This is a genomic window from Epibacterium ulvae (genome assembly GCF_018678075.1).
Taxonomy (GTDB): domain Bacteria; phylum Pseudomonadota; class Alphaproteobacteria; order Rhodobacterales; family Rhodobacteraceae; genus Epibacterium; species Epibacterium ulvae_A.
Genome location: NZ_JAHHIR010000021.1, coordinates 1 through 43,907 on the forward strand (window position 1 = coordinate 1; position 43,907 = coordinate 43,907).

Annotated in this window: 42 protein-coding genes and 4 pseudogenes; 14 read left to right on the top strand and 32 right to left on the bottom strand. The window is 57.7% G+C overall.

Translation table 11 applies throughout. The features are described from left to right. A pseudogene (locus KMP13_RS04520) lies at positions 1 to 422 on the bottom strand (IS91 family transposase); the annotation flags it as partial. Between the two features lie 35 nt (positions 423 to 457). Between KMP13_RS04520 and KMP13_RS04525 the strand changes: the two are divergent. Together KMP13_RS04525 and gap are read left to right on the top strand one after the other, a co-directional pair. Next, positions 458 to 2,200 (top strand): methyl-accepting chemotaxis protein, encoded by a 1,743-nt coding sequence (locus KMP13_RS04525; protein WP_353055682.1) that lies wholly within the window; start codon positions 458 to 460, stop codon positions 2,198 to 2,200. Positions 2,201 to 2,382: 182 nt separating this feature from the next. Continuing rightward, on the top strand, positions 2,383 to 3,387 hold the full coding sequence (gap, locus tag KMP13_RS04530) for a type I glyceraldehyde-3-phosphate dehydrogenase (RefSeq protein WP_215264372.1): 1,005 nt from the start codon (positions 2,383 to 2,385) through the stop codon (positions 3,385 to 3,387). Positions 3,388 to 3,468: 81 nt separating this feature from the next. Here the strand turns inward: gap and KMP13_RS04535 are convergent, their stop codons facing one another. Continuing rightward, positions 3,469 to 5,013: a class I SAM-dependent methyltransferase gene (locus tag KMP13_RS04535; RefSeq protein ID WP_215264373.1), complete on the bottom strand. Its 1,545-nt coding sequence runs from the start codon at positions 5,011 to 5,013 to the stop codon at positions 3,469 to 3,471. A 233-nt stretch (positions 5,014 to 5,246) separates the two neighbouring features. Next, positions 5,247 to 5,378 (bottom strand): hypothetical protein, encoded by a 132-nt coding sequence (locus tag KMP13_RS20770; RefSeq protein ID WP_285895523.1) that lies wholly within the window; start codon positions 5,376 to 5,378, stop codon positions 5,247 to 5,249. On the opposite strand from KMP13_RS20770, the gene KMP13_RS04540 reads away from it, so the two are divergent. After that, complete coding sequence (locus KMP13_RS04540; RefSeq protein ID WP_215264374.1) at positions 5,377 to 5,871, top strand: chalcone isomerase family protein; 495 nt, start codon at positions 5,377 to 5,379, stop codon at positions 5,869 to 5,871. The genes KMP13_RS20770 and KMP13_RS04540 overlap by 2 nt on opposite strands. Positions 5,872 to 5,949: 78 nt before the next feature. After that, complete coding sequence (locus KMP13_RS04545; RefSeq protein WP_215264375.1) at positions 5,950 to 7,920, top strand: sensor histidine kinase; 1,971 nt, start codon at positions 5,950 to 5,952, stop codon at positions 7,918 to 7,920. Between the two features lie 6 nt (positions 7,921 to 7,926). Here the strand turns inward: KMP13_RS04545 and KMP13_RS04550 are convergent, their stop codons facing one another. The 9 genes from KMP13_RS04550 to KMP13_RS04585 all read right to left on the bottom strand — a co-directional run bounded on the left by KMP13_RS04550 (position 7,927) and on the right by KMP13_RS04585 (position 16,423). Beyond that, entirely contained in the window at positions 7,927 to 9,276 is a 1,350-nt protein-coding gene (locus KMP13_RS04550; protein ID WP_215264376.1) for a sigma-54-dependent transcriptional regulator, read from the bottom strand. Next, entirely contained in the window at positions 9,276 to 9,410 is a 135-nt protein-coding gene (locus tag KMP13_RS20775) for a hypothetical protein (protein WP_285895524.1), read from the bottom strand. Before KMP13_RS20775 ends, KMP13_RS04550 begins: the two co-directional genes overlap by 1 nt. Positions 9,411 to 9,490: 80 nt before the next feature. Further along, positions 9,491 to 10,678: a formate dehydrogenase subunit gamma gene (locus KMP13_RS04555; protein WP_215264377.1), complete on the bottom strand. Its 1,188-nt coding sequence runs from the start codon at positions 10,676 to 10,678 to the stop codon at positions 9,491 to 9,493. Positions 10,679 to 10,773: 95 nt separating this feature from the next. Continuing rightward, positions 10,774 to 11,367, bottom strand: coding sequence for a formate dehydrogenase FDH3 subunit beta (fdh3B, locus tag KMP13_RS04560; RefSeq protein ID WP_215264378.1), 594 nt, complete (start codon positions 11,365 to 11,367; stop codon positions 10,774 to 10,776). 12 nt (positions 11,368 to 11,379) lie between these two features. After that, complete coding sequence (locus tag KMP13_RS04565) at positions 11,380 to 14,274, bottom strand: formate dehydrogenase subunit alpha (protein ID WP_215264379.1); 2,895 nt, start codon at positions 14,272 to 14,274, stop codon at positions 11,380 to 11,382. 122 nt (positions 14,275 to 14,396) lie between these two features. After that, the gene (locus tag KMP13_RS04570) at positions 14,397 to 14,591 is read right to left on the bottom strand and encodes a twin-arginine translocation signal domain-containing protein (protein ID WP_215264380.1); all 195 of its coding nucleotides are present in this window, start codon (positions 14,589 to 14,591) and stop codon (positions 14,397 to 14,399) included. A 79-nt stretch (positions 14,592 to 14,670) separates the two neighbouring features. Next, entirely contained in the window at positions 14,671 to 15,279 is a 609-nt protein-coding gene (locus KMP13_RS04575; RefSeq protein WP_215264381.1) for a TorD/DmsD family molecular chaperone, read from the bottom strand. Between the two features lie 14 nt (positions 15,280 to 15,293). Further along, positions 15,294 to 15,887 (bottom strand): DUF3306 domain-containing protein, encoded by a 594-nt coding sequence (locus KMP13_RS04580; RefSeq protein ID WP_215264382.1) that lies wholly within the window; start codon positions 15,885 to 15,887, stop codon positions 15,294 to 15,296. Continuing rightward, a complete protein-coding gene (locus KMP13_RS04585; protein ID WP_215264410.1) occupies positions 15,884 to 16,423 on the bottom strand; it encodes a DUF3305 domain-containing protein in 540 nt (179 codons plus the stop codon). The genes KMP13_RS04580 and KMP13_RS04585 overlap by 4 nt, the downstream gene beginning before the upstream one ends. A 369-nt stretch (positions 16,424 to 16,792) precedes the next feature. Between KMP13_RS04585 and KMP13_RS04590 the strand changes: the two genes are divergently transcribed. The 5 genes and pseudogenes from KMP13_RS04590 to KMP13_RS04610 all read left to right on the top strand — a co-directional run. Next, positions 16,793 to 18,742, top strand: coding sequence for a 4Fe-4S binding protein (locus KMP13_RS04590; RefSeq protein WP_215264383.1), 1,950 nt, complete (start codon positions 16,793 to 16,795; stop codon positions 18,740 to 18,742). A gap of 120 nt (positions 18,743 to 18,862) precedes the next feature. Then, positions 18,863 to 19,930 (top strand): annotated as a pseudogene (apbC, locus tag KMP13_RS04595) (iron-sulfur cluster carrier protein ApbC); the annotation flags it as partial. Next, positions 19,927 to 20,631 carry a biotin/lipoate--protein ligase family protein gene (locus KMP13_RS04600; protein ID WP_215264385.1) on the top strand — a complete coding sequence of 235 codons (705 nt, stop codon included), beginning with the start codon at positions 19,927 to 19,929 and terminating at the stop codon, positions 20,629 to 20,631. The pseudogene apbC and the gene KMP13_RS04600, both read left to right, overlap by 4 nt. Positions 20,632 to 20,634: 3 nt before the next feature. Beyond that, a complete protein-coding gene (locus KMP13_RS04605) occupies positions 20,635 to 21,114 on the top strand; it encodes a DUF6505 family protein (protein WP_215264386.1) in 480 nt (159 codons plus the stop codon). Beyond that, positions 21,113 to 21,451: pseudogene (locus tag KMP13_RS04610) on the top strand (IS3 family transposase); the annotation flags it as partial. The gene KMP13_RS04605 and the pseudogene KMP13_RS04610, both read left to right, overlap by 2 nt. A gap of 224 nt (positions 21,452 to 21,675) precedes the next feature. On the opposite strand, the gene KMP13_RS04615 reads toward KMP13_RS04610, so the two are convergent. The 8 genes from KMP13_RS04615 to KMP13_RS04650 form a co-directional block, all read right to left on the bottom strand. Continuing rightward, complete coding sequence (locus tag KMP13_RS04615; RefSeq protein ID WP_215264387.1) at positions 21,676 to 22,479, bottom strand: substrate-binding domain-containing protein; 804 nt, start codon at positions 22,477 to 22,479, stop codon at positions 21,676 to 21,678. Then, the gene (locus tag KMP13_RS04620; protein WP_215264388.1) at positions 22,476 to 23,186 is read right to left on the bottom strand and encodes an ATP-binding cassette domain-containing protein; all 711 of its coding nucleotides are present in this window, start codon (positions 23,184 to 23,186) and stop codon (positions 22,476 to 22,478) included. Before KMP13_RS04620 ends, KMP13_RS04615 begins: the two co-directional genes overlap by 4 nt. After that, positions 23,186 to 23,890, bottom strand: coding sequence for an ABC transporter permease (locus KMP13_RS04625; protein WP_215264389.1), 705 nt, complete (start codon positions 23,888 to 23,890; stop codon positions 23,186 to 23,188). The genes KMP13_RS04620 and KMP13_RS04625 overlap by 1 nt, the downstream gene beginning before the upstream one ends. A gap of 198 nt (positions 23,891 to 24,088) precedes the next feature. Next, a complete protein-coding gene (locus KMP13_RS04630; RefSeq protein ID WP_215264390.1) occupies positions 24,089 to 25,633 on the bottom strand; it encodes a polyamine aminopropyltransferase in 1,545 nt (514 codons plus the stop codon). Next, complete coding sequence (locus KMP13_RS04635; protein ID WP_215264391.1) at positions 25,630 to 25,854, bottom strand: DUF350 domain-containing protein; 225 nt, start codon at positions 25,852 to 25,854, stop codon at positions 25,630 to 25,632. The genes KMP13_RS04630 and KMP13_RS04635 overlap by 4 nt, the downstream gene beginning before the upstream one ends. Positions 25,855 to 25,865: 11 nt before the next feature. After that, entirely contained in the window at positions 25,866 to 26,024 is a 159-nt protein-coding gene (locus tag KMP13_RS04640) for a hypothetical protein (protein WP_215264392.1), read from the bottom strand. Between the two features lie 3 nt (positions 26,025 to 26,027). Beyond that, positions 26,028 to 27,326 (bottom strand): DUF4178 domain-containing protein, encoded by a 1,299-nt coding sequence (locus tag KMP13_RS04645; protein ID WP_215264393.1) that lies wholly within the window; start codon positions 27,324 to 27,326, stop codon positions 26,028 to 26,030. Beyond that, complete coding sequence (locus KMP13_RS04650) at positions 27,323 to 27,940, bottom strand: DUF4178 domain-containing protein (protein ID WP_251363679.1); 618 nt, start codon at positions 27,938 to 27,940, stop codon at positions 27,323 to 27,325. The genes KMP13_RS04645 and KMP13_RS04650 overlap by 4 nt, the downstream gene beginning before the upstream one ends. A 398-nt stretch (positions 27,941 to 28,338) precedes the next feature. Between KMP13_RS04650 and zwf the strand changes: the two genes are divergently transcribed. From zwf to KMP13_RS04670, 4 genes are all read left to right on the top strand, one after another. After that, on the top strand, positions 28,339 to 29,790 hold the full coding sequence (gene zwf / locus KMP13_RS04655; RefSeq protein ID WP_215264394.1) for a glucose-6-phosphate dehydrogenase: 1,452 nt from the start codon (positions 28,339 to 28,341) through the stop codon (positions 29,788 to 29,790). A 49-nt stretch (positions 29,791 to 29,839) separates the two neighbouring features. Continuing rightward, positions 29,840 to 31,648: a phosphogluconate dehydratase gene (edd, locus tag KMP13_RS04660; RefSeq protein WP_215264395.1), complete on the top strand. Its 1,809-nt coding sequence runs from the start codon at positions 29,840 to 29,842 to the stop codon at positions 31,646 to 31,648. A 3-nt stretch (positions 31,649 to 31,651) separates the two neighbouring features. Further along, entirely contained in the window at positions 31,652 to 32,302 is a 651-nt protein-coding gene (gene eda, locus KMP13_RS04665) for a bifunctional 4-hydroxy-2-oxoglutarate aldolase/2-dehydro-3-deoxy-phosphogluconate aldolase (protein WP_215264396.1), read from the top strand. Between the two features lie 215 nt (positions 32,303 to 32,517). Further along, positions 32,518 to 35,166 carry a methyl-accepting chemotaxis protein gene (locus tag KMP13_RS04670; protein WP_215264397.1) on the top strand — a complete coding sequence of 883 codons (2,649 nt, stop codon included), beginning with the start codon at positions 32,518 to 32,520 and terminating at the stop codon, positions 35,164 to 35,166. A gap of 17 nt (positions 35,167 to 35,183) precedes the next feature. Here the strand turns inward: KMP13_RS04670 and ureG are convergent, their stop codons facing one another. From ureG to KMP13_RS04725, 11 genes are all read right to left on the bottom strand, one after another. After that, the gene (gene ureG, locus KMP13_RS04675; RefSeq protein WP_215264398.1) at positions 35,184 to 35,816 is read right to left on the bottom strand and encodes an urease accessory protein UreG; all 633 of its coding nucleotides are present in this window, start codon (positions 35,814 to 35,816) and stop codon (positions 35,184 to 35,186) included. Further along, a complete protein-coding gene (locus KMP13_RS04680) occupies positions 35,813 to 36,457 on the bottom strand; it encodes an urease accessory protein UreF (RefSeq protein WP_215264399.1) in 645 nt (214 codons plus the stop codon). Before KMP13_RS04680 ends, ureG begins: the two co-directional genes overlap by 4 nt. Continuing rightward, positions 36,447 to 36,935, bottom strand: coding sequence for an urease accessory protein UreE (locus tag KMP13_RS04685; protein ID WP_215264400.1), 489 nt, complete (start codon positions 36,933 to 36,935; stop codon positions 36,447 to 36,449). The genes KMP13_RS04680 and KMP13_RS04685 overlap by 11 nt, the downstream gene beginning before the upstream one ends. Before the next feature lie 28 nt (positions 36,936 to 36,963). Continuing rightward, on the bottom strand, positions 36,964 to 37,182 hold the full coding sequence (locus tag KMP13_RS04690; RefSeq protein ID WP_215264401.1) for a hypothetical protein: 219 nt from the start codon (positions 37,180 to 37,182) through the stop codon (positions 36,964 to 36,966). Between the two features lie 138 nt (positions 37,183 to 37,320). Continuing rightward, entirely contained in the window at positions 37,321 to 39,030 is a 1,710-nt protein-coding gene (gene ureC / locus KMP13_RS04695; protein ID WP_215264402.1) for an urease subunit alpha, read from the bottom strand. A gap of 7 nt (positions 39,031 to 39,037) precedes the next feature. Continuing rightward, positions 39,038 to 39,400 (bottom strand): hypothetical protein, encoded by a 363-nt coding sequence (locus KMP13_RS04700; RefSeq protein ID WP_215264403.1) that lies wholly within the window; start codon positions 39,398 to 39,400, stop codon positions 39,038 to 39,040. Between the two features lie 47 nt (positions 39,401 to 39,447). Beyond that, on the bottom strand, positions 39,448 to 39,753 hold the full coding sequence (locus KMP13_RS04705) for an urease subunit beta (RefSeq protein WP_215264404.1): 306 nt from the start codon (positions 39,751 to 39,753) through the stop codon (positions 39,448 to 39,450). Continuing rightward, on the bottom strand, positions 39,750 to 39,917 hold the full coding sequence (locus KMP13_RS04710; RefSeq protein ID WP_215264405.1) for a hypothetical protein: 168 nt from the start codon (positions 39,915 to 39,917) through the stop codon (positions 39,750 to 39,752). The genes KMP13_RS04705 and KMP13_RS04710 overlap by 4 nt, the downstream gene beginning before the upstream one ends. A gap of 56 nt (positions 39,918 to 39,973) precedes the next feature. After that, the gene (locus KMP13_RS04715; protein ID WP_215264406.1) at positions 39,974 to 40,276 is read right to left on the bottom strand and encodes an urease subunit gamma; all 303 of its coding nucleotides are present in this window, start codon (positions 40,274 to 40,276) and stop codon (positions 39,974 to 39,976) included. A 36-nt stretch (positions 40,277 to 40,312) separates the two neighbouring features. Further along, the gene (locus tag KMP13_RS04720) at positions 40,313 to 41,173 is read right to left on the bottom strand and encodes an urease accessory protein UreD (protein ID WP_215264407.1); all 861 of its coding nucleotides are present in this window, start codon (positions 41,171 to 41,173) and stop codon (positions 40,313 to 40,315) included. Between the two features lie 181 nt (positions 41,174 to 41,354). After that, complete coding sequence (locus KMP13_RS04725; protein WP_215264408.1) at positions 41,355 to 42,311, bottom strand: NUDIX domain-containing protein; 957 nt, start codon at positions 42,309 to 42,311, stop codon at positions 41,355 to 41,357. A 189-nt stretch (positions 42,312 to 42,500) separates the two neighbouring features. Between KMP13_RS04725 and KMP13_RS04730 the strand changes: the two genes are divergently transcribed. Continuing rightward, a complete protein-coding gene (locus KMP13_RS04730) occupies positions 42,501 to 43,301 on the top strand; it encodes a nucleotidyltransferase domain-containing protein (protein WP_215264409.1) in 801 nt (266 codons plus the stop codon). A 409-nt stretch (positions 43,302 to 43,710) separates the two neighbouring features. Here KMP13_RS04730 and KMP13_RS21065 read toward each other — a convergent pair. Further along, a pseudogene (locus KMP13_RS21065) lies at positions 43,711 to 43,907 on the bottom strand (IS91 family transposase); the annotation flags it as partial.

The following is a 43,907-nucleotide window of genomic DNA, read 5'->3' on the forward strand; positions in this document are numbered from 1 at the left end:
GAGATTGCCACCCGGTGAGTATGTCGGCTCAGATAGGTGAGGACGGCCACCGGGCCGCCGAAGGGCGGTTTGGAATACACCACCCATTCGGATTTGCGGAACGGGGTGAGCCATGTTGCGAAGGCGTCCGCCTGTGCCAAATCTTTCAGGTCCCCATAGAAAGCCAGTTCTCCAGCTCGGTGCAGCGCCACCAGCCCATCCAGAAACAGGCGGCGGAACAGGCGGCGGAACAGGCGCGACAACACGCGCACATGCAAGAAGAACCCGGGCTTGCTGGCGACCCATCTTGTGCCGTCGGGTGACAGGCCGCCGCCGGGGACGCTCATATGGATGTGCGGATGATGGGTCAGCGCCGATCCCCAGGTGTGCAACACGCTGGTCAAGCCCACCTTCGCCCCTATGCGCTTGGGGTCGGCTGCAACATGCCCCGCATTGGCCTGTCGGTACGCGGGGCCATATCGTCAAAGGTGATTATGTTCAGAAAAAAGCGGTGGCGTTTTACACCACGCTTATTCACGACCTCCTCGCCGTGTCTCATCACATTGAAAAAGGCGAAACCCGCGGCTCCATCCAGGTTATTCTGGAAATCAGAACGCTGATCGCCGCTGCAAAGGAAAAAGCCGGGCTTGAACGGGCGGCGGGCGCTGCTGGCCTGTCTTCCGAATTCCAGCTTCCCTTGCACAATCGGTTTATCGGGTTAACCGGTGGCCAACAGGGGCTATTGGACGAGGCACAGATCCTCCTGCACGAAATGCACATGGAAGACAGAATTTACGCGTCAGAACATTTCAAAGCCATTGAGGCGGCGCGCCAAACCATCGAGAACGGGTTTGAAACAGGTGAATACAAGGGCCTGACCGCGCCCGAGTGGTTCAAAATTTCGACGGCGTGGATCGACCATTTGCGCAGCGTCGAAATCAATCTCGATACGCAAATTACCGCGATGTCTGACTCAATCTATGCAAAGGCCAATCAGAGGCTGCAAAAATTTCTGTGGATTTGCATTGGCACCATGGCCTTTATGGGGCTCTTCGCACTTTTCATTTTTGAACGTATGATCGCGCGGATCAAATCTCTGACAACCGTTGTGCATGAGTTCGCCCAAGGCAAATTCGACGTTTTTGTTCCGGGCATAAATCGCAAAGACGAGCTGAGCAAAATGGCCAAAGCGATCTATCACTTCAAACAAGAAACCCTGGCCATGCGTCGGGCAGCAGAAGAGTTAAAAGCCTCTGACGAAGCGGATTTGAACGCCAAACATGGCCGCGTTGTGGAACTGGTGACAGAAGGGCTTGCCGCACTGGCAAAAGCAGATCTGACCAGCCACTTTGACGCACCATTGGACGGCCAATACGATGAGATCCGATGTGATTTCAATACGGCATCGGGACGTCTGCGTACCGTTCTGGCGTCAATTGCGGAAACGGTTTCGGACCTGGATCATGCCTCGGCCGCCATGAAGGCCTCCGCTCTGGATCTTGCGTCCAGAACCAATGAACAGGTCGAGACCATTCGCGACACAACAGAACGCGTCGACTCTCTCTCCACCGAGGTTGAAAACTTCGGCAAAGAAATCGTCTCGGCCGCCGGGCTCGCAGGTGCCGCACGCGAACGCGCCAACACCTCCGCCGAAGTCATGCGAGAAGCGGTTGAAGCCATGAGCCGCATTCAGACCTCGTCCGAACAGATCGGGCAAATTATCTCAATGATCGAGGATATTTCCTTCCAGACCAACCTCTTGGCGCTCAACGCAGGCGTCGAAGCTGCCCGCGCCGGGGATGCAGGTCGCGGATTTGCCGTGGTCGCCTCGGAAGTGCGCGCCCTGGCACAACGCGCGAGTAATGCGGCCATGGAGATCAAGCAGCTTGTAGATGAAAGCGGAACCCATGTGAATTCGGGCGTGCAGCTGGTTGACCGCACTGGGGCGGCCTTGGAAGAAATTTCTACCGAAATCACCCGAATGGACGATGTTCTGACCCGGATATCTGAGGCATCGCAGGACCAGATCAGCAGCCTGCACGACCTCACCTCCTCCATGAAGGTGATCAACAACCTCGCCGGGCAAAACACCTCGATGGCGATGGACACACAATCCGCATCCGGAGACATCGCAACCCAGTCGAGCCGCCTGGCGGACCTTATACGCGACTTCAAACTGCAGAAGGGGCACGAAGCCGCGCGCCCAGGCCGTGCGGCCTAAACCAACGCTACAACAGCTCTGCCGGCACTTGCCATACAGGTGGCCGCAACCGTTTTTTGAGCCTAATGTGACGAGGCCTCTGTCGCATCAGGACTTGATTTCGGACATTGTTATCGCTACCGGTATCGCTATCATTCCGCATGACACTAAATTCATCCCGGAAATTCCCGGAGGAGGCCCACATGACCCTGAAAATCGCAATCAATGGTTTTGGCCGCATCGGCCGTAACGTGCTGCGCGCCATTCTGGAAAATGATGTTCAAGACATCGAAGTTGTCGCCATCAACGACCTGTCTCCGCCCGAGACATTGGCGCATCTGCTGAAATTCGACAGCATCCACGGCCGTTTGGGCCAGGATGTCACCGTTGACGGTGAGACTATGAAAGTCGGCAGCCAGTCCATCCGCCTGACCGCGATCCGCAACCCGGAAGAACTGCCGTGGAGCGATGTGGACATCGCGTATGAATGCACCGGTCTGTTCACCGCGCGTGACAAAGCGGCGCTGCATTTGAAAAACGGCTCCAAGCGTGTGCTGATTTCTGCCCCCGGCAAAGAAAGCGACCGCACCGTTGTCTTTGGCGTCAACCACCAAGACCTGACTGCAGATGACGTGATCGTATCCAACGCTTCTTGCACCACGAACTGCTTGGCACCGCTGGCAAAAGTTCTGGACGATACCTTTGGTATCAAGACCGGCTACATGACCACAATCCACGCCTATACCGGCGATCAGCCGACGCATGACACCACGCACAAAGATCTGTATCGCGCGCGTGCGGCAGCAATGTCGATGATCCCGACCTCCACCGGTGCCGCCCGTGCGATTTCGGAAGTCCTGCCCCACCTCAAAGGTCGTCTGGAAGGCTCCGCGATCCGCGTTCCAACCTCGAATGTGTCGCTGGTTGATCTGACATTTGTTCCGGAAAAAGAAGCGTCCAAAGAGGCGATTGATGCAGCTGTCAAAGCAGCAGCCGAGGGCAAGCTCAAAGGGATCTTGGCCTTTAGCGACGAGCCACTGGTGTCGATCGACTTCAATCACGACATCCATTCGTCGACATATGCCGCCGCGCAAACTTCGGTCACCTCAGAAGGACTGGTTCGTATTGTAAGCTGGTACGACAACGAATGGGGCTTCTCGAACCGTATGCTGGACACCGGCCGGGCCATGGGCGCGCTGATCGCTTAAGCTCAATCCTAGTGTTGAATGACAAAAGGGCCCCGCAGTTGCGGGGCCCTTTTTCAATGGACCGTTTCAATGGACTGTGCGTTAAAAAAGAACGCCAAGTTTCTTCAGGATCGGCAGCCGCGTAACGGCGAACTCTTCCGCCTGTACACGAAGCTCAGCTAGGTTTTCTTCTGGGGTCTCCAATTGACGACCATCCTTCAGCACGCGTTGTCCCTGCGGTGCCAAGATCATCCACGCGAGCTCGGCCCATTGCTCTGGTGTTTCGCGCCCTTCGTGCATGGCCATCAAGAACAGCTGCTCGAACCGGTTCACTTGAATGCCACCACCGGTCACGGGTGACGCCAGAAAATGGATATCCTCACTGTCTTCTGCGCGTTTGCTCACCGCCTTGTTCATCGCATGACAGGCCGCTTCACGTTCGGCAGCGCCTTCCAACGGCAAACAAGGTGTGATATGGCTCGCGCCAACCAGCGTGGTTAAAAGATGTGTGATCTCGCCCCAGTTCATTTCGCCAAATACGCCCTGATCCAGCAAGTCTTTGACCGTTGCCGGGCCCTGCGACAAAGCCCGAAGAATTGGGGCACATTGATGCAGTTCCAGCGGAACCGAACCAAGCCGCCACTTGATCTCCGGAAGCTCACCGTTGAACGGACGCGTCAGCGCAAGTGCTGTATTGAACCACGCCCCTATAGCGCCGCGTTCGGTATGGGCGTTGTTGCCCCGGATAAAGATGTCGGTCCGGAATTGTTCGTTCACCAAGATATCACGCAGGCTTTCCCGCTGAACCGGATCAACTTCCTGTTCCAGCAAAGCGCTATGTTCCGGCTGCAGATTCAGATCATCCAAATGGTCGATCGGGTTGGCCGAGCCCATGAAGCTCAACTTCGCACTGGCCATATCCTCGGCCATATCGGCGAAGTGCATCGGCTGCCAACCCAACGACAGATATTCATGCGCGAGGTAGTTCTTGGACATCGACCGCATTTTCTTGAGCCGTTTTTCCAAGGCCGGGTTGTCGGTGAAGTACCGCGCACCGGTGTCCTGCAGGTTCTCGCAAAACTCGAATGCAGCTTCGATCCGGTCGGCAATGGAGCCCGTGCCGTTCTGAATGCGGTTCGCAAAGAGACGGCTAAGTGGCGTGGCTGCGGCCCATCCTGGCAAAGTGTTGTAGCTCACATAGACAAGCCCGCCTGGCTTCAACCGTTTCGCGATGAAATCCAGAACCAACCGTTGGTTTTCGTTGGAAATCCAAGTGTAAACACCGTGCAGCGAGATGACATCAAACCGTTCGGGCAGGGATGGCTCGGTGTGGAATTCATCGAATGATTGCTCGTAAAGATGTAGGTTTTCCAGCCCCGCATCCTGGGCCAATTGAGTGGCGCCAACGATATGTGACGGATTGAAATCCATCGCGTAAAACTGAATATGTGGGTTTGCAGCCGCAAGAAGGTTGGCGGCCGTCCCAAACCCGCAACCCAACTCACAATAAGTAATGTCTTTCCCGCCCAGGCCGTGTCGCATGCCTTGTGATGTGGCGCAAAAGGCCAGCAAGGATGGTGTCAGCTCGCGTTGAAAGTCATAGGTGTAGTCGAGATCGGAGGAGTAACCTGCGGTCCAATCGTTCATGTTCAATACCTGCATAATTGGATGTTTGTTTGAGGCGATAGGCAATTGAATCAGATACGATCAAGCCGTCAGGAATAACGCCCTGACAACCCAGTTCTACCGAACTCTTTGTGTGGTGTTCATTTGCCTTCATCATGCAGCGGTTTTAAGAAAAATTTCTGGATTAATTCTTAAGAACGGTGACCGATTTCCCCATATTCGGTGAGTTTAATGTGATTTGGCTACATTAACGTTTACAAAGGGTCTTCTGGCCAGCGGATGATTGTGGACAGGTACCAAAGGCAGGCTAGATCAAACTCCATTACATCCAACGTGGCAGTGACGGTCTCACCCACGTTGATTTGTACCTTGGAGGAAAAATTCATGTTCAAACTCGCAATACTATTGGTTTTCGTATTTTTCTCAACCGCTCTGGCCGACGTTGGGCTACCGAACGCCAAACCCTTGGGCAGCGCCTCTTTTCGCTGGCTTGGTGTCACGTTCTATGACGCCACTCTGTACACCCAGCAAGCCAGTCAGTTCAGCTGGCAAAAACCGATGGCGTTGGAGCTGAGGTATCGCAAGGGCGTCAGCGGGCAGAAACTGGCGGGATCCGCGGCCATTGAAATCAAACGGTTAGAGGGCACGCCCGCTGACTACTCCCAGTTTGTCGGCAAGTTGCAAAGATGTTTCCGCAACGTGGAAAAGGGCGATCGATACGTCGCGCTCTCGTCTTCTCCGAACACGCTGCAACTGTCGCTCAACGGTCGGCAAACCTGCACGGTCAATCATCCCAATGCGCGGCAACGGTTTTTTGGTATTTGGCTGTCGCCCAACAGTCGTATGCCCGGCCTGTCGCGCCGGTTAAGAGGCGAATAGAACCGAAACTTCCCTCGCTGTACCCGGCGTCCGTTCTGTGCAAAAATCGGCGAAAGTCTTGACCACGGGATCTGTTCTTTGCGCTCAGTCCGCTTACGCTTGCTCCTTCTGGCTTTGTTGCCGCTCAGTGTTCTGATCCCGCTCCTTCTGGTGCTGGCAATGGCGCGCTGGAATGCGGATTATGATGACGTGTTGATCGCTAAAGTCGAAAGCGATCTGAAAATCGCAGGACAATATCTGGAGCATCTGAAAGCCGGCTCTGGAAACGCACTGCAAAGCCTCGCTGAATCCGAGACGTTAAACGAGGTCCTGAACGGACCGGACAGCGCGCGACACCAGTTTCTGGTGCAGCGGCAAGACAGTTTGAAGCTCGACTTCCTCTATTATCTGCCAGATGAGGCCCTGGACGAGCACCACCTCAAATGGCCCATCATCCAAGCCGCAGCCGATGGGGAGACGCGGTTTGCCATCGACATCTTTGCCGCCGAGGATCTGGAGACGCTCTCCCCACAGCTTGCCGAACAAGCGCGCCTTCCCTTGATCAAAACCGAAGCAGCCGTTCCCACCACGCGCAAGATCGAGGACCGCGGAATGGTGATACATTCCGCCGCACCCGTGCAATTGAACGGCCATTCCGGCGTGTTAGTCGGCGGTATGTTGTTGAACCGTAACCTTGATTTCATCGATACGATCAATGCGCTTGTCTATCAGGACCACAGCTCCGGTTCAGGACGGCAGGGCACCGCGACGCTGTTCCTGGACGATACGCGGGTTTCGACCAATGTGCGCCTGTTTGAAGATGTCCGCGCCCTTGGCACGCGTGTGTCTGCGGCCGTACGTCACGAGGTTCTGGTGCAGGGGCAAACCTGGCTAAACCGGGCCTTTGTGGTCAACGACTGGTACGTCTCGGGGTATTTACCGTTGACCGACAGCTTTGGCGCGCGAGTGGGTATGCTTTATGTTGGTTTCCTCGAAGCGCCCTATTCCGCTACCAAACGTGAAGCTTACTGGAGCATCATCGTTGTTTTCATCGTGGTGATGGCGATTTCTGCGCCAGTGTTTCTGTGGTTGGCCAAGGGGATTTTTGCACCGCTTGAACGGATGACCAAAACCATGCGCCGGGTGGAACAGGGCAATCTGGCGGCCCGGATCGGACTGGTTTCCAACAAGGATGAGATCGGACAGGTCGCCCAACACTTGGATATGTTGCTGGATCAGGTGCAAGAACGCGACCGACATCTGCGGGAATGGGCGAATGAGCTGAACACCCGTGTTGAGAAACGCACGGAACAATTGAGCGACGCAAACGCCAAGCTGGAAGAGACGTATAGACAACTGGTGATGAGCGAAAAGCTCGCCTCCATTGGGGAAATCACCGCCGGTGTCGCGCATGAGATCAACAATCCCGTTGCGGTGATCCAGGGGAATGTGGACGTGATCCGGATGATGCTAGAGGAGAAAGCAGCCCCGGTTGAGACCGAATTGAGCCTGATCGACAACCAGGTCATGCGGATCAGCGCCATTGTCGACAAGCTGTTGCAATTTGCGCGCCCGTCCGAATTCGGGAACTTTGCAGAAAGCTTGGATGTTGTACCCGTCATCGAAGACTGCCTGGTGCTGGTTGCACATAAAATCGCCCACCAAGAGATCGCAGTCCACAAAGACCTCTCCCCTGTACCCGACGTGCGCATCGACCCCGGAGAGTTGCAGCAGGTCATGATCAATCTGATCATCAACTCCGCCCAGGCCATGAAAGGCAAAGGCGCGCTGACTTTGACCCTGCGCCCATCCATGCGAAACGAAACGCAAGGCGTGGAAATCACAGTGGCGGATACGGGGCCTGGAATTCCAGCCGAGCAATTGAACGCGGTGTTTGATCCGTTTTTCACCACCAAACGCGGTAGCGGCACCGGGCTTGGCCTGTCTATCAGCCAATCGCTGATCCAACGCGCCGGCGGGATCATTCAGGCCCGCAATCAGGACACAGGCGGGGCCGCCTTCATCATCTGGCTGCCCTCGGCATTGGCGATGGATGTCGCGGCGCAATAGGCGCGGTCATAGGCTCCACGACGCGCATTTACGATCAATGGTTTTACGAGAGACGCCAAGGCGACGCGCGGCTTCTGCCCGGTTGCCATCACAGGCGTCGAGCACATGCATGATGTGGCGCTGTGTCACCAGATCCAGAGATTCCATCGCGGCCTGTCCGGTTATCCCACCGTGGCCTGCGAACTCCTCGGGGAACTCACCCAGGATCATCGAACGTTCGATCAGGTTGCGCAACTCCCGCACGTTTCCCGGCCAATCATAGCGGCTGAACTTCAACAGCGTGTCTTCGTTCAGCTCCAGCGTAGGCATCCCCAAAGTGGTCGAAAACTGCTCCATAAACAGCGCGGCGAGTTCGACGATGTCTTCGACGCGATCTTTCAGCGGCGGCATTTCAATGTTCACGACATTGATCCGGTGATACAGATCGGCGCGAAAACGTCCCTCCTGTACTGCCTGTTCCAGATCGGCATTGGTCGCAAACAGAAACCGCAAGTTCAGCGGGATGTCACGTTCCGCCCCCAACGGACGTACGCGCTGATCTTCAAGCACCCGCAACAACGCCGCCTGAACCTGATCAGGCATCTGCGCAATCTCATCCAGGAACAACGTGCCACCATCCGCATGTAGAAACAGCCCGCCTTGGGTACGGTCCTGCGCGTCGGTCTGGCCAAACAGCTCTTGTGCGATACGATCAGAGGGAATGGTGGCGCAGTTGATCGCCACAAACGGCTTCTCGGCACGTTCTGACATGGAATGCAGGGTCCGTGCGGCGATTTCCTTGCCCGTGCCACTCGCCCCAGTGAACAAAACCGGCGTAGGCAATGGCGCCAGACGGTGCAGCATATCGCGTGCTTTGGTGATCGCTGCGGATTTTCCCAGCAACCGGCCGCGTGTAGCCCCGCCTTCAATAGAAAGCTCGTGTTTCAACAGGTAGTTTTCACGCCGCAAGTATTTCCGGTCCAGCGCGCGCGCCACCGAATTCAGGATCTGATTGGCGCGAAATGGCTTCAGGACAAAATCCGCAACCCCTGTACGCAAGGCTTGAATGGCGGTCTCCAGATCAGCATAGGCGGTCACCAGGATGGTATCGGCAAACAGCCCCACTTTGCGCTGTTCCTGCACCCATTCCAGCCCCGTCTTTCCCGGCATGATATTGTCCAGAACCACCAGATCAAAATGGCTCTGGTCCAGGATCGCGGTGGCTTCATCAGCCGAGGCCGCCTGCTCCACTCGTTTACACCGTGGCTCCAGGATTTTGGTCATGAAGTTGCGCATGCCGGGTTCGTCATCGATCACCAGGATCGACGCACCGCTCAGACTGTCGCCGTATTCATCACGCCCCGCCGTATTCAGCATCAATCCCCGTCACCCAGTCTCACGGATGGTCCCGATTGGCGGTCCGCCGCAGCAAAGCCTATGTCATCCAATACGAAATCCGCAGCCACTGCGATTACAAAGATCGCCGCAAATCCAGCAAACATCACTTTCATTTCTGATCCCGCCTATATGGCTCTGTTCAATGTGTTATCAGCTGCGCGCAGGCTCTGTACAGAAGAACACCGCGCACAGATCACTCTGCCGGGGTTTGCGCCGGGGCCTTGGCCTTTTCTTCCTCAAGCCAGATCGAGTGGTGCTGGTGGGCCCAGGCCTCATCCACTTCACCGCTGCCCATCGCATCATAAGCGCCTTCCATGCCAACCGAGCCGATGTAAATATGCGCGATCACAATCGCCATCAAAACAAAGGCCATGATGGCGTGCCAGGCTTGGGCCAACTGCATCTCTTCCTGCGCGGCCAGTTCGGTGGGTAAAACACCAAAGCCAACCATTTCCGGAATGCCAGTGGTGTTGAGAAAGGCAAATGTTTTAGCAAACAGCGGCAGTTCATAGGGGAACAGCAGTGACACACCCGACAGCGAAATCGAGCCGCCAAACAAGATCACCGACCAAAATATCACCTTTTGCCCGGCATTGAATTTTTTGGCCGGCGGGTGGTTCTTGCCGATAATACCGCCGAATTGTTTGATCCAGATTATGTCGCCCCGGTTTGGAACATTGTGTCCCACCCACATCACCAGCACCATGAACAACGCTAGGACAAAGGCCCAGGACACGCTGTTGTGGATCCATTTGCCTCCGATCAACAGGATCGAATTAGCCTCATGCCCCAGCAGTGGAATGATCCCAACACGGCCAAATAGGGTCAACAGGCCAGTGATGCCCAACAGGATGAACGAACCCGCCAGCATCCAATGAGCAAACCGTTCGATCGCTTTGAACCGGGTTACGGTCCGGCCCGTGCTTTCGCCGTCAACACCAATGCGACCCCGCAGCAGGTAGAACAGAATCAACGCGCCAATGGTTCCCAAAAGCAGCCACCCGCCATAGGTCCGCAACGGCCCCTCGCGGAATGTCAGCCAGGCCATGCCGCCGTCCTGAACCAATGTCGCCGCCACGTCGCCGCCGGCTGACACCCGGATATTTGCGCTGTCATAGCGCAGCGCGCGCCACAGGTCAGGATCAGAGGTCCCGCCCAATGTGCCAAGCGGTTCGGTGGTTGGCTTGGCCGCCCCTGGGGCACCGGTGTTGTCGCGACGGAACCCATCGTCGATCGTCATCTGGTTCTGGCGCGCCAGAATGTCAGACAGCGTCTGTGCGCCGCCTGTTGCCGCGCGGTCCGGCGTGGTTTGCGCCACGGCAGGCAGAGCCACCACAGAGATCAGCGCCGACCATAGAATTGCAAAAGCAATGCGCAGCATCGGCACACTCCTTTGATATAGCTAAGTTACAACATTTCACGGTGCGAAACGGCCCAGCAGAACCGGGCCATTCCATGTGTCTGATCAGCGACGGATCACCCGCCCTTTTGTTCGTAAGCGGTGCCCCAGCCCCATGCGCCAGAGCCAAAGCCGCGCGCCACAACGCGTTCGCGGTAGACGGCTGACACGATGTCGCCATCGCCCGCCAGCAGCGCCTTGGTGGAACACATCTCGGCACAGATCGGCAGTTTGCCTTCGGCAATCCGGTTGCGGCCATATTTCTGGAACTCGGCGGTTGAGTTATTTTCCTCAGGCCCACCAGCACAGAAGGTGCATTTGTCCATCTTGCCCCGGCTGCCAAAATTGCCCGCCTGCGGATACTGCGGCGCACCAAAGGGGCACGCGTAGAAACAGTAGCCACAGCCAATGCACAGGTCTTTGGAATGCAGGACGACGCCCTCTTCGGATTGATAGAAACAATCCACCGGGCAGACCGCCATGCAGGGCGCATCCGAACAATGCATACAGGCGACCGAGATCGACCGTTCACCGGGTTCACCATCGTTCAAGGTGACAACCCGGCGCCGGTTGATGCCCCAAGGCACTTCATGTTCGTTCTTACAGGCGGTGACACAGGCGTTGCATTCAATGCAGCGTTCGGCATCACACAGGAACTTTGCTCTTGCCATAACGGTCTCTCCTTAAGCTGCGCTGATTTTGCAGAGCGTGCATTTGGTCTCTTGCATCTGCGTGACCGAGTCATACCCGTAGGTCTGCACGGTATTGGTGCTTTCGCCCAAGACATAGGGATCAGCACCTTCGGGGTATTTATGACGCAGATCTTCGCCCTGGAAATGACCGCCAAAGTGGAACGGCATAAAGGCGACGCCTTCGCCGACACGGGGCGTGACCATCGCCATCACCTTGACCTTGCCGCCTTCGGGACCTTCGACCCAGACCTGTTTGCCGTCGCGCACACCCAGATTGTTGGCGTCACGGGGGTTGATCTCGACAAACATGTCCTGCTGCAGCTCGGCCAACCATGGGTTGGACCGGGTTTCTTCACCGCCGCCTTCGTATTCGACCAAACGACCCGAGGTCAGGATGATCGGATAATCTTTAGCCACGTCCTTTTTCTGGATCGAGGCATAAAGCGTCGGCAGACGGTAGTCGTGGCGGTCTTCATAGGTCGGATAATCCGCCACCAGGTCACGACGGTTGGTATAAAGCGGTTCGCGGTGGATCGGCACCGGATCCGGGAAAGTCCAGACAACCGCGCGCGCCTTGGCATTCCCAAAGGGCGCACATTCGTGTTTGATCGCGACCCGCTGGATGCCGCCGGACAGGTCAGTTTTCCAGTTGGTTGCAGGCCCCGCAACCGCATCAATGGCCGCACGTTCATCCGTCGTCAGATCGCCATCCCAACCCAGATCCATCAGCATCTGCATGGTAAACTCAGGATAGCCATCCTGGATTTCAGAGTTCTTGGAATAAACCCCTTCGGCCAGCAGGTTGTCACCGTCACGTTCCACGCCAAACCGCGCCCGGAAGGTCAAGCCCCCCTCGGAGACCGGCATCGACATGTCATAAAGGTTCGGCGTGCCCGGATGGTTCATCTCGGGCGTGCCCCAACACGGCCACGGCATGCCATAGTAATCGCCATCGGCAGGGCCACCAATGGCCTTGAGTGTGGTTTTATCAAACGTGTGCTGGTTCGCCATATGCAGTTTGATCCGCTCTGGCGACTGACCGGTGTAACCAACCGTCCACATGCCCGCATTGAACTCGCGGGTGATGCTTTCGATGTTTGGCGTTTCCGCGTCTTCCATTTCGATATTGCGGAACAGACGATCACCAAAGCCGAATTTGTTGGCGAACTTCGCGATGATGACGTGATCCGGCTTGGATTCAAACAGCGGTTCTACCACCTGGTCACGCCATTGGATCGACCGGTTCGAGGCGGTGACCGAACCGCGCGTCTCAAACTGGGTTGAGGCCGGCAGGAGGTAAACGCCATCGGTGCGATCTTGCAGAACGGCTGTCACGGTTGGATAGGGATCGACCACCACCAGCAGGTCCAGCTTCTCCATCGCAGTTTTCATTTCCGGTTGCCGGGTCTGCGAGTTCGGCGCGTGCCCCCAAAGAACCATGGCCCGGACGTTGTTGGGTTGTTCGATGTTGGCCTTGTCTTCCAGAACCCCATCGATCCAACGGCTAACCGGGATCCCTTTGAGGTTTTGCATCGACTTTTCTTTGCCGTCGGCACCGGTGATGGATCCAAACTGAGCAGACAGCCAATCGGTGTCTTCACCCCAAACACGACCCCAATGCGCCCATGCGCCACCGCTCAAGCCATAATAACCCGGCAGAGTGTGGGACAAAACGCCAAGGTCGGTTGCGCCCTGAACGTTGTCGTGGCCACGGAAAATATTGGTGCCGCCACCGGCAGTGCCCATGTTGCCAAGCGCAAGTTGCAGCACACAATAGGCACGGGTGTTGTTGTTGCCAGTGGTGTGCTGGGTGCCACCCATACACCAGATCACGGTGCCAGGGCGGTTGTTCGCCAACGTATGGGCCACACGACGGAGTTGCTCACCGGGGGTGCCGGTCACGCGTTCAACCTCTTCGGGGTTCCATTTCTTCACCTCAGTGCGGATCTGGTCCATGCCCCAAACACGGGTGCGGATGAACTCTTTGTCTTCCCAACCGTTTTCAAAGATGTGCCACAAAAGACCCCAAACCAACGCAACATCGGTACCAGGACGGAACCGAACGTATTCATCCGCATGGGCCGCAGTCCGGGTGAAACGTGGATCACATACGATCAGCGGCGCGTTGTTTTCCTCTTTTGCTTTCAACACGTGTTGCAACGAAACCGGATGCGCCTCGGCAGGGTTGCCACCGATGATAAAGATCGCGCGCGACTTGTGGATATCGTTGTAGCTGTTTGTCATGGCGCCGTAGCCCCATGTGTTTGCCACACCCGCTACAGTCGTCGAGTGACAGATACGCGCCTGGTGGTCGACGTTATTGGTGCCCCAATAGGCCGCGAATTTTCGGAACAGATAGGCCTGCTCGTTGCTGTGCTTGGCGGACCCCAGCCAATAAACACTGTCCGACCCGCTTTCTTCGCGGATCTGCATCATCTGGTCGCCAACCTCGTCGATGGCCTGCTCCCAGGAAATACGCTTCCATTCGCCACCCTCTTTTTTCATCGGGTATTTCAGGCGACGTTCGCCGTGAGCGTGTTCACGCACCGACGCACCCTTGGCGCAATGGGCGCCCAGGTTAAACGGGCTGTCCCAACCGGGTTCTTGCCCGATCCAAACGCCGCCCTGCACTTCGGCGACAACTGTACACCCCACCGAACAGTGGGTGCAGACGGATTTGATTGTCTCAACTGCGCCCGCAGCTGCGGTGGCCGCATTGGCCTGGGTCACGCTGCCGCCGGTGGCGCTGATTGCGGCCAAACCACCAATGGCCAGGCCGGATCCACGCAGGAACGCGCGGCGGTCAACGGATGTTTCCGCAACCTTGGACAGGATACTTGTCCGCTGGGGGCGTCTCGCTACCCCGTTGGTCTTTTTCCTAAGCATTTAAACCTCCCTTGCTGTTCCGTTCAGGAACGCGCTCGGTAATTGTGTAGAGCCACGGGACGGTCGGGCGTTTCGCAACCAGTTGCCAGCGGCGGGATCAGATCAAACCATCCAGTTCAAAATCAGAACCGAATGCTTTCGTAATAGGCGCGGGTATGCGCGGTATCCTGCATCTTGTTCGATGACAGGTCCGGCTCTGCGGCCGCTTGGGCGTCAGTGCCGGTTGTGGCCACGGCAAGTGCCGCCGCCGGGGCGGTGGTGGCCGCTAACTTCAAGAAGTTGCGGCGGGATTTTCCGCCATCCTCTGTCTTGCTCATCAAAGTGAACCTCCTCCTGTTAGTATTCGGGTCACGTTCCAATAGGACCGCCCCATTCGGGCCATCCCAGTTTTGCGCATCACTGCACGCTCATCCGAAAGCCCTCGGCCTCGATCTCCATGAACACCCGGCCCACATGGGCAACCGAGGCATAAAAGACCGAGGTTTTGGCACCCTCGAGATCGCTAAAGAAATGCCCGACCCAAGGGCCGACATGCTTGTTAAAGAACTGTTTTTGATCGTGCAGATCCGCCGGCGCTCCAAAACGGCCGATGATCAACGCGCCCATCATCTCCATGAGCGAGGCGATGTTATCCTCGGGCTCATAGACAGTCTCAGCCCGTGTCATGCCCCGTGCAGCCATATCCTGACGCAGCGCGGCCAGCGGTTTTTCATTGAGAAATCCGGTCAGATAATAGCTCGCATAAGGCAGCAATTCGCCTCGCCCCAGACCGATGAACAGCTTGTTGAACTCCCTCTCGACACCGGCTGGTTTGGTCTGTTTGGCCACTTTGGCCAAGGACATGACCGCCTGCCCCAACGCGCTGCCGTCGCCTGTCAGGGCGGCGGTTTGCTCCAATACTATCTGCTGGGGTGGGCGCGCCAACAACAGGCCGAGGAAATTGTAAAGATCCGCGCGCAGGCGATCCTCTTCGGGAACGGTCCGGGTTTCAGCCACGGCTGTCATTTCCTTCTCCATCATCATGCCTGGGTGCTCTCGTGAAAATGGAACCGCATCCGCCCTATCGGGACCGGCTGCGGCTCTTCTTCGGGGTACATGTTCGGTGCGGTATCCGCCTCACCCAAGGGCTGTGTTTCGACCCAAACAGGAGGCTCCGCTTCGGTCTGCGGTTCGTCCTCAAGGTCGTCATCCGGCAAAACCAGCTCTGTTGGATTGGTCGCCTCCTCGACCTGACGCGCCAGTTCTTCCACATGGACGGTCATGCCCTTGCCAACCTGATAAGCGGTCTCCATCCCTTCAACCAAAAGGGTCGCGTCGGTAAAGTCCTCGCCGTAATCAACCAACCCATCCACATTGGCGAGGATAGGGTTCACCCGCCACAGACGGCGCAGGGCGCGGGTGCGAATGCGCGAGGGGACCGCCTTGGACCAGAAAATCTTGAAATCATCTCCTTCGCCCAATGTCTCGGGGTCGGGCAGCTCCAGCTGTTCCAAAATCTCCGCATCGCTCAGATCCGAGTCCACCACAGCCTGTTCTGGCGGTGCTACCGCTGCCGATTCAACCTTGGCCTCCGCTTCCACAGCAGCCTTGCGACGGGCCCAGACATCGCTCATTGCAGGCGCTCCTTCCGGATTTGCCCCGGCGCGCGATAGACATCGGCGACCTGCTTGATCCGCACGTCACCAATGCCATCTTCGGCGGCGCCCACCGTGCGTTTGTCCCGGCGGCGCTTCTTGAACTCTTCCTGCTTGAAATGGGCATCGGCAAAGCGCTGAACCCAAGCGACCAGCCCCTCGGGCATGGCGATCTTCTCCACCAATTCCTCGCCACTGTCGGCATAATCCTGCGCTTCAAACGGAGAGGCGGTGACCAGCGCGACTTCCAGCGGAGGATCATTGCGCGCCTCGTCCCGCAACACGACATAGACGCAGGGCGGCGCGGCGGTCAGCCCCTGTTTGTAGGCCTCCGCATCGGCGCGGTGCAGCTCCAGCGGCACCGTGGCTGCGTGGTATTCGCAGGCTTCGCCTTCCTCACGCAGCAGCTGCCAATTGGCGGGGCCAGCACCGGGAAGCACCGCAACCGCTTTCCACGACCACTTGGCCCAACGCGTCACCCCAGGCCTGCGCCGGATGACAACGCCTAGGGGCATCACTTCAGTTTTTTCAAAATCACGCGACACGCTGCGGCTCTCTCCCATATTCGTCGCTGATCTTGCCGCAGCGGGTGGTTTGGTCTGAACAGCGTTTTTGCGCGTCGAGTGCTTTTTCGACATTTCCGGACAATTTGGGCAGGTCTGAATACCGTCGCATGCAGGGGTGGACGAAATGTCCATCTCGACTGTTTTTATCGGGCATTTGAATAGGCGAAATTTTCGCGAATCACTTGGCCATTTCGACGCCCTCACCCGCCCAGTTCGCGGCTTGAAAACGGTTTACGTCGCCACAGAATCAGGTGTAGCAAGCTGGGTAAGCCCGGGCAATTTTGCGCAGGTTTTCACTCCGTCGATCGAGAGGACAAAATGAATAAGCCATTGATTTTATGTGACTGTTCCGGAACCAACCCGATCAACGCGGACCGTCTCGCGGCCACCACCAACCGCCCTTGCTCGAAACTGCATACCGCCCTTTGCACCCACGAAGTTGAGGTCGCAGCCGCCGCTATAGCACAGGGTGAGGCCACAATTTGCTGCACCCAAGAAGGGCGATTTTTCAGCGAGCTTGCTGCCGAATTAGGCGCCCCAGAACCCGAATTTCTGGACCTGCGTGACCGGGCTGGGTGGACCGCAGATACGGGTGATTTGATACCCAAAATGTCCGCACTGGTCGCCGAAACTGCCCTGACTGTCCCGGCGGCCAAGACGTTGGATGTCCATTCACACGGGCTTTGCCTGATCATCGGACCTGCAAAAACCGCCCTTCCGGTGGCTGAAAAGCTGCAGGATGCCTTGGGGGTAACTGTACTTTTAACAGATCAAGACGACCAGCCCGTGCACCGCGGATATGACGTGATCCGGGGAAACCTGCGCTGCGCAGCCGGCGCGCTTGGGCAGTTTCAGGTCCATATTGATGCCCTGCAACAACTCGACATCACCGGCCGCAACTGGGCCTGGACAGCGCCGCGTGACGGCGGCCAGTCGGACTGTGACATCATTTTGGACCTGACCGGCGGCACACCGATGTTTCCTGCACCGGAAAAGCGCGAAGGCTATCTGCGGCCCGATCCCAAAGATCCCATTGCCGTCTCAGACGCGGTTTTCGCCGCCAGCCAGCTGGTCGGAACCTTCGAAAAACCGCTCTATATCCGGACTGAAGCGCTGTTGTGCGCCCATTCCCGTGCCAGCCAGTCGGGTTGCACGCGCTGCCTGGATGTCTGCCCCACCGGGGCCATCACCTCACAAGGAGATCACGTCAGCATCGATCCGATGATCTGCGCCGGCTGCGGATCCTGTGCTTCGCTCTGCCCATCTGGCGCGCTCACCTATGATGCGCCGCCCACCGACAGCCTGTTTGTACGCGTGCAAACCCTGGCCCGCACATTTGTTGCGGCAGGGGGCACCGCACCGCGCCTTTTGGTGGTCAATGAACACGGCACAGAGATGATCGCCCTGGCCGCCCGTTTTGGCCAAGGGCTGCCCGCAAATGCCATCCCGCTCGAGGTTGAGGCGCTGAACAGCTTTGGCCATGCCGAAATCCTCGCCGCGCTGGCCGCCGGGTTTGCCAAGGTCGACATCCTGCTATCGCCCAGTGTTGAGCGCGACGTACAGCAGCGAGAACTGGATTTGGCAACCGCGATTTCTGGGCCAAACACAGCCTCCTTGCTCGATCTGTCCGACCCGGACGCGCTCTCGGATGAGCTGTTTGCGGCGACAACACCGGCTGCAATCAAAACGCCCATCCGCCCCATCGGCACCCGCCGTCAGATCACCCGCCAAGCGGCCAAGGCCCTTGCCCCGAACACCGAACACCTGCCCCTGCCAGACGCCGCGCCATATGGTGCCGTTTTGGTGGACACCGATGCCTGTACGCTATGCCTGTCCTGTGTCTCCCTCTGCCCCTCTGGTGCCTTGGGCGACAACGAGGACAAGCCGCAACTCAGGTTCCAGGAAGACGCCTGCCTGCAATGCGGCATCTGCGCCAATACATGTCCCGAGCAAGCCATCACCTATGAACCCCGGCTGAACCTGACGGATAGCGCGTTGTCACAAGTGGTCCTGCACGAAGAGGACCCCTTTGAGTGCGTCGAATGTGGCAAACCCTTTGGCGTGAAATCCACCATCGACAAGATCACCGAAAAGCTGGCCGGAAAACACGCCATGTTCGCCAACAGCCAGACGGCAAAGATGATCCAGATGTGCGATGACTGCCGGGTGGCCGCGCAATTTCACCAGCACAGTGCCCCAATGACCGGAGCAGCACGGCCCAAAGTGCGCACCACCGATGACTACCTCAGCAAGCGACGCGATCACTGATGCAGTCAATTTCACATGATGCGGTCCGCGCTGGTCGTGGTCCATTTGGGCGCTCTCTGGTAAAGCACCAAAAACCAATTTGCGCGCGCCTCGCAGCGCCGCCACCACAAGGAGCAGCACCGCGTGTCCCTCACCCGTGAAACCGTTCTCGAGACGCTCAGAACCATTGCCGATCCCGCCTCGGGCCAAGATGTCGTATCCGCCGGCGTTGTCCGCGCCTTGACTGTGGACGGCGACAGTGTCCGTTTTGTGTTGGAAATCGACCCGGCGCGCGCTGAAGCCTACGAACCCCTGCGCGCCGAGGCTGAAGCCAAGGTAAAAGCACTGGCCGGTGTGACCAAAGTCTCTGCCATGATGACCGCCCACAGCCAAAAGGCACCACCGGACCTCAAACCCGCGCGCCCGGCCGAGCAAAAGGGGCCGCAACAAATCCCCGGTGTGAAAAAGATCATCGCGGTCGCTTCGGGCAAAGGCGGGGTTGGCAAATCTACCGTTTCCGCAAATCTCGCCTGTGCGTTGGCGCAAGCCGGTAAAAGCGTTGGACTGCTGGACGCGGATGTCTATGGCCCCTCGCAACCGCGCATGCTGGGCGTCTCGGGCCGCCCCGCCAGCCCAGATGGCAAAACCATCCTGCCGCTGCGCAATCACGGGGTCACCATGATGTCTATCGGTCTGATGACAAACGATGATCAGGCGGTTGTCTGGCGCGGGCCGATGCTGATGGGGGCTTTGCAACAGATGATGATGCAGGTCCAGTGGGGCGCTTTGGATGTGCTGATCGTGGACCTGCCGCCCGGCACCGGCGACGTTCAAATGACCCTCAGCCAAAAGGCGCATGTCGACGGGGCCATCGTGGTCTCTACCCCGCAGGATGTCGCGCTGATCGATGCCCGCAAAGGTATTGATATGTTTCACAAATTGAACGTGCCGATCCTGGGTATGATTGAAAATATGTCGACCCATATCTGCTCCAACTGTGGCCACGAGGAACACGTCTTTGGCCACGGCGGCGTCGCGAATGAGGCCGCAAAGCTCGGCGTGCCCCTTTTGGCGGAAGTGCCGCTGCATCTGGACGTCCGTCTGGCAGCCGATGGAGGCGCGCCGATTGTGGTGTCCAAACCCGACAGCCCGCAGGCGCAGGTGTTCCAATCAATCGCCGCTGATCTGATCGAGAAAGAACACATATGACCACCCCGACCTTCCCGCCATTGATGTCCGGTCATGCCCTGAGCGGGCAGGACGACCCCTTTGAGGTCGCGCGCCAAAAGGCGGTGCTGGGCTGTGAGGCCGGATTGGTGACTTATAACTTTGGTGCGGATCACATGGCAGCAGCACTGGTGCTTGCGCCCGAGGTGCCTTTGACCCAGGCGATAGCCATGCTGCCTGCCTGCGGCGTTGGCTTTCAAAACGCCATGGGCGCACTTGCCCCGCCCGAGGTCGCGATTCATTTCGAATGGGGCGGGGCAATCCGCATCAACGGCGCCCGCTGTGGTCAATTGCGTACAGCAGCCGGCAGCCCGGTGGTGGATCAGATCCCCGAATGGCTTGTGGTTGGCTTTGAGCTGCGCCTTTGGCCTTCGGATGCGGAAACCGGCCTGACCCCGGATGAAACTGCCCTCTTTGCCGAAGGCTGCGCCGATATATCAGCCCCCGCCCTGTTGGAAGCCTGGGCGCGCCATACTCTGCATTGGATTTGCCGCTGGGAAGAAAAAGACGGTGCTAAATCGCTGCACGGTGAGTGGCGCGGGCTGCTTCACAATTTGGGTGAGACCACGACCCAGGGCGTGTGTTCCGGGACGTTCCTTGGCGTGGATGAACATTTCGGGATGCTGCTGCGCGACGGCGAACAGACCCATCTTCTACCCCTTACCGATCTGCTGGAGGAATAGACCATGCTTTTGGCCCGTGCCATTCACTTTGACGAAAGCGACATGAATGTCTTTGCAAACCCAGCGCGCACCGGCGAATGGTGTATCTCGGGCGGGTTTGAGTTCTCCAACTGGTCAGATGGTGATCTGATCGGCAAGCAACGTCAGGCTTTTGCCAACGGTTGGATGGGGGTGGAGACCGCCGGGAGGGTGACATTTGTCGCCGTCACGCAGATCGAACCCCAAGAGTTGGAGCAGGTCACAGACCTTCTGGCGCAGCATTTCTTGACATATTATGGCGCGCCAGACCGCGCCGCTGCGCGTCCGGTCGCACAAGAAGAGCTGTCACACATGGTAGAACTTTGCGCAGATCACCCAGCCAATACGCTGCTGACCGTGGCACGTGAACTGACGGACGCCGGAGTGAAAGAAAGCTACCGTGCAATCGAAGCACAATCGGCTGGACTGAAACAATTCGCGATCCACGCAAACCCAGACAGCTAATACGAACCGCGGCAGGCAGTACCGCTCGCACGACTACCAAAAGATCCTGCAACAGCACGGGTTCCCAGCGTCGATGAGCGACAAAGGAGAATGTTACGAGTTTAAGCTGGTCCGCGCCAGCGGATTGGATGATCCGGGGGGATCATTCAAAGGCGCAAAACTCTGCTGTCGAGACCTTATTCAAGACCATCAAAGCCGAGCTGATCTGGCGAGGTCATGGGAAACACGGTGGCAGGCTGAGATGGCCATCTTCGAATGCATCAACGGCTTCTACAATCCGCGACGCCGACACTCAGCATTGGGCTGGAAAAGCCCCGTCGTTTTCGAACGGAAAGTGGTTCAAACGAGCACTTGGGGCGGCACTAAAACGCGACAGGTCCAGTTGGGCCAAGCGCCGCGCTGTCACGCAGGTGGCGCGGGCTCGCACCTCCGCACTGTCGTCCAAAGATCAGCCCGCGCCGGGCCAAGGCCCAGCGCTATGCCCAACTGCTCGCTGCAATCTATTGATTGCGCACAGAGTGGGCGGGAGACCCACGTCGACCGTCACACGCTACAGAACGATTAGCGTTTGGCGTTGAACACAAAGAGCGTCTCACCATTGATCTGGTAGTCGTCGATCAGACCTTTGGCTTTGTCTGAAATCAACCAATTTTCCAACTGGTCTACCAAGCTGGTTTTGACATGACTGTGTCGCTCGGCATTCACCGGAACATAGGCGTATTGATTGAACAAATCCGGATCGCCAGCGTATAGCAAAGCCAGATCCCCTGTGTTCCCGAAATTCAGCCAGCTTGCACGATCCGCCATGATGTACGCATCCAAAGCCGCCGCCGTATTCAGCGCCGCTCCCATGCCTGCACCCACGGCGCGGTACCATCTGCCAAAGCGTTCGGGGTCCAGCCCGGCATCCTCCCACAGGCTCAACTCTTTCTTATGTGTGCCACTGTCGTCACCTCGGCTGACAAACACGGCTTCCGCATTGGCAATCTTGCTCAATGCGTCCTGAGCGTTTTGTGCGGTCTTCACCCCAGCTACGTCCGTTTTGGGACCGACAAAGACAAAATCATTGTACATGATCTCACGACGGTGGGTTCCATGACCGCTGGCGAGGAAACTCACCTCAGCCGCTCGAGAATGCACCAGAATGGCATCCACATCGCCGGCCTCTCCCAATCGGATGGCCTGCCCGGTGCCCACCACCAAAAGCTGCACCTCAAACCCAAGGTCGCGCTTGATCTCGGGCAAAAGGATCTCAGCCAGGCCAGAATTGTGGAACGACGTTGTGACCGCCAGTTTCATCGCCTCGGCCCAAGCAGGCGTATGCAGCGTGAGCGCGACGACTACGCTCAAAAGCAAATGTTTCATTCGATTATGTCTCCTCGCAAGAACGCGCGTCCCTCATCTGTGTTTGGCCCCGCAAAAAACGCAGCAGCTGGTTGGTGTTCCTGGATCTGACCCCGAGCGACCAGAATGATTTCAGTGGCCAGTCGCGTGGCCTGCCCCAGGTTATGCGTCGACATCACCAGCCGGGTGCCATCGGCCGCCGCCTCTTGCAGCAACGCCTCGATCTCACGCGTGGCGCGTCCGTCGAGCGACGCACAGGGTTCATCCAGAAACAGCACTTCGGGCTTGCGGATCAGAGCGCGGGCCAGCGCTAGTTTTTGCCGCTCCCCCCCCGACAGAACAGTGGCAGAGCGTTCCGCGGCGGCGCTCAGACCAATACGCTCCACCCAATCCATGGCGCGCGCGCGGGCCTCACCACGCGAGACTCCGATCAACCGCAGTGGATAGGCAACATTGTCTAACACAGAACGGCGCATCATCACCGGTTGCTGAAACACAAAAGCCTGACGCTCCTGCGCCTCTGCCATCGGGCAATTCCACGTCACGGACCCGCCATTCAGGCGCACAATCCCATGCAGCATTTTCAACAGCGAGGTTTTGCCCGCCCCGTTGGGACCGATAACAGCAGTGATCCCCTGCCCTTCGAGCCGCAGATCCACGGGGCCGATCAAAACCTTGCCCCGACGGCGTAAGGTGGCCCCTTTGGCGATCAATGGCAGCAATGTCATCACCAACGCCCCGTCCGTTCGGTCTGCCCCAACCAGTGGATGCAGAGGTTTACCGCCACCGCCAGCCCGATCAACACAAAGCCGAGTCCAAGCGCCAGCGCAAAGGCGCCCTTGCCGGTTTCCAGCGCAATCGCCGTGGTCAGGACGCGGGTGTGATGGTCGATATTGCCGCCCACCACCATGATCGCTCCCACTTCACCGATGGCGCGGCCAAACCCGGCCAAAGCCGCCGTCAGCAAGGCGCGACGCCCATCCCACAACAGTGTTTTGATCCGCTGCGCCTGGGTAGTATGAAGTGAGATCAGCAGATCGTGGTAGTCGCTCCACAACTCCCGCAAGGATTGATGCGCGATAGAGGCGATCAGCGGCACGATAATAATCACCTGCGCGATGATCATGGCCGTGGGGGTAAACAACAGCCCAAAAACCCCGAACGGCCCGGACCGCGACAACAGGATATAGACCACCAGCCCCACCACCACCGGCGGCAGGCCCATCAATGCGTTCAAAACGGCGATGGTGGCCCGGCGCAGTCGAAACCGGCGCACCGCCAGCACAGCGGCCAGAGGCAAGGCAATCAGCGAAGCCACCACCAGTGCCGTGAGCGTCACCCGCAGGGAGCGCAGGGTAATCTCCACCAGATCGCTATCCAGCGTCACCACCAGCCAAAAGGCCTGTGCTATCCCCTCCCACAGCTCCGACATCGCGGCCGTATTCTCCCCTTAGCGTATCTCAAATCGTTGATCACGCGTTCAGTTTAGCTGCAAACCACACAGGCCGATGTCGCAAAAGCGAAAAAATACAGTCTGATACCGTAATGGACAAATTGTCTGCGTTGTTTTTGGAACCGCGCGCGTGTTGGGGCAATCTGTCCAAGCCCGGCTTATAGGTTTGGCGTCACATCATTCAAACCACTTGGCCCAGCCATCCAGGTAATAGCTAACAAGGGCATGGGACTGCAGGCGGTTGACCTCAACCTCGACCGGGCCGGTGTCTTTGGAGAACGCTCTCGCCTGCTCCCAGACCTCATCCGACAGGAACCGCAAGCCCGCTGGCCAATCCAACGCACGTTGCGCCGGTTCATACGGCGCGGCCAGCACGAACCCCCATTCGCCAAAACTCGGCACATAGGCATGATAGGGCAAGGTCCACAAACCGCTGCCGACTTTGACCGGATTGCGAGCAGCCTCCAGCGTCGCGGCCACCGACCAAAATGCCTCGCGCGCATAAAAGGGCGATCCGGCCTGCGTCGCAAGCAATCCTTGCGGGCTCAACCGTTCCAGCAGAAGATTATAAAACGCGCGACTGTAGAGTTTGGAGAGCGCCAGGTTCTTTGGATCCGGCAGATCGATCAGGATTACATCGTATTGCGCGGTGCTGTGCTCGACAAATTGCCAGGCATCTTGGTTTTCAATTGTTACACGTGGATCACGCAAGGCATTGCCGTTCAAGGCGGCCAAATCATCGTGGGTTTGAAAGATCTCTGTGACGCGCGGATCCAGATCCACCAGCGTGATCTGTTCGACGTCTGGCCAGCGCAGCACCTCACGCGCGGCCATACCATCGCCACCGCCCAGGATCAGAATATCCGCACGCCGACTGGCCTGTGCCATGGCCGGATGCACCAGCATTTCGTGGTAGCGATACTCGTCGAAACTATCGAATTGGATGGAGTGATCCAGAAACAGCCGCGTGCGGTCGCGAAATCGGGTCACGGTGATCTGCTGATAGGGTGTCGTCTCGCTCAGGATGATGTCGTCCTCATAGAGCGCGGCTTCGGCCACGGTCACCAGACGTTCGGACTGCACCAGCCCAGCGCCGGTTAGGATCAGCGCAAATGCCCAGACCCCCCATTGGCTGCGCTGCGCATCTGCACGAAACATCCACAACGACAGACCGGCCACACATAGGTTCAACCCGCCAAAGACCAGGCTGGCCGACATAAGCCCCAGCTGTGGCACGATCAACAGCGGAAAAGCCACCGAGGCCGCCAGCGCACCCACATAATCCACACTGAGGACGTTTTCAAAGCGGAACTCGGGCACACCGATTTCCTTGAGAACCCGCGCGATCAAGGGGATCTCCATGCCCGACAAAATGCCCACGGCGATCAACAGGCCAAACAGCGGCAGCTCCACCGCGCCGGTCCAGGCGTAGGCAAAAAACACCACCGGTGCGAGGAACCCGCCCAGAATACCCAGCAGGATCTGCGCCCAGATAAACCCGCCCAACGCCTGGCCGACAAAGCGGGACAGGTAGGCACCAACCCCCATCGCCGACAGAAAAACCCCGATCACCAAGGAGAACTGGCGTACGCTGTCGCCCAACAGGTAGCTCGAAAGCGTCGCTGCGATCAGTTCGTAAATAAGCCCGGCCACCGCCACCAGAAAGGTTGCGATCAACAGCCAGACTTCACGCGTGCGCGCGCCCAATGGCGCGTCGCTCATGACAGGATCACGGCCGCGATAATGATGGAAATCGACACGAACAGCAGCCCGATCAGAATGGCGAGCGCGACGTTCTGGTCTTTTTCAATCTCTTTCAGGATCGGAAAGGGCGTCATCCAGTCAATCACCTTCCAGACCATAAACATCAGCACCACGCCGATGAGGGTGTAAAAGAACGTGCTGACGACCTCAGCCAGTTGGATCGCGGAAAATAGGTCCATAAGGTCCCCCGTTATTTGACGTTGCCACCGAAACCGCGACCACCGCTGGCGGCCCGGATCGAGTTTGAGATATCCCGGCTTTCACCGCCAATCCCGTTGTAAGAAAGGTAACTGGCCCCGGCGACGATGGCGCAGGACATGACCAGAAAAATGATGCGAAACAGGTTCATGGCTTAATCGTCATCCTCATCCACCCAATCGCTGCCACGCCAGCGCGCCGCATTATGTCGACGTGCGCGCAACCACGGCAAGCCCGCCATCAGACCAAAGACAACGGTGGCAAAGATCATCCACCGGATCACTTTGCGCCCCGCATCGACCGAGACGGAGAGTTGGTTCCATTGGTTGGGTCGCGCCGCGCCGGATGCGGTCCAGTCGCCCTCGGCGTCGACATCGATGAAAAGCGTGTAGTCGCCATCCAAAGGTGCGCGGAATGTGGCATTGGCGCGGTTGCTGCCCTCGCTCCAATTCCCGTCAGCGTCGCGTCCCGCATATCGTTCAACCGCGCGCACCGTGCTGAACAGCACTTCGTCTTCCGGGTCGTTCACTTCCAGTTCCAGCTCGGACCAGGTGTTGATGCCATTGCCCGCCAGACGCAATTGCACCAGCTCGCCGGCTGTGATCCCCTCTAGCACCTGTTCAAAGGGCAGATCTGCGCGCGACAGTGAGACCCGACCTAGGACATCGCGGCCAGACTGGCCTGCGAATAACCCGGCCAAGATCAGACATAGAACCGCAAAAATCGCGCTTGCCTTGATCTGGAACCCCGCATTGGGTCCTGCGTTGAAGGGCTGCAGCGGATGCACCCGCGCGGGGGAGAAACCGGGATCCATACCAAAACCCTGCTTCACCTCATCCGCGCTCAGATAGGTGGTCTGCTCAACCTCACGTTCGCGACCTGTGGCGGAAAAGGACAGCATCCGTGTCTCCCCTAGGACCGAAACGGTTGAGGTCTTGTCCGATTTGCGCGGCTGCCACGAGAACTCCCCCTCGGCATAGCGGATCTCACTGGTGCTGGTCTCATAGTATTTGAACTGCTCGCCCTTGTCGCGCAGAGTTGGACGGTGGTTGGCCCGCGCGACCCGGTGTTCGGACATCCACAAGGGTCTGCGATAGCGACGGGTGAAGGTGCAATGCCCTTCCTCCAAGGTTAGCCAGGCGTAGCCATGTGTCGGCGAATAGAGCTGATGGTCGAGCCAGCCGTAGGTCTTGCCACCCCAATGTTCGACCTGTTCCAGCAGACCGATCACCGTGTAGTCGACACCCTGGATCGTACCAGCTGTGCCAATGGGAAAGGGCGTTTTCGGGCGGGGCACGTCATTGAAACGCTTCAACGCGCGGTAATTCGCGGTCGCGTCCAGTTCCGTGCCGCAATAGGGGCAGATATGCGTGGTGACCCGGCCACCGCCCAAGACATCCAAGCCCGCGCCGCATGAGGTGCAGTTGATCGCATTGACAGAGGTCAAGGTCATGACAGCACCTCAACCTCAAACGGGTCAAACCAGCGGCCGACAAACCAGGCGTATTGATCGCCGTCGATTTCGGCCGAGAGCAGATCGCCATTTTCGCCCTGCAAGTTCACATAACGATAGATTTCCCCCACATACAGCGGCTCATCAAAACTGCCGCGCAGGGCGATACATTCCCCTTTGCCGTCTTCGACCACCCGGTAGCCGCCGCCATCATATGAAATCACCTTGCCGAGTTTCAGATAGCCATCGTAGCGCGGCCATTTTGCGCGGCGGACCTCTTCCTGCAGGATGATGTCGCCCTCATCCACGGAAATCCAGAGCGGCGCGCCCGCGCTGTTCAAGGCGCAAAACTCATCCCATGTCCCACGCCCATAGGAAAACCGCGCGTGGCCTACGATGTTATAGGTGTCACGGCCCATCCGCAGATGACTGCCCAACCCAAAAAGCATCGGCACATCATGCATCGCCCCCTGTTCGCCCGCCTGTTCGGCAGCCTGATCCGATAGGAAAAGAGACGTCCCGCAGGAGCTGCAGGTCACCATCTTGACGGTCTGAAAGGCGGGTGCGACGGAGCTGCCGCAATTGGGACACTGAAAATCGTGCATTTGATTCATAAATCTCTGTTGCTTCACACATAAACACTCGCCTTATGAAAACAAAGCACAACTGCGCCCCCGAACCACCAAAGCGTTGCACAAGCACCGCGCGCCACACGCGCAACGCGTTTCGCAGCGAAACCCATGCGCCCCGTTGTCGACGGGTGACCACACTGTGTACAGGGCGCAAAACCACATCACATTTACGGGTTACTTTTATTTCTGTTAGCGCTACCAATACAGCAACGGATCCGAAACTGATTCGCGGTAGGGGGGAAACAACTTTGTCACGTTTCCCACGTCCCATGCTATGTTGGCCCTAACGGGTCGGCATCAGGACGCGACTGGAGCGCGATCAGAATTGAGACTTGAGCAACCCCATTTGTTGCCGTTCGAGAAAGGCGAAAAGCTGAACCATGGTATCACGCGTTATTCCTGTTGATCACTTCGACCTGGTGCTGTTTGGGGCAACCGGCGATCTTGCCCGCCGCAAAATTCTGCCCAGCCTGTTCCATAGATTTATCATCGGTCAATTCGATGACAACTCTCGTGTCATTGGCGCATCGCGCAGTGCAATGACCCAGGCCGAGTTCCGCGATCTGGTGTCCAAAGCATTGAAAGAATTCGCCCATCCAGAGGACGCGACGCCGGACAATATCGCAGCCTTTGTCGACATTCTGGACTATGTCGCGATCGACGCAAAAAGCGAACAGGGTTGGGCTGACCTGGCCAAACCCTTGCGCGACAATGTGGTGCGAGCCTTCTATCTGTCGGTGGCGCCCAGCCTGTTTGCCGATATCGCCGGCCGTTTGAAATCCACCGGGATTGCAACCAACGACAGCCGCGTGGTGGTTGAGAAACCCTTTGGCCACAATCTTGCGTCTGCACAGGCGTTGAACGCTGCCCTTAGCGCGCATTTCGAAGAGCATCAGATCTATCGCATCGACCACTATCTGGGCAAAGAGACGGTTCAGAACCTGATGGCGCTGCGCTTTGCGAACTCGTTGTTTGAACCGTTGTGGAACTCGTCCCAGATCGACCACGTTCAGATCACCGTCGCCGAAAGCATCGGCGTCGAAGGGCGCGGCGAGTACTACGATAAATCCGGTGCCATGCGTGACATGGTGCAGAACCATCTGATGCAGCTGCTATGTCTGACCGCGATGGAACCGCCCGCACGGTTCACGCCCAATTCGGTGCGCAACGAAAAGCTGAAGGTGATCGAGGCGCTGAAGCCGGTCACTCAGGATGATATCGCCCGTGGCCAGTATCGCGCGCGTCAAGGAGGTGACAGCTACCGCGAACACGCAGGCGATCCCAGTAGCACCACCGAAAGCTTTGTTGCGATGAAGGTGGAAGTGGCGAACTGGCGTTGGGCCGGCACGCCGTTTTACCTGCGCACGGGCAAATGCCTACGCCAGCGCGCGTCCGAGATCGCGGTGTTCTTCCGCAATCCGCCGCATAATATCTTTGAAGGCGACGCGCCGGCAGAAGGCAACTGTCTGGTGATCCGCCTGCAGCCCGACGAAGGCATCACCCTGCACACCACGATCAAGGACCCCGGCCCCGGTGGCATGCGTCTGACCACGGCAAAACTGGATATGACCTTTGCCGACAGCCTGCCCGAAGCGGGACGCCCGCAGGATGCCTATGAACGGCTGATCATGGATGTCATCCGTGGCAACCAGACCCTGTTCATGCGCGGCGATGAGGTCGAGGCGGCCTGGGCCTGGGCGGATCCGATCATCGAAGGGTTCTCGGATAATGGAAAAGCACCGCAACCCTATGACCAAGGCGGCTCTGGCCCCGATGATTCACTGTTGCTGATGCACCGCGATGAACGTCGCTGGCGCGACATTGGCGCGTGATTATTAAAATTTCAACCAATCGGTACCAAACATCTGAAAAGGCACCATCATGACGTTGAACTCAACCGTACAAGCGGTGACCGACCGGATAATCGCCCGCAGCGAAACCACCCGTAACGCCTATATGGACCGCATGCGTGCGGCCCAGAAAAAAGGCCCCGCCCGCGCCCACCTCAGCTGTTCCGGTCAGGCGCATGCCTATGCCGCAGCTGGTGAGGATCAGGACCATCTGGCGACGTCTTCCGCCGGGCATTTGGGCATTATCACCGCCTACAATGACATGCTGTCGGCGCACCAACCGTTTGAGGTCTATCCGCAACGGATCCGCGACGCAGTGCGCAAGATCGGCGGCACCGCGCAGGTGGCTGGCGGCGTTCCTGCCATGTGTGATGGGGTGACCCAGGGTGAAGCCGGGATGGAGCTGTCGCTGTTTTCACGCGATGTGATTGCCATGGCCACTGGGATTGCGATGTCGCACAACGTCTTTGACTCCTCGGTCTATCTGGGTGTCTGCGACAAGATCGTGCCTGGTCTTGTGATCGGCGCGCAGTCCTTTGGCCATGTGCCTGCGGTATTCTTGCCGGCCGGACCCATGACTTCGGGCATCTCCAATGATGAAAAAGCCAAGACGCGTCAGGCCTTTGCCAAGGGTGAGATCGGCCGCGATGAATTGCTGAAGTCCGAGATGGGATCCTATCACGGGCCGGGCACTTGCACATTCTATGGCACGGCGAACACCAACCAGATGCTGATGGAGTTTATGGGGCTGCACCTGCCGGGTTCTTCCTTTGTCAATCCAGGCACCGAGCTGCGCGACGCCCTGACCGAAGAGGGCGCGCGCCGTGCGCTGTCTTTGTCGGCTCTTGGCAATAACTATACGCCGGTGTGTGACGTGCTGGACGAAAAAGCCTATGTGAACGGGATTGCCGGTCTGATGGCCACGGGCGGGTCCACCAACCTGTTGATCCACCTTGTTGCCATGGCGCGTGCGGGCGGAATCATTCTGGACTGGCAGGATTTCTCTGAACTGTCTGATGTGGTGCCCTTGCTGGCGCGGGTCTATCCAAACGGTCTGGCGGATGTGAACCATTTCCACGCCGCAGGCGGTCTGGGCTATATGATTGGTGAGCTGTTGAACTCTGGCTTCCTGCATCCCGACACCAAAACTGTCGCCGGTGAGGGCCTTGAGAATTACGTGATGGAGCCGTTCCTTGGCGAAGACGGGCTGACCTGGCGCAAAGGTTCTGGCAAGTCGCTGAACGATGCAATCCTGCGCCCGGCTGACAGCCCATTCCAGGCCACTGGCGGCTTGAAACGCCTGACTGGCAAACTGGGCACCGGCGTGATCAAGATCTCAGCCGTGGCAGAAGAGCATCAGGTGGTCGAAGCTCCAGTGCGCGTTTTCCACGACCAGGACAAAGTCAAAGAGGCGTTCAAAGCGGGTGAATTCACCGGCGATGTGATCGTTGTGGTACGCTTCCAGGGCCCCAAGGCTAACGGTATGCCCGAATTGCACTCCCTCACACCAATGTTGTCCATTTTGCAGGGCCAGGGAAAGAAAGTTGCGCTAGTGACCGATGGCCGGATGTCCGGTGCCTCAGGAAAGGTGCCAGCTGCCATACATGTCGTGCCCGAAGCACTGGACGGCGGCCCAATTGCCAAGCTACAAGACGGCGACATCGTGCGGCTTGATGCCCCAAGCGGTGCTCTTGAAATCCTGACGGAAGGTGTTGAGGATCGCCCTGTTGCGATCGACGATCTGTCTGCCAATGAGCACGGCACTGGACGTGATCTCTTCCAAGCTTTCCGCCGCAGTGTTGCCTCTGCGGACGAAGGTGCAAGCGTATTTGGAGTGTAAATAATGCCCATCACCCCCCAAGAGGCCAGCAAACAGGCCCGCGAATTGTGCAGCCTGGCCCCTATTGTGCCTGTCTTGGTTGTCGATGACGTCGCCAATGCAAAACCGCTGGCGCAAGCCCTGATCAAAGGTGGCTTGCCCGCGTTGGAGGTGACATTGCGCACCCCCGTCGCACTGGACGTGATCCGCGAAATGTCGCAAGTTGAAGGCGGCGTTGTTGGCGTTGGCTCGCTTGTGACCCCTGCCGATGTTGAAGCCGCTGTCGAAGCGGGTGCGACCTTTGGCGTGTCTCCGGGCGCGACACCGAAACTGCTGGACGCAGCCGAAGCCATCGGCCTTCCGATGCTGCCAGGCGTGGCCTCTGCTTCTGAGGCGATGGCGCTGCTGGAACGCGGCTATGACATGCTCAAGTTCTTCCCGGCCGAAGACGCAGGCGGCGCGCCTGCTCTCAAATCCATCGGTGGCCCATTGGCACAGATCAGCTTCTGCCCAACCGGCGGTGTGAACCCTAAAAACGCCATGAGCTATTTGAGCCTGCCAAATGTGGTCTGTGCCGGCGGCAGCTGGGTTGCGCCTAAAGATCTGGTAGCTGCGGGTGACTGGGCGGCGATTGAAGCACTTGCCTCCGAGGCGAGTAAGTTTAACGCTGGTTAAGCGGATCGCTTCTAACACTGCAAACCGATGCATAGTTTCTAACCGGTCGAAGAAATTCGACCGGTTTTTATTTGTTTTCTTCCTCGAAAAAATTGCACTCCTTACAACTTAGACGGAATCTTTACGACTCCAAGGCACCTATTTCAGAAAACTACATATGTGAATGATCTCGCAGATGAGCGAGTTTGCATCTTAGATCTGATTGGACGCGCCTGATGAATGTAAAACTTTTCTCCCGGGACGGCTGGTTGATGCGTGCGATGGGCAGCATCGGAGCCAAGATTTTTCTGATCCTTTTTGCCATGGGGACGACGTCGGCCGTTGGTGGCCTGATGATCACCTCTGCCTTTGACAGGATTACTGTCAATGTCAGAAACCTCACCGAAAATGACCTACCGACTCTGGCGCAAACATCTGACGTCAGCGAAGCGGTCAGTCAGGCGCAAAAGGCCCTGATCAACCTTTTGCTGGCTTCGGACGATGAAGAGCTTCAGATCGCCCATGCTGGCGAGGCCGATGCGTTGCATCACATCGAAGAAATTTTACCACAACTACAATCGGAAGAGACCCAGACGTTCCATGCGGAGCTGATGGACGTAAACAAAGCACTCAAAGCACTGGTCGAAAACCGCAGTCATGAATTTGTGGCCGCCGAGCAGATCGACGATCAAGTCACCGAATTGGCCAGAGCCACAATCGCCGCCCAAAGACAACTGACGCGCGCCGCACAGGATGCAAAAGTCCGGATGCGCACGAGCAGCCAGAAGATCGTGGGGTTCATGGATTCCTCGCTCAAAAACATGGTCGAGCGTGAATTTGCAGCCATTCAGATCTTGATGCAGTTGCGCACGGATGTGGCCCTGTTGGCGGTGGATTCCTTGGAAATCGAGACTGCCCAGACCCCAGAAGAGCGCGCCGAGCGGATCAAGACTGCGCAGGAGTCGTTGGGACAGACAGTAGCAAGCCTGCAGGCTGTTCTGGACAATCCGGCCATTCGCGATGAATTGATAGAAACCCAGACTGCAGTCGCCGCTTGGGCCCAGTTGATCAAGCTCGTAGATCGCCCCCATGCGGAGCAGCTGCACGATGCGGAACTACAACAGTACAAGGCCGATGCCGAGCTTGCAGGCCAAGTCGAACATATGATGATGATGCTGCAATTTGCATCGGAACACGTTGGTGCATCAAACTTGGAATCCACCAACGAATTGTTCGGCAACGAAGTGAACAAGCTGTTGCAATTGCTGAATATCAACAACCGTTTGGCCTTGTTCCGCTCCACCTCGCTTGAACTGGTGGTGATGGACAATCAGCAGGGCGCCATTTTGATCGGGAAACGTTTGCCGGGCCTGTACAAAGGCCTGTTGAAGGCGATTTCCAAGGCCGATGTCACCCTGCACGCCGATGCACAGGAAAAGATCGATGCCTTGGTGGCCGAAGACGGCGGCATTTTGGATACCAAGATTTACTCGCTGAATGCACGTGACGCGGCTCGCGATGCCTCCTTGGCGGCGGCCATTGCGATGACCGGAATTGCCGAAACCGCCACTAAGCTCAGCCAATCCAGCCGTGATGGGATCAGCAATATTGCCGGTGAAATTTCAGGCGATGTGGGCAATGCGACGGATCGATTGAACACAATCATGATTGTCACAACGGCTGTGATCGTTTTGGGGATATTCTTTACGTTCCAATTCATTCTGCGCCCGCTGGTCCGATTGAGCGAGACGACAGAACGTCTGGCAGGCGGTGATATGAGCCCCGTCAAAGGCTTCAACCGGGCGGGCACCGAAATCTCCCGCATTGCCCGTGCTTTGACGGTCTTCCGCGATGGGCTGGTGGAAAAGGACGAAACCGAGGAACGCGTAAAAACCGAGCGTGAGGCGCGACAGGCCCAACAGACCTTGGCCGTAAATTCACTGGCCACCGGGCTGGAGCGGCTCTCCGAAGGGGATCTGACGGCGCGTGTCACCGAAGAGCTGGAAGGTGGCTACAAAAAGCTGCGCGATGACTTTAACGCGGCTGTGGAGCGGTTGGAACAATCGGTCCGTGTGGTGTCAAACAGCGGCCGATCCATCGTTGGCAACAGTTCTGACATCTCGACCCTGGCGCAGGATCTGTCGCAGAAATCGGCCGAAACGGCGGACACGTTGGCCGAAACGGCATCGTCACTGAGCCGCTTGTCGGAATCGATTACTGGCACGGCCAAGGCCTCCAGCTCGGTCTCTGTCTCGGTTCAAGAGGCGCATACCACCGCGACCTCCAGCATCAAAGTGGTGGACGAGACCATCACAGCCATGCGCGACCTGCAGACAAGCTCTGAAAAGATCGCCCAGATCATCGGCGTGATCGACGGCATTGCCCAACAGACCAACCTTCTGGCGCTGAATGCCGGGGTTGAGGCCGCGCGGGCCGGTTCAGTTGGCAAAGGTTTTGCGGTTGTCGCTTCGGAAGTGCGTCAACTGGCGAACAAATCCAAAGAAGCCGCGAACGAAATTTCCCATCTGGTTCGTGAAAGCAGCGAACAGGTCGAAATGGGCTCGGAACTGGTACAACGCACCGGTCAGGCGATGAGCGAGATTTCCGAGACCGTCTCGAACGCGGCCAACCGGATGAGCGAAATCGCATCCGCGGCCGAGGAACAATCCGGTGATCTGCAATCGATCAACCACGCGATGATTGGTTTGGACAATACCACTAAGACCAACGATCAACTGTTCCAGGGCGTGACCCAATCAAGCGTTGGCCTGTCCGAGGAAGCCCAGGCCATGCAGGAAGCGATCGACCGTTTCCGTGTCGGTAGCACCAACAGCGTGGTGCGCGAAGACGCCCAGGACCAAGCTTTCCTCAGCGCCATGAGTTAACACTCAGGCGGGTTCGCTCAGGCTACGCCCTTCGCTTCCGGTAGCCCGCCAACTTCTGCCAGCAAGGCGGCGATTTGGTCGACCCCTTCGCCGTGGCGCTGGCTGGAAAACACAAATGGACGCCCTGCGCGCATGCGTGTAGCGTCCCGCTCCATCACGTCGAGCGAGGCCCCGACGTGGGGCGCCAGATCGGTCTTGTTGATGATCAGGATGTCAGAGCGGGTGATTGCCGGGCCGCCTTTGCGGGGGATTTCTTCACCTGCGGCGACGTCGATCACGTAGAGCGTCACATCCGCCAATTCGGGGCTGAAGGTCGCAGACAGGTTGTCGCCGCCGCTTTCGATCAAGACCATATCGAGATCAGGATGGCGTTTCTGCATTTCAGCCACCGCCGCCAAATTGATCGAGGCATCCTCGCGGATCGCCGTATGCGGACAGCCGCCTGTTTCCACCCCAATGACCCGATCCTGCGGCAGGATCTGCATCCGCATCAGCGCTTCGGCGTCTTCCTGGGTGTAGATGTCATTGGTGATGACGCCGATGGAATGGGTTTTTGAAAAGTGCCGCGCCAAATTGGCGGTCAGCGTGGTCTTTCCCGCGCCCACTGGGCCGCCAATGCCCACGCGTAGGGGGCCGTTCATGCTGCTCATGATCGGAAAATCCTTGAGTATTGGGTTTCGTGTTTCATCGCGGCAATATCGGACAGAAATCCCACCGATGCCAGCTGTTGCAGATCCCCGTCCAGCCCTTGTTTGGCGGCCGCTTGGATTTGCGGAGCGAGCTGCATCAACAGGCGTTGCCCTTGGGTCTGTCCAACCGGCAACAGCCGTTGTGCAGACGCGATAAGATTTGAACAAAAGGCCTGTAAATAGAGGGTTGTGGCCGTCTCCAACGGCAGATCCTTGGCGGCAACCGCCGCGCCAAAAACCACCGGGTAGGCGCGCAGATCCAAAGTGATCTCCCAAACCTCGTCCAGGGTGCGCACAAAGGCCTCCCCCTGTTGGGTCATTTCAAAGAGACGTTCGCGAGACGGCTGAAACGCCAGGGCCTGCGCATCCAAAACCGCCCATTCCGCCGGAGTTTGAGCACGATAGGCTGCGGCAATAAACAACGCATCACTGCGGCCCGCTCCAAATTCCAACAGATCGCTCAACCATATGTGCAAGCTCGCCGTATCTGTAATCCAGCCGGCCTCAACTGCGGCTTCGATGCCGTGAGAATAGGCAAAAGCACCAATTGGAAAGGCAGGCGACAGCCACTGCTGCAACAAAAGCGCCGCGTCAGTGGTCATGGGCGTGCTCGTGCGCGGGTCCGTGGCCGTGATCATGAGAATGAGTGCGCCCGTGACCGTATGCGCCCCCTTCGGGCGTAAAGGGTGCCACCACCTCGGCGACATCTGCGCCCAACAGCGTCAGCAAATCGCGAATAACGTGGTCGTGTTGAATGAGCAGGCGATCTCCCTCGATCTGGCACGGTGTATGGCGGTTGCCAATGTGCCAGGCGATGCGTGTCAGGTCGGTTGCCCGGATTTCCAACAATGACTCCGGTGCTGCAACAACTTGAACTTCGTCACCCGCCTGGGTGATCAGCACACCACCGTGATCCAGCGAGGTCGTCTGCGCCAGATCGACCAGAAGCCGTACATCGCGTTCAGTGGTGAGGACTTTGCGCCGCAAAAACCGCCCGGTATAGTCTAACACCACACGGTCAATTGCCGTCGCGTGACCATGGTCACGATATGTCTGCGCAATCATCTGAGGAGCGGTCATATCCCGCTCCCCAAGATGCGATCAGATCTTAGATGTAGAACTTGTCCGCAAACACGTGCTGCACGATGTCTTCGCGCTTCAGGCCGCGTTTTGCCAGTTCTTCGTCGGACATTTCCATCAGCTTGCGCATCACTTGAACGCGTGCGTTGGATTCGCCCAGCTGGACCAGAAATTTGCCCAGTGCTACGAAAGGCTTGAATACCGCTGTGATGTTCAGGCCGGTGTGTGTGGTTGTCAAAGTCGCCATTGGATATCTCTCCTAGTTCAGGGATATCCTCCCTATGAGAGACAACATAGCTGACCTTTTTTGCGTGAGGTAGGGGCTCTGCGGAATAGCCGCCATGCACTTGCTGCAATGCAGAAAACACTTTGCTAACCTCCTGCGTTAAAATAAAAAATACCGTTGAGCCATCGGTAATTCGGTGGCTGGCTGGCAGGTCAAAAGCTCCCCATCGGCGCGGACCTCATAGGTCTCGGGATGGACCTCAACTTCGGGTGTGGCAGTGTTGAGCTTTAAATCGGACTTGCCGATTTGACGGGTGTGTTTCACCGCAACTGTCTGTTTTGCCAACCCTAATTTGTCACGCAACCCATCAGCCTGCGCCGCCTCAGACACAAAGATCACGGCAGAATGTTCGACCGAACGCCCATAGGCGCCCCACATCGGACGCGAATACACCGGCTGCGGCGTCGGGATCGAGGCATTGGGATCGCCCATCTGCGCACAAACAATGGTACCGGACATCAACACCATCTCGGGCTTCACGCCAAAAAACGCTGGGTTCCACAAAACCAGGTCGGCGCGCTTGCCTTCCTCGATCGAGCCGATCTCATGGCTGATGCCATGGGCGATCGCTGGGTTGATGGTGTATTTCGCCACATAGCGGCGCACCCGGAAATTGTCGTTTTCGCCACTCTCATCGCTGAGACGGCCGCGTTGTTTCTTCATCTTGTCGGCGGTCTGCCAGGTGCGGATAATCACTTCACCGACCCGGCCCATGGCCTGCGAATCCGAGGCGATGATCGAAAACGCGCCCATGTCATGCAAGATATCTTCGGCGGCAATCGTTTCGCGCCGGATCCGGCTTTCGGCAAAGGCCACATCTTCGGGGATCGATTTGTCCAAGTGGTGACAGACCATCAACATGTCCAAATGCTCCTCGACCGTGTTGACGGTAAAGGGGCGGGTTGGGTTGGTTGACGACGGCAGAACGAATTCCTCACCGCAGATTTTGATAATGTCGGGCGCGTGACCGCCGCCTGCCCCTTCGGTGTGAAAGGCGTGGATGGTACGCCCCTTCATGGCGGCAACGGTGTGTTCGACAAATCCGGACTCGTTCAAAGTATCCGTGTGGATCATCACCTGCACATCCATCGCATCGGCCACCCCAAGGCAGCAATCGATGGCCGCCGGCGTGGTGCCCCAGTCTTCGTGCAGTTTCAACGCACAGGCCCCGCCCTTGATCTGCTCTTCCAACGCACCAGGAAGGGAGGCATTGCCCTTGCCCGCAAAGGCGAGGTTCATGGGGAACGCATCTGCGGCCTGCATCATACGACCAAGGTGCCACGCACCGGGGGTACAGGTTGTGGCCAATGTCCCATGGGCCGGCCCGGTGCCTCCGCCCAGCATGGTGGTCAGGCCGGAATGCAGCGCGTCCTCGATCTGTTGGGGACAGATATAATGGATATGGCTGTCAAATCCGCCCGCGGTCAGGATACGCCCTTCGCCCGCAATCGCCTCCGTCCCCGGTCCCACAATAATATCGACGCCCGGTTGGGTGTCGGGGTTACCGGCCTTGCCGATCTTGTGAATGCGCCCGTCTCTCAGGCCAACATCGGCTTTGTAGATCCCGGTATGATCCAGGATCAGCGCGTTGGTAATGACCGTATCGACCGCGCCCTCAGCACGGGTGGTCTGCGCCTGCCCCATACCGTCGCGGATCACTTTACCGCCGCCAAACTTGACCTCTTCCCCATAGGTGGTGAGGTCCTTTTCAACCTCGATCACCAGGTCAGTGTCAGCGAGACGCAGTTTGTCACCAGTGGTCGGACCAAACATGGCGGCGTAGTCGGAACGGGAGATTTTTGCGGGCATTTTTTCCTCAGTTCAGCTGGTTCAGAGCAGCCTCTAAAGCGGCGCGATTGCTTTCATTCAGGGGCTTTTCAGCTTCGAGCACCCCAACGTTTGTTTCCTCGAAACTCCAACCTTCGGTGGTGAAAGATTGGAGCGGCGTATCTGGGCATTTTACTTGAAAAACATGCGGGCGATTGGGTTTCAGGCCAACTGTGTAACCCGAACACTTCACTCCGTCCGAACGCTTCAAGCGCAAATTACAACCGACTACACAAAGACCTTGGCGGCCCTGGAACAGCATGCGCCCGTTTTTATCAGACATTTCGAAAGTTGGTAATGTGCAAGCAGCTACACCAGAAGCGAAGCACAGAAAAATGACAACACGAAGCATCCCTGCATTTCCGCTTTTTAGCGTCTGGGGACCCCTTGGCACTTGCATCACAGGTCTCCCATCACCTTTTGATTGAAGCCATAGATTTTGCGCGCGCCCGAGATCGGGATCAGCGTCACTTCGCGTGCCTGGCCGGGCTCAAACCGCACTGCCGTGCCGGCCGCGATATCCAGCCGCATGCCGTGGGCCGCCGCCCGGTCGAAATCAAGACCGGGGTTGGTTTCAGCAAAATGGTAGTGGCTGCCAACCTGCACCGGGCGATCCCCGGTATTGGCCACCATCAACGTCACGGCCTCCGCCCCGTCATTCAGGGTGATGTCACCGTCGGCTGGGAACAATTCACCTGGTATCATTTGCGCCCCCACAGGTAGCTTGCGGCGATGGCTGCGATCCCTGCGGCGATGGCTGCCGCGATCCAGGTTTCTGCGCCATGCGGATGGATGTGGGCGCCACCATGGGCCAGGGCCGGACCTGCGGTCAGGGTTGCGGCAAATGCAAATGCGTTCAGTCGTTTCATCGTATTACATCCTGTCAGAAAAGCCCGGACATCTGCGGTCCGTGGCCGCGTGATTGTTATCGAATTGGATTGTGAACGGTCACCAGTTTGGTGCCATCGGGAAAGGTCGCCTCGACCTGGACTTCGTGGATCATGTCGGCCACGCCATCCATACATTGCTCGCGGGCCACCACCTCGGCGCCGGCCTGCATCATATCCGCCACCGAGCGCCCGTCGCGCGCGCCTTCGACCACAGCATCCGTGATCAGGGCAATCGCCTCCGGGTGGTTCAGCTTTACGCCACGCGCCAACCGCTTGCGGGCCACTTCGGCGGCCATTGCCACCAAAAGCTTGTCTTTCTCACGCGGGGTCAGGTTCATTGGTTTGTGCCTTTCACGTCAAAGCTCTCATTCTCTTCAAAGCCGCCAACTGCGTGGCAGCGTGTGTTCTGTTAACCGGTCCAGGATCGGCACCAGCGATTTTCGCAATTGAAATCCATCTGCGGCCACAATGCGCAGAACCAGCGTATTCTCTGCCAACAATGAAGCCCCAGCCGTGTCCGGCAGCATATCGCGGATCGGGTTCAAATGCCCCTCTGCTTCGGGTGCGACATACACAAGCGAGGCCATGGCGCAGCCGCCGTTGGCCACCGCAGGCCGGTCCAATTGCGCCTGAATATCGGGACCAAGGTCAAGCCCGTCGACATAGAGCGGCACCCCATCTCGGCGCAGGTCAATGCGATCCCACAGATGGGCCGCATGTACGGTTTCACCCATTGCGGTGCGGCCAAACACCAGCGGTTCCACCATCAGAAAACGTGCATTGGCATGGAGATCAGCGACCAAGCGCCGCTTCAGCGCGGAGCCTTCGAAAATCAGGGTCTCCTGCGGCAACCACCGCAAAAATGCGCCCTCTTCCACTGTCAGATGGGTTGCCAGTTGGCCAATCTGTCCCGGCAGCGCCCTGTACGCGCGTTCCGCCGCTTGGGTCGTTATGGTGAGCTGGCTGCCGGCACCAGCGGTCGCCTCAACCTCGAAACGGTCCCCGCCGGTGATACCGCCCGAGGTGTTCACCATTACCGCTTCCACGTCGCCACGCCCATGCGGAAACACCATCCGCAGCGACCCGGTTTGATAAAGGTCACGCAGAGCCGAACGCGTATCGCGCAGCTTGCTCGACACCCGCGCCTGTCCGATGGCACGCGGTGGCTGAGCAACGCCGGTCTCGGCATCCGGCAAAGTTATGGGGGCGCAAACGGTGATTTTCTTACCCGACATTCAAATTAGAGTTCGGCGCAAGATGATCATTTATTGAGCGACGTGACTATTTCAGGGTCTACAAACCTGCTGCAACATGCCGAAATCGCCCAAAGATCGGGCTAAAATACTGTGTCTGTATATTTTTTGTGCGAACTGTGTTTCGGCGGGGTTAATGCCCACCATCGCTCCCAACAGAACGCTATCCGCGATACGAGAGGCTTTTTGAGAAGCCGGAAATCAGGCTTGAAAGCTGCGGGTGATAGACGTGATCCGCCGCGCTCTCCGCCGCGTGCCAGGCGCGCATGCGACCATTGTCTGCCCATTCACCGTTGGACAGCTCTTCTTCAACCCGCATTGCATGCAATTGGACGTAACAAACCGCGCCCCATTTCGACACCGCATATCGCCCCAAGGCGTGATCGGACACCGGGCCGGATATGCCCGCTTCTTCCAGCGCCTCTTTTGCGGCACTGACCTGTGGTGACAGCCCCGGTTCGCAGATGCCTTTGGGCACCCCCCAACGTTGGCGCTTTTGCGAGGTGATCAGCAAGATACGCGCGCCTGTATCGGTCAATTGGTAAGGCACAACACCAGACTGCGTGTAGTAATAAGCCGGACGCGGTCGACGCTCGGCAGCACCGGGGACCGGATAGGGGAAACTGTCCGGCAGATCGGTATCAGACAGCATCAGCTCCAGATCGGCATCGGCGACCCGCCCTGCCTGCGTGTCGAGCTCGATCGACAGTTTCGCCAAACGACCAAGGCCAAAATCACCCGCCACAGTGGAACCAACCAGGTGCAGCAACAGATCCTGTAAGGCAGCCGCATGGCCAAAATAAATGAGATCATTGCGCATCAGATGCCGTGACAGAATATCCAACTGTTCGGGCAACCCCGGTCGATAGAGCCATTTGTTATACTGGATGCGCTGGACAGGCCTGTTGCAGGTCTTGGCTGCTTTTTCGGCGCTGATCCGGGTGCGCACCGCAGGTGATGCCAGAAATGGGCAATCAATGTCATGTTCCAGCAGGTAGGCGCCAAATTTCTGCGCCGCACGTTTTGCCGATCCGCGCAAAGGCCGCGCAAGGTCATCGCCATCCCAATCGCGTTCCGTTTTGCCGTGACAGATAAGTATCAAGGTTCGATGGTGTCGCATCCTCCGCTCCTTTCCGACTGGCGTTACCATAGCAGAAAATGCGCGCGCGGTCAGGCCCCGGCGACATAGGCGAGATTTGTGGAGGCGCCCGATCTCTTCACATTAAGCCAACGACCGTTTTGAGCCTAAATTGCCCTTCACGCTTTGCTAGACTACAGTGCCGAGCAAAGCTGAATGGAGATCAGGATCATGACACATGACGAGGTTATTGAGGTCATAACCAATGCTGTTTCTCAAGCCCCGAGCATCCGTGCCCTGTTCCTGAGTGGCAGCTACGGAAATGGCCTAGCAGACGAATACAGCGATATTGATTTCGTATTGGTTTCCGAGGACGGTGCATCTGATGCGGTCGCACACATTTGGCGCGAAGCCGTCGAGCTAACTGGTGAAATAGTCCTCTGGTGGGATCGAACAAACGTCCCGGTCTTGATTAACGCCATTACCGAAGACTGGACGCGCACCGATGTCACTATTCTAGACCCAGGTCAGATGGTGCGACAGACGCAAAGTTCCCTCAAACCTCTATTCGACCACGACGATATTTATCAACAACTGCCTGAAAACACACCCAAACCTCGTCCTGACTTGGACAAGTTTCGCAATGAAGTTGAGGAGTTCATTAGGATACTCGGATTGCTCTACCTTGCTGCAGGGCGCGAAGAATACATAAATGGTGTTTTAGGCGTTTATCACCTCCGAAACAAACTTGTAGATTTGTTGATCGACGAAACAGATGCGCCCAATCGCGGTGGTATCTTGCATCTCAATCGATTGATTACGGATGAGCAGAAAGGCTTGCTAATGTCGATGCCACCGGCCGTTCCCAGTCGAGATGCAATGATCTCTGCTCAGTTGACTTATGCGAAAGCCTACCTGCCGCGTGCACGCAAGAAAGCCGAGCGATTAGGAATGGATTGGCCGGAACGTTTCGAGGCTGTGACCTGGGAACGGCTTGAAGAGACATTGTCCATCAAGAAACCCTACGATTAACACCACGCCCTTTCTAACCGCAGCTAAGTTTAAGTTTTTTTGTTTCAAGCCAGTGTGTTAGGTTTGGGCTTTGCGGTCTGGCGCGCGTTGACAAATCTGACAAGGTTGAAGCCGCGAGATGCGTGCACTGTGCTATGTGGAAAGCACAGGCGTCTGCCTCTGGTTTATGCTGCGGTTTCGTCGAGTTTTCTGGATCCTATCGCTCGGCCGCGCGGTCTTTGGCATTCTAGCGGACACTTTTGTAGATCTTAAGGCGTTGGTTTCTGTCCTCTCACGCCAGTAAACTGGGTTAAGCCAATGCCTATCTCTGACCGGCACTTTGAGCGTCGGATGGAAGGACGGGCAGAAGATGTGCAGCTCATAATGCGGCCTGCTTTCTTGGTGGCGCTCGGGTTCGGGGCTTCTGTCCGCGCCCGAAGGTCCCAACGATGCGCATCGGTCCGCCAAAGGGTGGCTTGGCATATACGACCCAGTCGATCGTGCGCAGCAGAGCCAACCATTCGGCGAATGGTGTTGGCTTCTGGCAATCCAGCAAGGTCGCCGAAGAACTTCAATTGCCCAGTGCGATGCAAAGCCGCGAGCCCTTCAAGAAACAAGCGCCGGAAC

What these genes read in the sequence shown, in the direction of transcription:
- KMP13_RS04540 (WP_215264374.1), top strand. Translation starts at nt 5,377, where the DNA reads ATGTTCAAACTCGCAATACTATTGGTTTTCGTATTTTTCTCAACCGCT.
- KMP13_RS04640 (WP_215264392.1), bottom strand. Translation starts at nt 26,024, where the DNA reads ATGAACCTGTTTCGCATCATTTTTCTGGTCATGTCCTGCGCCATCGTC.
- KMP13_RS04615 (WP_215264387.1), bottom strand. Translation starts at nt 22,479, where the DNA reads ATGAAACATTTGCTTTTGAGCGTAGTCGTCGCGCTCACGCTGCATACG.
- KMP13_RS04730 (WP_215264409.1), top strand. Translation starts at nt 42,501, where the DNA reads ATGACACATGACGAGGTTATTGAGGTCATAACCAATGCTGTTTCTCAA.
- KMP13_RS04635 (WP_215264391.1), bottom strand. Translation starts at nt 25,854, where the DNA reads ATGGACCTATTTTCCGCGATCCAACTGGCTGAGGTCGTCAGCACGTTC.
- KMP13_RS04555 (WP_215264377.1), bottom strand. Translation starts at nt 10,678, where the DNA reads ATGCTGCGCATTGCTTTTGCAATTCTATGGTCGGCGCTGATCTCTGTG.
- KMP13_RS20770 (WP_285895523.1), bottom strand. Translation starts at nt 5,378, where the DNA reads ATGAATTTTTCCTCCAAGGTACAAATCAACGTGGGTGAGACCGTCACT.
- KMP13_RS04575 (WP_215264381.1), bottom strand. Translation starts at nt 15,279, where the DNA reads ATGACAGCCGTGGCTGAAACCCGGACCGTTCCCGAAGAGGATCGCCTG.
- ureG (WP_215264398.1), bottom strand. Translation starts at nt 35,816, where the DNA reads ATGAGCAGCATGAACGGCCCCCTACGCGTGGGCATTGGCGGCCCAGTG.
- KMP13_RS04570 (WP_215264380.1), bottom strand. Translation starts at nt 14,591, where the DNA reads ATGAGCAAGACAGAGGATGGCGGAAAATCCCGCCGCAACTTCTTGAAG.
- KMP13_RS04670 (WP_215264397.1), top strand. Translation starts at nt 32,518, where the DNA reads ATGAATGTAAAACTTTTCTCCCGGGACGGCTGGTTGATGCGTGCGATG.
- KMP13_RS04650 (WP_251363679.1), bottom strand. Translation starts at nt 27,940, where the DNA reads ATGAATCAAATGCACGATTTTCAGTGTCCCAATTGCGGCAGCTCCGTC.
- KMP13_RS04535 (WP_215264373.1), bottom strand. Translation starts at nt 5,013, where the DNA reads ATGAACGATTGGACCGCAGGTTACTCCTCCGATCTCGACTACACCTAT.
- KMP13_RS04565 (WP_215264379.1), bottom strand. Translation starts at nt 14,274, where the DNA reads ATGCTTAGGAAAAAGACCAACGGGGTAGCGAGACGCCCCCAGCGGACA.
- KMP13_RS04605 (WP_215264386.1), top strand. Translation starts at nt 20,635, where the DNA reads ATGCTTTTGGCCCGTGCCATTCACTTTGACGAAAGCGACATGAATGTC.
- KMP13_RS20775 (WP_285895524.1), bottom strand. Translation starts at nt 9,410, where the DNA reads ATGAAAGTGATGTTTGCTGGATTTGCGGCGATCTTTGTAATCGCAGTG.
- KMP13_RS04690 (WP_215264401.1), bottom strand. Translation starts at nt 37,182, where the DNA reads ATGGCGACTTTGACAACCACACACACCGGCCTGAACATCACAGCGGTA.
- KMP13_RS04700 (WP_215264403.1), bottom strand. Translation starts at nt 39,400, where the DNA reads ATGCTTCGTGTTGTCATTTTTCTGTGCTTCGCTTCTGGTGTAGCTGCT.
- KMP13_RS04725 (WP_215264408.1), bottom strand. Translation starts at nt 42,311, where the DNA reads ATGCGACACCATCGAACCTTGATACTTATCTGTCACGGCAAAACGGAA.
- eda (WP_215264396.1), top strand. Translation starts at nt 31,652, where the DNA reads ATGCCCATCACCCCCCAAGAGGCCAGCAAACAGGCCCGCGAATTGTGC.
- edd (WP_215264395.1), top strand. Translation starts at nt 29,840, where the DNA reads ATGACGTTGAACTCAACCGTACAAGCGGTGACCGACCGGATAATCGCC.
- gap (WP_215264372.1), top strand. Translation starts at nt 2,383, where the DNA reads ATGACCCTGAAAATCGCAATCAATGGTTTTGGCCGCATCGGCCGTAAC.
- KMP13_RS04620 (WP_215264388.1), bottom strand. Translation starts at nt 23,186, where the DNA reads ATGACATTGCTGCCATTGATCGCCAAAGGGGCCACCTTACGCCGTCGG.
- KMP13_RS04705 (WP_215264404.1), bottom strand. Translation starts at nt 39,753, where the DNA reads ATGATACCAGGTGAATTGTTCCCAGCCGACGGTGACATCACCCTGAAT.
- KMP13_RS04625 (WP_215264389.1), bottom strand. Translation starts at nt 23,890, where the DNA reads ATGTCGGAGCTGTGGGAGGGGATAGCACAGGCCTTTTGGCTGGTGGTG.
- KMP13_RS04580 (WP_215264382.1), bottom strand. Translation starts at nt 15,887, where the DNA reads ATGAGCGATGTCTGGGCCCGTCGCAAGGCTGCTGTGGAAGCGGAGGCC.
- KMP13_RS04550 (WP_215264376.1), bottom strand. Translation starts at nt 9,276, where the DNA reads ATGCTGAATACGGCGGGGCGTGATGAATACGGCGACAGTCTGAGCGGT.
- fdh3B (WP_215264378.1), bottom strand. Translation starts at nt 11,367, where the DNA reads ATGGCAAGAGCAAAGTTCCTGTGTGATGCCGAACGCTGCATTGAATGC.
- KMP13_RS04630 (WP_215264390.1), bottom strand. Translation starts at nt 25,633, where the DNA reads ATGAGCGACGCGCCATTGGGCGCGCGCACGCGTGAAGTCTGGCTGTTG.
- KMP13_RS04585 (WP_215264410.1), bottom strand. Translation starts at nt 16,423, where the DNA reads ATGCCCCTAGGCGTTGTCATCCGGCGCAGGCCTGGGGTGACGCGTTGG.
- KMP13_RS04680 (WP_215264399.1), bottom strand. Translation starts at nt 36,457, where the DNA reads ATGACCACTGACGCGGCGCTTTTGTTGCAGCAGTGGCTGTCGCCTGCC.
- ureC (WP_215264402.1), bottom strand. Translation starts at nt 39,030, where the DNA reads ATGCCCGCAAAAATCTCCCGTTCCGACTACGCCGCCATGTTTGGTCCG.
- KMP13_RS04685 (WP_215264400.1), bottom strand. Translation starts at nt 36,935, where the DNA reads ATGACCGCTCCTCAGATGATTGCGCAGACATATCGTGACCATGGTCAC.
- KMP13_RS04590 (WP_215264383.1), top strand. Translation starts at nt 16,793, where the DNA reads ATGAATAAGCCATTGATTTTATGTGACTGTTCCGGAACCAACCCGATC.
- KMP13_RS04600 (WP_215264385.1), top strand. Translation starts at nt 19,927, where the DNA reads ATGACCACCCCGACCTTCCCGCCATTGATGTCCGGTCATGCCCTGAGC.
- KMP13_RS04710 (WP_215264405.1), bottom strand. Translation starts at nt 39,917, where the DNA reads ATGAAACGACTGAACGCATTTGCATTTGCCGCAACCCTGACCGCAGGT.
- KMP13_RS04645 (WP_215264393.1), bottom strand. Translation starts at nt 27,326, where the DNA reads ATGACCTTGACCTCTGTCAATGCGATCAACTGCACCTCATGCGGCGCG.
- zwf (WP_215264394.1), top strand. Translation starts at nt 28,339, where the DNA reads ATGGTATCACGCGTTATTCCTGTTGATCACTTCGACCTGGTGCTGTTT.
- KMP13_RS04720 (WP_215264407.1), bottom strand. Translation starts at nt 41,173, where the DNA reads ATGTCGGGTAAGAAAATCACCGTTTGCGCCCCCATAACTTTGCCGGAT.
- KMP13_RS04715 (WP_215264406.1), bottom strand. Translation starts at nt 40,276, where the DNA reads ATGAACCTGACCCCGCGTGAGAAAGACAAGCTTTTGGTGGCAATGGCC.